Origin of the sequence: Hwangdonia sp. (genome assembly GCF_048381975.1) — a bacterium.
In the GTDB taxonomy this organism is placed as follows: domain Bacteria; phylum Bacteroidota; class Bacteroidia; order Flavobacteriales; family Flavobacteriaceae; genus Hwangdonia; species Hwangdonia seohaensis.
Map to the genome: position 1 here is coordinate 1 of NZ_JBLWYT010000011.1, position 57,671 is coordinate 57,671.

The 57,671-nt window shown below is 35.0% G+C and carries 56 protein-coding genes and 1 tRNA gene (1 of these 57 running past the window's edge); 33 read left to right on the top strand and 24 right to left on the bottom strand.

The window, feature by feature from the left end:
* Positions 1-165 precede the first annotated feature (165 nt).
* The 10 genes from ACN5J7_RS15310 to ACN5J7_RS15355 all read left to right on the top strand — a co-directional run bounded on the left by ACN5J7_RS15310 (position 166) and on the right by ACN5J7_RS15355 (position 7,893).
* Positions 166-888, top strand: coding sequence for an LEM-3-like GIY-YIG domain-containing protein (locus ACN5J7_RS15310; protein ID WP_418604565.1), 723 nt, complete (start codon positions 166-168; stop codon positions 886-888).
* A 177-nt stretch (positions 889-1,065) separates the two neighbouring features.
* Positions 1,066-1,899 (top strand): helix-turn-helix transcriptional regulator, encoded by an 834-nt coding sequence (locus ACN5J7_RS15315; protein WP_418604566.1) that lies wholly within the window; start codon positions 1,066-1,068, stop codon positions 1,897-1,899.
* Positions 1,900-1,998: 99 nt separating this feature from the next.
* A complete protein-coding gene (locus ACN5J7_RS15320; protein WP_418604567.1) occupies positions 1,999-2,568 on the top strand; it encodes a YceI family protein in 570 nt (189 codons plus the stop codon).
* Positions 2,569-3,055: 487 nt separating this feature from the next.
* Entirely contained in the window at positions 3,056-3,580 is a 525-nt protein-coding gene (locus ACN5J7_RS15325; RefSeq protein ID WP_418604568.1) for a YceI family protein, read from the top strand.
* 4 nt (positions 3,581-3,584) lie between these two features.
* Complete coding sequence (locus tag ACN5J7_RS15330; protein ID WP_418604569.1) at positions 3,585-4,016, top strand: DoxX family protein; 432 nt, start codon at positions 3,585-3,587, stop codon at positions 4,014-4,016.
* Between the two features lie 20 nt (positions 4,017-4,036).
* Positions 4,037-4,918 carry a 4,5-DOPA dioxygenase extradiol gene (gene ygiD, locus ACN5J7_RS15335; RefSeq protein WP_418604570.1) on the top strand — a complete coding sequence of 294 codons (882 nt, stop codon included), beginning with the start codon at positions 4,037-4,039 and terminating at the stop codon, positions 4,916-4,918.
* A gap of 19 nt (positions 4,919-4,937) precedes the next feature.
* Entirely contained in the window at positions 4,938-5,498 is a 561-nt protein-coding gene (locus tag ACN5J7_RS15340) for a TetR/AcrR family transcriptional regulator (RefSeq protein WP_418604571.1), read from the top strand.
* Positions 5,499-5,850: 352 nt separating this feature from the next.
* Positions 5,851-6,216 carry a transposase gene (locus ACN5J7_RS15345; protein WP_133758998.1) on the top strand — a complete coding sequence of 122 codons (366 nt, stop codon included), beginning with the start codon at positions 5,851-5,853 and terminating at the stop codon, positions 6,214-6,216.
* Between the two features lie 5 nt (positions 6,217-6,221).
* Positions 6,222-7,073: an IS3 family transposase gene (locus tag ACN5J7_RS15350; protein WP_243835867.1), complete on the top strand. Its 852-nt coding sequence runs from the start codon at positions 6,222-6,224 to the stop codon at positions 7,071-7,073.
* A 58-nt stretch (positions 7,074-7,131) separates the two neighbouring features.
* On the top strand, positions 7,132-7,893 hold the full coding sequence (locus ACN5J7_RS15355) for a DUF6090 family protein (RefSeq protein ID WP_418604572.1): 762 nt from the start codon (positions 7,132-7,134) through the stop codon (positions 7,891-7,893).
* Between the two features lie 453 nt (positions 7,894-8,346).
* On the opposite strand, the gene ACN5J7_RS15360 is transcribed toward ACN5J7_RS15355, so the two are convergent.
* From ACN5J7_RS15360 to ACN5J7_RS15390, 7 genes are all read right to left on the bottom strand, one after another.
* Entirely contained in the window at positions 8,347-8,661 is a 315-nt protein-coding gene (locus tag ACN5J7_RS15360; protein ID WP_418604573.1) for a DUF6730 family protein, read from the bottom strand.
* Positions 8,662-8,672: 11 nt separating this feature from the next.
* Positions 8,673-9,530, bottom strand: a complete 858-nt coding sequence (locus ACN5J7_RS15365; RefSeq protein ID WP_418604574.1) for a relaxase/mobilization nuclease domain-containing protein — start codon at positions 9,528-9,530, stop codon at positions 8,673-8,675.
* The gene (mbpA, locus tag ACN5J7_RS15370; protein ID WP_418604575.1) at positions 9,527-10,042 is read right to left on the bottom strand and encodes a mobilization protein MbpA; all 516 of its coding nucleotides are present in this window, start codon (positions 10,040-10,042) and stop codon (positions 9,527-9,529) included. Before mbpA ends, ACN5J7_RS15365 begins: the two co-directional genes overlap by 4 nt.
* Positions 10,020-10,880, bottom strand: coding sequence for a toprim domain-containing protein (locus ACN5J7_RS15375; protein WP_418604576.1), 861 nt, complete (start codon positions 10,878-10,880; stop codon positions 10,020-10,022). Before ACN5J7_RS15375 ends, mbpA begins: the two co-directional genes overlap by 23 nt.
* A 205-nt stretch (positions 10,881-11,085) precedes the next feature.
* Positions 11,086-12,294: a primase-helicase family protein gene (locus ACN5J7_RS15380; RefSeq protein WP_418604577.1), complete on the bottom strand. Its 1,209-nt coding sequence runs from the start codon at positions 12,292-12,294 to the stop codon at positions 11,086-11,088.
* A 28-nt stretch (positions 12,295-12,322) separates the two neighbouring features.
* On the bottom strand, positions 12,323-12,610 hold the full coding sequence (locus ACN5J7_RS15385; protein WP_418604578.1) for a helix-turn-helix domain-containing protein: 288 nt from the start codon (positions 12,608-12,610) through the stop codon (positions 12,323-12,325).
* 535 nt (positions 12,611-13,145) lie between these two features.
* A tRNA-Ala gene (locus tag ACN5J7_RS15390) sits at positions 13,146-13,219 on the bottom strand.
* A 232-nt stretch (positions 13,220-13,451) separates the two neighbouring features.
* On the opposite strand from ACN5J7_RS15390, the gene ACN5J7_RS15395 reads away from it, so the two are divergent.
* From ACN5J7_RS15395 to ACN5J7_RS15415, 5 genes are all read left to right on the top strand, one after another.
* Complete coding sequence (locus ACN5J7_RS15395; protein ID WP_418604579.1) at positions 13,452-13,952, top strand: GNAT family N-acetyltransferase; 501 nt, start codon at positions 13,452-13,454, stop codon at positions 13,950-13,952.
* On the top strand, positions 13,949-15,283 hold the full coding sequence (locus tag ACN5J7_RS15400) for an MATE family efflux transporter (protein WP_418604580.1): 1,335 nt from the start codon (positions 13,949-13,951) through the stop codon (positions 15,281-15,283). The genes ACN5J7_RS15395 and ACN5J7_RS15400 overlap by 4 nt, the downstream gene beginning before the upstream one ends.
* 40 nt (positions 15,284-15,323) lie before the next feature.
* Positions 15,324-15,473: a hypothetical protein gene (locus tag ACN5J7_RS15405; RefSeq protein WP_311936244.1), complete on the top strand. Its 150-nt coding sequence runs from the start codon at positions 15,324-15,326 to the stop codon at positions 15,471-15,473.
* Positions 15,474-15,606: 133 nt separating this feature from the next.
* A complete protein-coding gene (locus ACN5J7_RS15410; RefSeq protein ID WP_311936239.1) occupies positions 15,607-16,059 on the top strand; it encodes a 6-carboxytetrahydropterin synthase in 453 nt (150 codons plus the stop codon).
* A 274-nt stretch (positions 16,060-16,333) separates the two neighbouring features.
* On the top strand, positions 16,334-17,092 hold the full coding sequence (locus ACN5J7_RS15415) for a UDP-2,3-diacylglucosamine diphosphatase (RefSeq protein WP_418604581.1): 759 nt from the start codon (positions 16,334-16,336) through the stop codon (positions 17,090-17,092).
* Between the two features lie 188 nt (positions 17,093-17,280).
* Here ACN5J7_RS15415 and ACN5J7_RS15420 read toward each other — a convergent pair whose 3' ends face one another.
* The 3 genes from ACN5J7_RS15420 to ACN5J7_RS15430 form a co-directional block, all read right to left on the bottom strand.
* Positions 17,281-18,549, bottom strand: coding sequence for an MFS transporter (locus ACN5J7_RS15420; protein ID WP_418604582.1), 1,269 nt, complete (start codon positions 18,547-18,549; stop codon positions 17,281-17,283).
* 161 nt (positions 18,550-18,710) lie between these two features.
* Positions 18,711-20,405 (bottom strand): single-stranded-DNA-specific exonuclease RecJ, encoded by a 1,695-nt coding sequence (gene recJ / locus ACN5J7_RS15425; protein WP_418604583.1) that lies wholly within the window; start codon positions 20,403-20,405, stop codon positions 18,711-18,713.
* Positions 20,406-20,435: 30 nt separating this feature from the next.
* Positions 20,436-20,858: an OsmC family protein gene (locus tag ACN5J7_RS15430; RefSeq protein ID WP_418604584.1), complete on the bottom strand. Its 423-nt coding sequence runs from the start codon at positions 20,856-20,858 to the stop codon at positions 20,436-20,438.
* Between the two features lie 74 nt (positions 20,859-20,932).
* Here ACN5J7_RS15430 and ACN5J7_RS15435 point away from each other — a divergent pair, with 74 nt between their 5' ends.
* Complete coding sequence (locus tag ACN5J7_RS15435) at positions 20,933-22,396, top strand: M14 family zinc carboxypeptidase (protein WP_418604585.1); 1,464 nt, start codon at positions 20,933-20,935, stop codon at positions 22,394-22,396.
* A gap of 15 nt (positions 22,397-22,411) precedes the next feature.
* Here the strand turns inward: ACN5J7_RS15435 and ACN5J7_RS15440 are convergent, their stop codons facing one another.
* Positions 22,412-23,677 carry a D-alanyl-D-alanine carboxypeptidase/D-alanyl-D-alanine-endopeptidase gene (locus ACN5J7_RS15440; RefSeq protein ID WP_418604586.1) on the bottom strand — a complete coding sequence of 422 codons (1,266 nt, stop codon included), beginning with the start codon at positions 23,675-23,677 and terminating at the stop codon, positions 22,412-22,414.
* 76 nt (positions 23,678-23,753) lie between these two features.
* Positions 23,754-24,503: a DeoR/GlpR family DNA-binding transcription regulator gene (locus ACN5J7_RS15445; RefSeq protein WP_418604587.1), complete on the bottom strand. Its 750-nt coding sequence runs from the start codon at positions 24,501-24,503 to the stop codon at positions 23,754-23,756.
* 127 nt (positions 24,504-24,630) lie between these two features.
* On the opposite strand from ACN5J7_RS15445, the gene ACN5J7_RS15450 reads away from it, so the two are divergent.
* Positions 24,631-27,762 carry a SusC/RagA family TonB-linked outer membrane protein gene (locus ACN5J7_RS15450; RefSeq protein WP_418604588.1) on the top strand — a complete coding sequence of 1,044 codons (3,132 nt, stop codon included), beginning with the start codon at positions 24,631-24,633 and terminating at the stop codon, positions 27,760-27,762.
* 11 nt (positions 27,763-27,773) lie between these two features.
* Complete coding sequence (locus tag ACN5J7_RS15455; RefSeq protein ID WP_418604589.1) at positions 27,774-29,255, top strand: SusD/RagB family nutrient-binding outer membrane lipoprotein; 1,482 nt, start codon at positions 27,774-27,776, stop codon at positions 29,253-29,255.
* 83 nt (positions 29,256-29,338) lie between these two features.
* Here the strand turns inward: ACN5J7_RS15455 and ACN5J7_RS15460 are convergent, their stop codons facing one another.
* Entirely contained in the window at positions 29,339-30,364 is a 1,026-nt protein-coding gene (locus ACN5J7_RS15460; protein ID WP_418604590.1) for an aminotransferase class I/II-fold pyridoxal phosphate-dependent enzyme, read from the bottom strand.
* 7 nt (positions 30,365-30,371) lie between these two features.
* Positions 30,372-31,382, bottom strand: coding sequence for a dipeptide epimerase (locus tag ACN5J7_RS15465; protein ID WP_418604591.1), 1,011 nt, complete (start codon positions 31,380-31,382; stop codon positions 30,372-30,374).
* A gap of 69 nt (positions 31,383-31,451) precedes the next feature.
* On the opposite strand from ACN5J7_RS15465, the gene ACN5J7_RS15470 reads away from it, so the two are divergent.
* Positions 31,452-32,042, top strand: coding sequence for a carboxymuconolactone decarboxylase family protein (locus tag ACN5J7_RS15470; RefSeq protein WP_418604592.1), 591 nt, complete (start codon positions 31,452-31,454; stop codon positions 32,040-32,042).
* A 763-nt stretch (positions 32,043-32,805) separates the two neighbouring features.
* Here the strand turns inward: ACN5J7_RS15470 and ACN5J7_RS15475 are convergent.
* From ACN5J7_RS15475 to pdxA, 9 genes are all read right to left on the bottom strand, one after another.
* Positions 32,806-33,255, bottom strand: a complete 450-nt coding sequence (locus ACN5J7_RS15475) for a 3-oxoacyl-ACP synthase (protein WP_418604593.1) — start codon at positions 33,253-33,255, stop codon at positions 32,806-32,808.
* Positions 33,256-33,306: 51 nt separating this feature from the next.
* On the bottom strand, positions 33,307-34,419 hold the full coding sequence (locus ACN5J7_RS15480) for an NAD(P)/FAD-dependent oxidoreductase (protein ID WP_418604594.1): 1,113 nt from the start codon (positions 34,417-34,419) through the stop codon (positions 33,307-33,309).
* A 4-nt stretch (positions 34,420-34,423) separates the two neighbouring features.
* Positions 34,424-35,950: a sulfatase family protein gene (locus ACN5J7_RS15485; RefSeq protein WP_418604595.1), complete on the bottom strand. Its 1,527-nt coding sequence runs from the start codon at positions 35,948-35,950 to the stop codon at positions 34,424-34,426.
* Between the two features lie 80 nt (positions 35,951-36,030).
* Positions 36,031-37,383 (bottom strand): acetyl-CoA carboxylase biotin carboxylase subunit, encoded by a 1,353-nt coding sequence (gene accC, locus ACN5J7_RS15490; RefSeq protein WP_311936206.1) that lies wholly within the window; start codon positions 37,381-37,383, stop codon positions 36,031-36,033.
* Between the two features lie 44 nt (positions 37,384-37,427).
* The gene (accB, locus tag ACN5J7_RS15495; protein ID WP_311936205.1) at positions 37,428-37,910 is read right to left on the bottom strand and encodes an acetyl-CoA carboxylase biotin carboxyl carrier protein; all 483 of its coding nucleotides are present in this window, start codon (positions 37,908-37,910) and stop codon (positions 37,428-37,430) included.
* A 28-nt stretch (positions 37,911-37,938) separates the two neighbouring features.
* Positions 37,939-38,934, bottom strand: coding sequence for a beta-ketoacyl-ACP synthase III (locus ACN5J7_RS15500; protein ID WP_311936203.1), 996 nt, complete (start codon positions 38,932-38,934; stop codon positions 37,939-37,941).
* Between the two features lie 182 nt (positions 38,935-39,116).
* Positions 39,117-39,320, bottom strand: a complete 204-nt coding sequence (gene rpmF / locus ACN5J7_RS15505; RefSeq protein WP_034042489.1) for a 50S ribosomal protein L32 — start codon at positions 39,318-39,320, stop codon at positions 39,117-39,119.
* Positions 39,321-39,328: 8 nt separating this feature from the next.
* On the bottom strand, positions 39,329-39,868 hold the full coding sequence (locus ACN5J7_RS15510; RefSeq protein ID WP_311936195.1) for a DUF177 domain-containing protein: 540 nt from the start codon (positions 39,866-39,868) through the stop codon (positions 39,329-39,331).
* A gap of 74 nt (positions 39,869-39,942) precedes the next feature.
* Positions 39,943-40,989: a 4-hydroxythreonine-4-phosphate dehydrogenase PdxA gene (pdxA, locus tag ACN5J7_RS15515; protein ID WP_311936193.1), complete on the bottom strand. Its 1,047-nt coding sequence runs from the start codon at positions 40,987-40,989 to the stop codon at positions 39,943-39,945.
* Between the two features lie 90 nt (positions 40,990-41,079).
* Between pdxA and ACN5J7_RS15520 the strand changes: the two genes are divergently transcribed.
* Positions 41,080-41,676, top strand: coding sequence for a riboflavin synthase (locus tag ACN5J7_RS15520; RefSeq protein WP_311936190.1), 597 nt, complete (start codon positions 41,080-41,082; stop codon positions 41,674-41,676).
* A gap of 3 nt (positions 41,677-41,679) precedes the next feature.
* Here the strand turns inward: ACN5J7_RS15520 and ACN5J7_RS15525 are convergent, their stop codons facing one another.
* A complete protein-coding gene (locus tag ACN5J7_RS15525; protein ID WP_418604596.1) occupies positions 41,680-41,874 on the bottom strand; it encodes a PID-CTERM protein-sorting domain-containing protein in 195 nt (64 codons plus the stop codon).
* Between the two features lie 493 nt (positions 41,875-42,367).
* On the opposite strand from ACN5J7_RS15525, the gene ACN5J7_RS15530 reads away from it, so the two are divergent.
* The 13 genes from ACN5J7_RS15530 to ACN5J7_RS15590 form a co-directional block, all read left to right on the top strand.
* A complete protein-coding gene (locus ACN5J7_RS15530) occupies positions 42,368-43,657 on the top strand; it encodes a tyrosine-type recombinase/integrase (protein ID WP_418604597.1) in 1,290 nt (429 codons plus the stop codon).
* Between the two features lie 11 nt (positions 43,658-43,668).
* Positions 43,669-44,448: a hypothetical protein gene (locus tag ACN5J7_RS15535; RefSeq protein WP_418604598.1), complete on the top strand. Its 780-nt coding sequence runs from the start codon at positions 43,669-43,671 to the stop codon at positions 44,446-44,448.
* Between the two features lie 75 nt (positions 44,449-44,523).
* Positions 44,524-44,811: a helix-turn-helix domain-containing protein gene (locus ACN5J7_RS15540; RefSeq protein WP_418604599.1), complete on the top strand. Its 288-nt coding sequence runs from the start codon at positions 44,524-44,526 to the stop codon at positions 44,809-44,811.
* Between the two features lies 1 nt (position 44,812).
* Entirely contained in the window at positions 44,813-45,478 is a 666-nt protein-coding gene (locus ACN5J7_RS15545; protein ID WP_418604601.1) for a hypothetical protein, read from the top strand.
* 2 nt (positions 45,479-45,480) lie between these two features.
* Positions 45,481-46,230, top strand: coding sequence for a hypothetical protein (locus tag ACN5J7_RS15550; protein ID WP_418604602.1), 750 nt, complete (start codon positions 45,481-45,483; stop codon positions 46,228-46,230).
* Positions 46,231-46,281: 51 nt separating this feature from the next.
* The gene (locus tag ACN5J7_RS15555) at positions 46,282-46,707 is read left to right on the top strand and encodes a hypothetical protein (RefSeq protein WP_418604603.1); all 426 of its coding nucleotides are present in this window, start codon (positions 46,282-46,284) and stop codon (positions 46,705-46,707) included.
* A 584-nt stretch (positions 46,708-47,291) separates the two neighbouring features.
* Entirely contained in the window at positions 47,292-47,525 is a 234-nt protein-coding gene (locus ACN5J7_RS15560; RefSeq protein ID WP_418604604.1) for a hypothetical protein, read from the top strand.
* Between the two features lie 45 nt (positions 47,526-47,570).
* Complete coding sequence (locus ACN5J7_RS15565) at positions 47,571-47,735, top strand: type I restriction-modification system subunit M N-terminal domain-containing protein (RefSeq protein WP_418604605.1); 165 nt, start codon at positions 47,571-47,573, stop codon at positions 47,733-47,735.
* Between the two features lie 241 nt (positions 47,736-47,976).
* Positions 47,977-50,583 (top strand): UvrD-helicase domain-containing protein, encoded by a 2,607-nt coding sequence (locus ACN5J7_RS15570; RefSeq protein WP_418604606.1) that lies wholly within the window; start codon positions 47,977-47,979, stop codon positions 50,581-50,583.
* Entirely contained in the window at positions 50,583-51,407 is an 825-nt protein-coding gene (locus ACN5J7_RS15575) for a PD-(D/E)XK nuclease family protein (RefSeq protein WP_418604607.1), read from the top strand. The genes ACN5J7_RS15570 and ACN5J7_RS15575 overlap by 1 nt, the downstream gene beginning before the upstream one ends.
* Positions 51,408-51,415: 8 nt before the next feature.
* Positions 51,416-53,380 (top strand): DUF262 domain-containing protein, encoded by a 1,965-nt coding sequence (locus ACN5J7_RS15580; RefSeq protein ID WP_418604608.1) that lies wholly within the window; start codon positions 51,416-51,418, stop codon positions 53,378-53,380.
* A gap of 3 nt (positions 53,381-53,383) precedes the next feature.
* A complete protein-coding gene (locus ACN5J7_RS15585) occupies positions 53,384-55,231 on the top strand; it encodes a site-specific DNA-methyltransferase (protein ID WP_418604609.1) in 1,848 nt (615 codons plus the stop codon).
* Between the two features lie 4 nt (positions 55,232-55,235).
* Positions 55,236-57,671, top strand: partial view of a DEAD/DEAH box helicase family protein gene (locus ACN5J7_RS15590; protein ID WP_418604611.1) — the 5' portion only. The gene runs 528 nt beyond the window's last position; 2,436 of the gene's 2,964 nt are visible here — the first part of the coding sequence; its start codon is at positions 55,236-55,238; its stop codon lies off the right edge, out of view.

Below are 57,671 nucleotides of genomic sequence, written 5' to 3' on the forward strand. Positions count from 1 at the left end.
TGGTATTCCAAATGGTTCTTTGCAACTCTATAGAAAGAGAGGACTCGTACGTGTCATGGATCTGTAATTCTAAAACACGTTATAGTTCTCCTCTTTTTCTATATAAAGTTATTTATTACAAACTAAAGAAACACGTTACCTTTAATTACCAAAAAAACCTACTGAATGTTTGACCAACTAACAATTGAGAAATTAGATTACTATGTTTACGCTTTAATAAATCCGAAAGACAAAAAACCTTTTTACATCGGAAAAGGAATTGGAAATAGAGTTTTTAATCACCAAAATTGTGCAATAAAAGATGATAATTCTAATTTAAAACTTGACACAATACGAGAAATTATAGACAGCGGATTTGAAGTTGAGCACATAATTATTAGACACGGATTGACTGAAAAAGAGGCATTTGAAATCGAAGCTTCGATAATTGATTTTGGAAACAAATTTGGGTTTGAATTTTCTAATTTGGTTTTAGGACATCACTCAAGCGGAAAAGGACTTATGACAGCTGACGAAATTGTCCGAATCCATAATGCAAAACCGTTGACTGAATTGACTGACCCAGTAATTATAATAAACATCAACAAAAAGTATGTTAGAGGAAATTCGAGTAACGAAATTTACGAATCCACAAAACAGGCTTGTGTTGTTGGAGAACAAAAAAGGAAAACGACAAAGTATGCACTTTCTGAATATTGTGGAATCGTAATCGAAGTATTTGAAATTCAAGAATGGTACGAAATTGAAACACCAAATAATAAACGGAAAAATCGTTGGGGATTTAACGGAGAAATTGCAAAACCAGAAATTAGAGAAAAATATATTAATAAATCGTTAGCTCACACAAAGAAAAAAGGAGCAGCAAATCCCATAAAATACAGACTATAAAACGAGAAATAACTAAAGGTAACAACGTGTATAATTAATTGCTTGGTCACTGCCGACTTACGAACATTCCTGCGGAATATTCTATCTGTGATTTATTTGCTAAATTACTCGCTTAACCACGCAACTAATCATACACATAAACGTTAGCTGCAACCTGAAAAAACCACTGAATAACAAATGAGCAAACTATTCCAAATATTCAGAGTTGACGAAATAGAAGCAAAAAAGATTTCTGAACAGCCTGACGAACCTCACAATCACGATTTCGAGGAATTATTAATTGGAATAGATGGAGAATTAGAACATTTCATTGATTTTAATTCCACCAAAACTCAAGCACCATTTGTGAGTTTCGTTACCAAAGGAAAAGTACACCGTTTGATACCGAGAATATATAATGGCAAATGCGACATTTGGGCAATTCGTTTCAAAAGTGAATTTATTCCGGAGACAACGTTTCAACTATATTCTCTTTATCACGACCAAGCCAACATCAAATTGGAAAAAGGACATTGTTTTCAAAGATTGGTTGAACTATGTAAAATGATGTTTGATGAAACAAAGCAGGAAAATCCGAATCTTGCCATCATCAGACAACTTTTGAGCGTTCTTTTTACTATGATAGAAGCCGAAAGGAAAAAAACAGAATCACAAAACGAAACCACACAAAAGACACAGCATATTTCGTTCGGAAACTTTTTGACCATTCTTGAAGAAAATTACAGAAGACCATTGGGTGTTGAGTTTTATGCAGAAAAACTATTTATGACCTCAAGAAACCTAAATCTAATCTGCCAAAATATTTTAGAGCAAAGCGTTTCGGAAATAATCGAAACACGTAAACTTATTGAAGCCAAAAACCTATTAATCTCTACTGAAAAAACCATTTCTGAAATCGCCTACGAATTGGGCTATAACGAAAATTCTTATTTCTCTAATGTCTTCAAAAAGAAGTCTGGGCAATCGCCAACTGAATTTAGGGACGATATGAAAAATATGCTCACTTCCTGAATTTACAACTCAACTACCGAATAGTGTAATTCAAAACATAGGCATCCTTGCTAATTTTGTAATCAAATAACAATTCAATAGAATTTAAATTTAATGATTATGAAAAAAACAATGCATGTATTAGCGATGGCCTTACTAACTTTAGGTACTTACGCACAGACCCAATGGAAAGTAGACCCTTACCATTCGTCCTTAAATTTTAATATTTCCCATTCTGGAATTAGTTTTGTAAACGGGAAATTTTTAGAATACACAGGAAACCTGACTACAAACGGTGAAGCTCTTAAAGATGCAAGTTTTGATTTTACCGTGGATGTAAAAAGTATAAACACTAACGTAGAAGATAGGGATAATCACTTAAGAAGTGCTGACTTTTTTGAAGTTGAAAAGTACCCAAATATGTCTTTTAAGAGTAATAAAATTGTAGCTACGGACAAATCCGAACAATACTTGTTATATGGTAATTTGACCATAAAAGGTGTAACCAAAGCTGTGATTTTTGATGTTGATTTTGGCGGAATAGCCAAGAGCGACCAAGGCGAAAAGTTAGGTATGAAAGCCGAAACAACCATCAATAGATTTGATTATAATATTGATTATGACCCAACAGCGGTGGGCATTGGAAAAGATGTAACCATAATAGTTCATTTGCAGTTTGCCAAGCAGTAAGTTTTTATAACCTAATTTATGAACAATTAAAATATAGAAATTATGAAAAAATTTAGAACACAAAAAATAAGCAAACAAGAAGTCTACATAAGATATTTGATTGGAGCAGTCCTAACCCTATTTGTATTAACATCTGGATTAACAGGTTTTGCTTTCTACTTTCTATTAATTTTTACCGCCCTACTGGTTTTTACTGGTATTGTGGAAAGAAGCTATTTGAACACGAAATTCTGTTCAGATATGTAATAAATAGAAACCAAGTTATTTTTAAATATCCCTTTAATGCGAAGTGTAAACTAAAAGGCATTATTGGGATATCCGTTTTAAAAACCAGACGTTTTTTGAACAAGGTAAAATCAATCTCATTTAAGTAGAGTAAAAGAGATCTTTCAACACTTCCCAAATCTACAACTCAATTACCGAATAGTGTAATATCCACACTCTTATACGTAAGTATCTTTGTATCAAACATTAAAGTATAAATATTATGAAAACAACAAAATGGGCAATAGACCCAGCACACAGCGAAATTACCTTTAAGGTAAAGCATTTAATGATTTCAAATGTAAAAGGAGAATTTAGAACTTTTCAAGCTGACATAGATGGCGAAGATTTTACAAAATCAACCATTTCAGCATACATTGACGCAAGTTCAATATCAACTAACAATAATGATAGAGACACGCATATAAAAAGTCCTGACTTCTTTGAAGTAGAGAAATATCCAGAAATCACATTTGTTAGTACTTCTCTTAAAAAGGTAGATGATAACGCATTTGAATTGATAGGCAATTTGACAATTAAAGGTGTTACCAAAGAAATTAAACTTGATACCGAGTTTGGAGGTTTTATGAAAGACCCATACGGAAATGAAAAAGCAGGTTTTTCAATAAATGGAAAACTAAACCGAAAAGACTTTGGACTTAACTGGAATGCTGCCTTGGAAGCAGGAGGCGTTATGGTCGGAAATGAAATAAAAATTAATGCAGAAGTTCAATTTGTAAAACAATAAAAAAATGAAACAGCTAATTAAAAACAGTTTTAGTGCTGACACAACACAGAATAATATATCCATAGCTTTGTTGCTACTTCGGGTTACAGTTGGAGGAATGATGTTGACGCACGGTTTAGGAAAACTAACTATGCTTTTTGGTAACGACCCGATACAATTTGCAGACCCAATAGGTATTGGTTTAACAGCATCTTTGGCACTTGCAGTTTTTGCTGAAGTATTCTGTTCATTCTTTTTGATTTTCGGAGTAGCAACACAGTTTTCAGCCATATCTTTAAGCATAACAATGTTTATTGCTGCATTTATTGTTCACGCAAATGATGATTTTGCAGTTAAAGAAATGGCATTACTTTACTTTTTAATTTATGTAGTGCTTGCAATTGTTGGAGCAGGAAAATATTCAATCGATAATTGGTTGAGTAAAAAAATAGCTTAAACATCTTTGTGTTACATAAAATGAATAGAAAACAATTTTTAAAATCAATAGCTTTATTGCCTTTAATAACTTGCAGTATGAATTTAAAAAATTTAAACAAAATGACTTCAACAATGAGTAACACAAGCAAAATGCCTGTGTTATTTCTTGGTCACGGAAGTCCTATGAATGCCATTGAAGAAAATGAATTTGTTTCGGCATTTAGAAAATTAGGTAAAGAACTTGTAAGACCAAATGCTATCCTTTGTATTTCGGCACATTGGGAAACCAAAGGCACATTTGTAACAGCAATGCAAAATCCACCGACAATTCACGATTTTGGTGGTTTTCCTCAAGCATTATTTGATGTTCAATATCCTGCACAAGGAAGTCCAGAATTAGCAAAAGAAACTAAAAAAATCATTACCAAAACAGAAGTTGAATTGGACGATAAATGGGGGCTTGACCACGGAGCTTGGAGTGTTATAAAACATCTCTATCCAAATGCGGATATTCCAGTAATACAAATGAGCATAGATTATTCGCAACCAGCAAAATATCATTATGAACTGGCAAAGGAAATAAGTAGCCTTCGCCAAAAAGGAATCTTGATTATTGGAAGCGGAAATATGGTTCATAATTTACGTTTAGTCGCCTGGAAAAAATTGAACGAACCATATGCTTTCGATTGGGCAATTGAAGCAAACGAAAAGATGAAAAGCCACATTTTAAGTGGAGACCATCAAAAATTGATTGATTTTAAATCGCAAGGAAAATCATTTGATTTGGCTATCCCAACACCTGAACATTATTTGCCTTTGCTTTATACTTTGGCATTGAAAGAAGAAAACGAAAAAATAACATTATTCAACGATAAACCTGTTGGAGGTTCACTTTCTATGACATCTTTAAAAATAGCATAGCACGGTAAATATTTTAATGATGGAAACTCGAAAAAAAATTATTATTCATTCGCTGCAATTTTTTCAAGTTCAAGGGATTAAAGATGTTGCGATGTCTGATATATCTAAAACACTAGGTATGTCTAAAAAAACCTTATATGTGCATTTTGCAAATAAAAAAGACCTTGTAAATCAAACCATCACATATCTTTTTGATTTACATTTTTCTACTATCGAGGCAATTTTAGAGCAAGAAATTTCTATTGAAAAAAAAATAAGGAAGATTTATGAGTATGCCATAAATTACATAATTGGGATTTCACCCAGATTTATTATCGATTTAAAAAAATACTACACATCATCATTTAAAGATTATGACTCATTTCGTAGAAAAATAATTTTTGAAATAATAACTACGTTATTAGTGGAAGGCCAATTAAATGGAGAAATTAATGAAGCTATTAATATTGAACTTTTTTGTCAATACCATTTGTTAAATTTGGATGAGGTTCTAATCGCTAACTCTCAATTAAATGAATTTAGTGAAGAAGAACTTTTAGATAATACGATTGGTATAAGCTTAAAAGGAATTCTTAAATAAGTTTGATAACCTTATTGTAAAACAAAACCTAAAAATTACCTGTCTCTACTATATTCTTTGGCATTGAAAGAAAAAAACGGAAAAATAATATTACTCAACCACAAATCTGTTGGAGGTTCTATTTATATAACTTCCTTATAAATAGAATCTAGTTGACATTCGGAATAAAGGCAGCAGCTAACACCGTATAAAATTAATTGCTAGTACAAGCCTGCTTACGAAAATCCTCGCGGATTTTCTATTCGGTTTGTATTTGCTAAATTAGTTGCTTAAACACGCAACTATTCTTATACAAGACCGTTGGCAAACATTATGACCCGTCCTGAATAAAGGCTACATAATTTTAAACATTATGTACAAAAATGACAAAGTGATCAGACGGTATTCAGAACCCTTTAAATTAAAAATTTTAGACGAACTTACCACCGGAAAGTTAAACAAGTATCAACTCGGTAAACTCTATGGTATTGCTCCTACCACCATTAATGAATGGATTAGGAAGTACAACCGTAAAGACCTTATGAACACTAGAATTAAAGTGGAAACTAAAGACGAAATAACACGTATTAAAGCGCTTCAAAAGGAAATCAAGCAGCTAAAACAACTCTTGCTCAAAAAGGATTTAGATGCTTTAGTGTTAGATTCTTATCTAGAAGTAGCAGCTGAACAGTTAGGTTATAAATCTGTAACCGAACTAAAAAAAAAGCTAAATATCTAGCCTTAATTAAAGCTAAAGAAAAGTCTAAGGGATTTGCTTCTTTAACGACTATTACTCATTGTTTTGGACTAAAACGTGATGCCTATTATAAATATAAAAATAGAGCTGATAAGCGTTTAAAGCTAGAACAACAGATTATTGAAATAGTACAGAAAAGACGCAGGTCCCTTCCCAGAGAAGGCGTGCGTAAACTTATAAAATCATTAGATGACGAGTTTATTAAGGCAAACCTTAAAGTGGGTAGAGATACTTTATTTAATATCCTTAGAAAGCACAATATGCTTACTCTTAGAAAGAAATATAGTTCTAGAACAACCAATTCGTTGCACAGGTTCTACAAGTACAAAAACATCATTAAAGATGTAGAAGTAACAAGACCTAATCAAGTTTGGGTGTCTGACATCACCTACATCAGAACCGTGAAAGGTTTTTGCTATCTGGCGCTTATTACTGACATGCATTCCCGGAAGATTATCGGTTACGACCTGAGTGATAGCCTGGAACTAAAAGGTTGTGAAAGAGCTTTAAACAAGGCGCTGTATCAAGCTAAGGATACTACTGGACTTATTCATCATTCCGACAGAGGTATACAGTATTGCAGTAACGTCTACACTCAAATTTTAAAGAGAAATAACATCGATATTAGCATGACAGAAGAAAATCATTGTTACGAAAACGCGATGGCTGAACGTGTAAACGGCATCTTAAAAGATGAATTTTATCTCGACCAGACCTTTGATAACGTGGCACACGCAAAAAGAGCTGCAAAAAATGCAATTAATTTATACAACGAAATAAGATTACATTTATCTTTAGATTATAAAACACCAAATATGGTATATAAATTATCAGCGTAAATCAATTTTAACCTGTAGCCATATTTCAGGACAAGACATTATCAGAAACCGCTAACCAATGATAAAATTCTTTAGAAAAATTAGACAAAATTTGCTTCTGGAAAACAAAACTGGAAAGTACTTGAAATATGCTATTGGAGAAATTCTTCTTGTGGTTATTGGAATTTTGCTTGCTTTACAAGTCAACACTTGGAATGAAAACAGCAAAATAAACAAACAAGAATTACAACTTTTAGAATCACTTCAATATGAATTTACATCCAATAAAAATGAATTAGACCGTTCGTTAAAAAAATCACAACTAATTCAGAAAAGATGTGAAGCAATATTGGAGAACACAGGAAACCGTGAAATGAAGTTATCTAAAATTGAAAGTGATTCTCTAATAAATTGGGGTTTAACGAACATAGTTACTTATGACGTAAGTAATGGTATAATAAGCGATATTATAAGTTCGGGTAAGATTCAAATAATCAGAAATGAAAGAATTAAAAACTTCCTCTCTAATTGGAACGGAATTCTTAATGATGTCAAAGAAGACGAAACTTGGGCTGTAAATGAAAGAAATAATGTCATATATCCCTTTTTATATAAGCATTCAAATTATACAAGCACTACCCAAAGTAACAGCCAAAACACTGAAATTACTTCTGGTTTTGATACGGATTACAAGGCAGTTTACAAGTTTTTAGAATTTGAAAATCTTGCGAATAGTCAAAGGATATGGAATAGAAAAAATGAAAGAAATTATAAAAATCTCAAAAGTAGAATTGAGGAGATAATTATTCTTTTTGAGCAAGAAATAAATCTAAAAAAATAACGAAAGCACAACAATGTGTAAAATTAATTGCTTAATACGAGCCTGCCTACAAAAACCCTAGGGATTTTCTATCTGGTTATTATTCACTAAATTCCGTGCTAAATCGCGCAAATAACCATATACAAACCCTTGCTAACAATATTGACCCGTCCTAAAGCAAACTGTAATCCTAAAACCCATCTATTAGTCAACTTTGCTTTCTCAGTTTTTCTTATTCGAATCCGAATATAATTACTCGAAATTACAACTACACCCTCCGAACCTCACTTTTGCGAAATTTTGCTGATGCGAAAAAAATCTGGTTTTCATGCGATTTTTTTTGAGTTTTAAGCAACCAAATTCAAAAACGTTATTTTTAAAAAATTAAAAATATTATTCAGATTTATTACAAAATCACCCAATCTACTCATCTAATACTGCGAATAGTAAAGAACAATGTTAAAAGAATTAAATCTATTTTATTAAAATAAACAAAAAAGACACCACCCCAAACAAAACACCAACAATAAATAGGACCGCCGCCCAGGTTGGATAAATTTTCGCATGCTTTATTTTGTTTTCAAAACGACTTTCAAAACGTTCAATGGCTTTTGTGTGTGAGTCCATTTTTTGCTGATGTGCTTCAATAATAGATTTATACGCTTTTAAATCCATCTTGATTTTTGTTTCTTTTAATTGAATGTTAATTTTATCAAGTTTTTCAACACCTTGATTAAAATAGTTGATTTCATTCACTAATAATGCGGTTAATTCTTCCAGTTTTGTCATGATATTTCTTTTTAATAAGACATCCCTTTTTGGATGGCTTTCTTTATTATGAATTTTGTGATTTTCAAAGCTAAACTTGGTGTCAATTCAACGACCTTTCCTGCAAGATTAACACTTACCTTGTTTGCTTTTAATATACTCGCCCCTTTTATACCGGACAATTGTTTCCCAATATTCCCAAGCGACATATTGCGATGCACGGCACTACCTTTTAGATTGTGTCCATCAAATTCAAACCGGAAGCCTTGCAATTTATTTTGATTGTTTATTGTTGGTATTACTTTTACGCCATTAGATTCCATAGCCTTTAAATAAGCATCAAAAGATTTGGGCTTAAACTGTTTCATGGTCAAATCATGCCTTCTTTTTATTTCAGTTCGTATTTCTTTTAGATTGAATGCCTTTTCAAACTGCACTTGTTTTACGGTTGTCAAGCCCATGTGTTCCGCTACTTTTTCTGCTGCTAACTGACTGCGCTTACCAATAAAACCATCATTGTAAGCTATACCTTTAAAATCAATACGATTAACATATAAATGGATGTGTTTATGGTCTTTATCTTGATGTACAAAGGCTATCGCTTGTCTTTCGCCTAGTTTCATCTCATGCATAAAACGTTTTGTTATAGCTTGCAACTCTTTTTTATCTAATCGCTTACCATCTTCTATCGTTGGGCTGATTACAAATGATAAGGTGTTTTTTGTGCAGTGGTAATTTTGATCCTGAAGCATTTTAAATTCTTTTGTAATTTCATTTGGTGAATCTCCATGTAGAAATTCCTTTAACACAATTTCTGCATCTTTTTCCTGGTTCCATCCATAGGACATGGATGCTCTGGTATGTGAAATGCTCTTGCCCTTACCTATCATTGTTGAAATTTTTTAAGGTGTGCTTTTATTTCATTCGCTAAGTCATAAACTGTTTCAGTTAGTTTAGGGTTTCGCTTTTTATACATGTTTCCGATGGACTTAAAGTTGTTGTGGTATTTAATCAGCATTTTATAAATCTGGATATGTTCATCGGTAAAACGTTCTGTTATTTCTTTTTCAAATAGACTGCGTCTTATATATTCGCTCAGGGTCAATCCGCTCCTTTTTGCTTTCATTTTTAATAGCTTCTTTTCATAAACCGAACATCGAAACTTAACGAGGTCACCCTTCCCCTTAAACACTCTTTTTTCTTTGCGACCAAGGGGAGCAAACAAGAATGTGTCCACAGACACACATCTTGAATTCCTACCCAAGACCATTTTCGTTTCAGAGGAACTCTGTTCCAAATCCAATTCTACACTATCCGATTTGGTTAGTACATCGGCAGGAATCTTTACAGATAGCTCCTTTTTATATTTTGGTTTAACATCAAACTTCTTTTTTGTTTTCATGGCACAATAAATCGTTTAAATCTTTGTAATTCTTATAGCTTGAACTTTTGTCAATTACATGTTCGTACTTATCTATTAAATATTGAGTTGCCTTTTGTCCAGCCGTATCATTATCTAAAAACAGATACACTAATTCGTGTATTAGAATGTGTTTTTTAATATCATTTATAAAACTGATGGAGTTTAGAACTAGGACATTTGAAGTTTCTAACAGGTTACGATCTATAGTTGCAAGCGATAATAGATCAAACATGCCTTCCAAAATGATTAACTCCTTTTTATTATTTTGGATGTAGGTATAAGATTTTGGACTGCTGCTATTTTTAAATATCTTATTCCGTAATTCCCAACCCCCTTTATTGTTCTTTAACCCAATGGCGAAAAATTTAAATGCTTTATGCCGGTACCAAACTTCTTTACAATAGATGTTTGCAATGCTTATGGAAATACCTCTGGAGTTTAAATATTGAATTAAAGCAGGGTGTGTGATACTTTGAACTTTAATAATATTAATCCCCGTATCATTTTCACTAGAAACCGATTGTGGTGTGAATGAATTATTTACAGTTCCAACATTCAAAAATTCTAAAGTTTCTTTAATGGAACACTTCAAAATCTTGCATACTAAATCGATCACGTTTCCGCCTATACCTTCGCCATGATCGTACCATCGATTCTTGGTTTTAGAGACTTTAAAAGAGGCTTGGGTTTCTGACCTGAAAGGACTTAGAAACCAAGCTTCTTTTTCCGTTGTCCTTTTGGGAAAGTGTCCTAATTTTTCTAGCGCTTTCACGATAGAAAAATTACGGGCTGTTTCACAGTTTATTTTTCTTTTCATAAGCCCCTGTGCTTTAAGTAATTTTTTGATGATTTGATGACAACACCCTTTAAAGCCTTTACATCATTGGGCTCAACGTGTCATCGTTTTGTCATCACATCATCATTCTTGTGTTTTTTATCCTCTATTCTGTCATCATTATATTTTTTGATGACAAAATGATGACCGTTTGATGACAGCTTCAGCCATTGTAAACATTAGGGTTCTACGATTCCGTCATCATATCATCAAAATTTTTGGTCAAAAAATCCTTTTCAACCCTAAAATATCTGCCTTTGGCATCCACCAAAGTCATATCGCCATCTGTCCAAAACACAAACTTTTGATACTTGTTCGAGTTCTCTTGGTTCTTTAATTTCCAATCTACCTTCAGCAACTTTCTGAGTTGTGTTAAATCTGTTCGCACTCGGGTTTTATTAAGTGCTAACAATGCATCTATTGGACAGAGATCTATAACTTTCAAATCAAACTTTTCAATGACACTCAATAAAATACTAGCTAGTTCCTTTTCTACTCGGTTACGGTTGTTCCGCACCAATCTTGTTAAGGCTTTGGTTTTTATTTGTTGTGGCGTAAACCACATTCTGGTCAAATGTTTTGAACTTAATTTCCTGTTTGCCAAAAAATGCATAAAAGCAGGGATTTCATTAATCAGGCCTCCTAGAAACTGTGTATTCTCCTTTTCTAGCACAGGTACCTTTTTGACCCAAAATCGGGTTTCATTGGCATCAATCTTAATAAAACTCTCTTCGTTATTGCTGCATAGAATGAACTTTCCAAAGAATTCGACTTCCCGCTTATCTTTACCTTTGGCTTCCAGCTTATTGATATTGGTAGTACTTAGATATTTTATCCGCTCAGTGAGTTCTTCTTTATTGAACAGCACTTCATCAATACAGATTAAAAGCTTATTTGCCCAATCGGCATTAAACTGACTGCTAAAGCTATCGTTAGTCAAATAAGTCATGTTGTTGTCAAAGATTTCCTTGAGCCATTTTAAAAAGGTGCTTTTGCCCGTGGAGCGCTCCTTGGATACCAAGCATAGAATAGGTAATACTTGGATGGGTTTTAGATATAATAATTGAAGATAGTCCAAGCCCAATTCGTAGTGTTTTCCAAAAATGTGTTTTACAAACTCCAGAGATAGGGATACATCACCTGCTTTGGGCCGTTTTCCCAAGGGAGAATAAATATTATAAAAACCCAGATAATCTTGTTTGAAGTCTAAATGACTTGGAATACAAGTGAAGCCATCATATTTTGATATTTTACTTAAATGATCCTTTCCATGGTCTTGTTTTATGGTTTCCATGTTCCATTGCACCAAGATGTCATTAAAATGACCAGCTATGGTCGGCGCTTTGACCTGCTTGTAATAGGACGTGCCAACACGTATATAGGGTATTTTTTTCATGCGAATTATTGTTTAAATGAAGATTGTCCTATTGTACTTTATGACGCATGGTATATGCTAAAGCTTCCGCTTCTATATCGTGTTTTGACTTTCGCTTGTTTTGGAGTAGCCATTCAACCAGTTTTGCTTTCTCAAAGAAGAGCATTTTTCCGTTTGGCTTGGAGTGTGGAATTCTTCCTGAGGCCGTTAGTTTATAAAGGTAGCTTCTGGATATACCTGTATAATCGCAGGCTTCGTCAAAGGTCAGTACTTCTTTATGACCTACTAACAGTTTTTCCAAACGATCCAATCGTTCAAGAATTAATAAATTGTCCATTTTTATTGTTTTTAGATTTATAAAATGAACAAAAGCGCTTTTGTTTTCCCTTTTGGGATTATGGAAATAAAAGTAAAAAATGCAGCTAGTGAAAGAAGAAAAAAAGGCAAATAGTTATTCACAATTATTTGATAAACAATACATTAATCCTATTTGTATTAAATTTTATGAAATTAATAAAGTGCAATTTTATTTATCATTTTATGATATCAAATGAACCCATTCAAAATTGAAAATTAATGGTCGTTTATGGCATAATTTGAGTTATTAACAATGCAAACCAAGAGTTTCGATAATTGTTTGAGTTTGAAAACGCAGATTTTAAAATTGAAACTGTTATAAGTTGATGGATACGGTCTGGAAAAATTGACATTTATTAATTAACACTACCTGGAACTTATAGGTTCTGCTATTAAATAAGTTCAATTCGCATCAAATGAAAAAAAAATCAAAAAAAATTGTTTTTGCGTGCAAATTGCGTGCAAATAAAAAAAGGCTTTAAAGGTGAAACCCTTTTAAAGCCTTGCTATTACCGTGGAGAAGATCGGATTCGAACCGACGACCTCTTGACTGCCAGTCAAGCGCTCTAGCCAACTGAGCTACATCCCCAAACTTTATTTTGTGCTAAAAAACCATGTGTTTTTTAACAGATTCCAAAATTACATTTTTTTACGAACATTTCTCACTTTGTTTAAACAAAAAAATTAAATGTGTTTAATTCATTCTCGTTTTTGAAATTATTACAACCAACAATGCCACATTTTCTCGGAAGCAATTGAGAAAATCAACAAGGTTTAAAAGACTAAATTTGCAAAGTTATTTATGAAAAAAAGTTATAAAAATGATTCGAAAGGCAACGCTTAAGGATATAGGCCGAATTATAGAGATTACAAAAGCATGTGCGGTTTTTATGATTGACAAAGATATTTATCAGTGGAACGAGCATTACCCCAATAAAGCAGCTTTTGAAAATGATGTTTCAAGAAACGAGTTATACGTTATCGAAGAAAACAAAACAGTTATTGGCTGCGTAGTCGTTTCAACTTTTATGGACGAAGAATATATTCCTATCACTTGGTTAACAGAAAACAATCGTAATGTATACATTCACCGATTAGCCGTTCATCCCAAATATCAAGGTAAAGGCTACGCACAAAAGCTAATGGATTTTGCCGAAAATATCGCCATAGAAAACAACTATACCTCTATAAGATTAGACACCTTCTCTCAAAACAAAAGAAACCAAAAGTTTTACGAACTTCGCGGCTATAAAAAATTGGGCAATATTTATTTCCCGAAACAAAGCGATTTTCCTTTTTATTGTTACGAATTAGTACTGTGAGCACAAACATAAGTTTAAAGCATATAAATAAATTGGCGGTTCCTGCTTTAATAGCTGGCGTATCCGAACCCATACTATCGTTAACCGATGCTGCCATTGTTGGAAATATAGCATTGAACGCCACCGAGTCTTTGGCCGCGGTTGGCATTGTAACCACTTTTTTATCAATGTTAATTTGGGTGTTGGGACAAACCCGAAGCGCCATTTCATCCATTGTGTCGCAATATGTTGGCGCCAATAAACTCGATAAAATCAAAAACCTACCTGCCCAAGCTATATTTATTATTACCTCGTTAAGTGTTTTAATAATATTGGGCACATATCCTTTTGCGAACTTCATTTTCAAACTTTATAATGCCTCTGGCTTAATTTTAGACTACAGTGTAGATTATTACAGAATCCGCGTTTTCGGATTTCCTTTTACGCTTTTTACCATAGCTGTTTTTGGTGCCTTTCGCGGTTTACAAAACACCTATTACCCCATGTTAATTGCAATTATTGGCACCATTACAAATGTTGTTTTAGATGTGGTTTTGGTTTACGGCATTGAGGGTTACATCGCGCCCATGAACCTTAAAGGAGCCGCCTACGCCAGCGTTATTGCACAATTGCTCATGGCCGTTTTCTCTGCCTATTATTTACTAAAAAAAACCGTAATTCCATTAAAATTAAGTTTTCCTTTTAATAAAGAAATCAACCGGTTTATAATAATGATTCTTAACCTGTTTGTACGTACTATTGCTTTAAACGTTACGCTTTATTACGCCAGTGCATTCGCCACCAGTTACGGCGCAACCTATATTGCGGCGTATACCATTGCTATTAATTTATGGTTTCTTGGGGCTTTTATTGTTGATGGTTATGCTAGCGCCGGCAATATTTTATCGGGAAAGTTATACGGCGGAAAAGAATACCCTTTACTTATTACGTTAAGCAACAAATTAATAAAGTACGGCATTGTAATAGGTGTGTTAATTGCTGTAGTAGGCGGTGTTTTATACTATCCTTTAGGCAATATATTCACCAACGACCCCGAGGTTTTAGAACAGTTTTACAGCGTATTTTGGATTGTTTTGGCCATGCAACCACTATGTACAATCGCTTTTATTTTCGATGGTATTTTTAAGGGGTTAGGCAAAATGAAGGCTTTGCGCAATTTGCTTTTGGCCGCTACCTTTTTAGTGTTTGTACCTGTTTTGTTTTGGTTAGATTCGCTCGACTATAAATTACATGCCATTTTTATAGCATTAACACTATGGATTATCGCACGCGGTTTTCCGTTAATTCTAATTTTTAGAAAAATATTTATACCGCTGTCAAAAATCAATTAACTTTGAGTGCATAATGCACATTTAATTAAAAGTAATTTTTATGACATTTTTAATGGCATTACAAGAATCAAACGCCCACGATGCCGGGTACAATATAGGATACGCCATTGGAAAATACCTGCCTTTGGTAGCCACTATTGCCATAGCGTATATAATTTTCAGATTAATCAAAAAAAATCCTAAAAAGTAAAAACTATGGATATCATGTCTTTTATTAGCGGAAGCGGATTATTTTTAATTCTAGGCTTAGCCTTAATAATCGTTTACTTTATAAACAGAAAAAAAAGAAGGTAGTATCTTTGCGCAGCAAATAGCATTACAACATGAGCAACATTCGCATAACAAAACAATTTTCTTTCGAAACCGGACACGCCCTTTACGGTTACGATGGCAAGTGCAAAAACGTACACGGTCACAGCTACAAACTTTCGGTAACCGTTTTTGGCAAGCCTATAACCGACACCAATCATGTGAAATTCGGTATGGTCATCGATTTCGGCGATTTAAAAAAAATCGTAAAAGAAGAAATTGTAAACGTCTTCGACCACGCCACGGTGTTCAACAAAAACACTCCCCATGTCGAGCTCGCCAAAGAACTTGAAAACCGCGGCCACAATGTGCTTTTGGTAAACTACCAGCCCACCAGTGAAATGATGGTTATCGACTTTGCGGAAAAAATAAAAAAACGCTTACCTAACCACATTATGTTGCATTCCTTAAAACTCCAGGAAACCGATACCTCATTTGCAGAGTGGTATGCCTCCGATAATATTTAGGGCGTTACCTTGCCCTTCGACTACGCTCAGGGTGGCAGGTCGGGCTTTCGGTAGTCGCTTTTTTGTGTTGCATAGGTGCAACAACACAAAAAGAGCTTCAACAATACCTCAATCCCTAACGCACATATCTGCTTACTTCAAGAAATATACCATGGTGTTTTTTCTCTGTAAAGCCCTGTGCTGTCACTTTAAAACTTTGTAAAATAACAATAAAGGCGCACATTCTTATTCGCGATAATTCGTGAAATTCGTGTCAAAAAACTATATTTACAACATGCAAATTCCCAAAGGAAAAAAAATATATTTCGCATCCGATAACCATTTAGGCGCACCCACACAAGAAGCCTCCCGCCCACGCGAAAAAAAATTCTTAGCTTGGTTAGATGCCGTAAAACACGATGCCGCAGCCATATTTTTATTGGGCGATTTATTCGATTTTTGGATGGAATATAAAAAAGTAGTCCCAAAAGGGTTTACACGAACTTTGGGCAAGCTCGCCGAAATATCCGATTCCGGAATTCCAATCTACTACTTTGTTGGCAACCACGACCTATGGATGAACGGCTATTTTGAAGAAGAGCTCAACATTCCCGTTTACCACAAACCCAAAGAATTTACCTTTAACGATAAAACCTTTTTTATAGGCCACGGCGATGGTTTGGGCCCTCACGACAAAGGCTATAAACGCATGAAAAAGGTGTTTACAAATCCGTTTTGTAAATGGCTTTTTAGGTGGTTGCACCCCGATTTGGGCGTACGGTTGGCGCAACACTTATCGGTAAAAAACAAATTGATTTCCGGCGACGAGGATGCCAAGTTTTTAGGCGAAGACAACGAATGGCTCGTGCAATATTGCAAACGCAAGCTAGAGGACAAACACCGCGATTTCTTTGTTTTTGGGCACAGGCACTTGCCTTTAAATATCGACCTCAACGAAACATCAAAATATATTAATTTAGGCGATTGGATTTCGCATTACACCTACGCTGTTTTTGATGGGGAAACGATGGAGTTAAATACATTTCAGGCTTAAAACTTTGATGGCAAGCACACCCCGCGAGAAGGATTGCAACGGCATACTTTTTTGTGCGTGCTAAATCTTTAATTGATGTAAAAATTAGAGGGCTTACCATAGGCTTAATGGGATACTAAAACCACTTTGCACAAAAAAGATACGGTGGAAAGCCTGTTTGCCATTTTTATGGCAACTCGCCCAAAAAATCAATCTTCGTCTTCGTGCGCATCAATATCTTTTTGCAAGTCAAGTTCACGTAACGGTTTGTTTTTTAAACCTATTACCCCAACAACGATAAGGGTTACCGTGCCGCCAAGAACCACGGCCAATGGTGCGCCAAAAATACGTGCGGCTATCCCGCTTTCCAGCGCCCCGAGTTCGTTAGACGACCCGACAAACATGGAGTTGACCGCACCTACGCGCCCGCGCATGGCATCTGGTGTTTTAAGCTGCAGTATGGTTTGGCGCACCACCATTGAAATGCCATCAAAAACACCCGAGAAAAACAGCGCCAAAATACTTAACCACAATAATTTTGAAGCTCCAAAGACTATCATACAGGCTCCAAATCCGAACACCGAAAAGAGTAATTTTTTCCCAGTGTTTTTGGTTATTGGGATATAGGTTGTGGCCAGCATGGTAATAATGCTGCCCGAGGAAAGTGCGGCGTTTAATAAGCCAAATCCTTTGGGGCCGGCATCTAAAATGTCTTTTGCGAATACGGCGAAAATGGCAACGGCTCCACCAAACAAAACAGCAATCATATCTAATGTTAATGCGCCTAATATAACTTTGTCGTTAAACACAAAACGAAGTCCTGCTCTTAGGCTTTCTTTTACCGATTCGTTGGTGCCTTTATTTAAAACAGGTTTTTTAGTTATTTTAAACACTAGCAATAAGGCCAGCATAACCAACAAAAATATAATACCAAGCGTGTAGTGCACACCTATCCAAGCAATTAAAAACCCACCAACCAAAGCTCCAAAAACATTGGCGCCTTTCCAGGTGCTGCTGCTCCAGGTTGCGGCATTGGGATATATTTTTTTAGGCACAAGCAATGCGATAAGCGAAAAAATAGTTGGACCAAAAAAAGCTCTTAAAACACCACCAAAAAACACTAAAGCATAAATGCCGTATAAAATGGCGTCGGTTTCCCATGTGGCCTCAATTTGTTCTGAGGTGAGCCAAAACAACCCAAAACTGATTAACGAAAACAGGGCAATGCAAAGCGTGAATAGATTTCGCTTTTCTTTTTTATCTACGATGTGTCCGGCGAAAGGTGCCAATAAAAATGCAGGTAAAAATTCGCAAAGCCCAATAATACCAAGAGACAATGGGTCTTTAGTTAATGAATATACTTGCCATTCTATAACGACAAATTGCATAGACCACCCAAAAACCAAAGCAAATCGCACCAATAAAAAAATATTGAATTCTTTAATACGCAATGCGGCATACGGATCGTTTTTTGCCATACTTTAATTTCCTGCGAAGGCAAGAGTCTTATTAATTAATACCTACAAGGTTTTTGAAACCTTGCAAGATTTAGTTGAAGATTATTTTAGATTACGCTTCAAATTTAAAATAAAGCCAGTTACTATTTTAGTTTTTTGTTAAATTCTAAAATAAGAAATGTTTATGTTTTAATATCTCTTAATTTAAGTTGTAGCGATACATTTCCCCTAAACTCATTTTCATCAATGGAATAGACTGCTTTGAATGGTTTTTTATCGGAAATCAATTCATACTTATCGCCCATGCCAAACCCAATACAAACCATACTTTTGGTAGAATTTGGTTGTTTTGCAGTTAAACGCAAGTGGGTTTTATCGGCGCCAACACATTTGCCGTAACCTGTATCGGTTAAATTTTCAGTCATAAAAACAGGCGTCATATTTGACGGCCCGTAAGGGGCAAACTGCTTTAAAATTCTATAAAACTTTGGTGTTATCTCTTTTAAATCGATTTTGGCATCAATTTTAATTTCGGGGATTAACAAACTCCTGTCGATTGTTTTTGATACTTCATCTTCAAAAGCTTGTTTAAAAGCTTCGTAATTTTCTTCTTTAAGCGTTAATCCTGCTGCATATTTATGTCCTCCAAATTGCTCGATATGCGCACTGCATGCTTCTATGGCATTGTACACATCGAACCCACGAACAGAACGTGCCGAAGCAGCTAAAAATTCACCACTGCGGGTAAATACAAGTGTTGGCCTGTAATAAGTTTCTGTTAATCGGGAAGCCACAATACCTATAACGCCTTTGTGCCAATCTTTGTGGTAAACCACTGTGGTAAGTCGGTCGTGTTCGTTGTTGGCTTCAATTTGTTGAAGTGCTTCTTCGGTAATTTGTTTGTCCGTTTCGCGCCTGTCTAAATTATACTCGTCGATTTCAGAGGCATACTGACGTGCTTTATCATCCTCTTCTTCGGCTAATAAAGTAACCGCATAATTACCATGTTTCATGCGTCCCGCCGCATTAATCCTTGGGGCGACAATAAATACAACATCGGTAATGGTGAGTTCGGTTTTTTCAACCTGATCCAAAATCGCTTTTATTCCGGGGCGTGGATTGGTGTTAATAACCATGAGCCCGAAATAAGCCAAGGTTCGGTTTTCACCATCAATGGGAACGATATCCGCACCAATAGCTGTGGCCACCAAATCTAAATACTCGGTTAAATCTTCAACAGTTTCGCCGTCTTTTGATGCTAAGGCTTGAACCAGCTTAAAGCCAACACCACAACCGCACAATTCTTTATACGGATAATTGCAATCTTCTCGTTTGGGGTCTAAAACAGCTGCTGCTTTTGGAATTTCGCTTCCGGGTCTGTGGTGGTCGCAGATAATAAAATCAATACCCAGTTTTTTTGCATGGGCTACTTTTTCAACCGATTTAATGCCGCAATCTAAAGCAATAATTAGCGAGAAATCGTTCTCTAAAGCAAAGTTTATGCCTTTATATGAAATGCCATAACCTTCATCATATCTATTCGGGATATAGGTATGAACCAACGGATATTTGGTTTTTAAATAAGTGGACATTAACGCGACTGCCGTAGTGCCATCCACATCGTAATCGCCATAAACCAAAATGTTTTCTTTGTTGGCTATGGCTTTTTCTATACGGGTAACAGCCAGATCCATGTCTTTCATTAAAAACGGATCGTGCAAATCGTTTAAACTGGGCCTGAAAAACGTTTTAGCCTCTTCAAAAGTTTCAATGCCACGCTGTAATAACAAGGTTGCAATAGGCGTATTTACTTTTAGTGCCTCCTTTAAAACTGCTAATTTACCGGCTTCGGGTTTGGGCTTTAGTGTCCAACGCATAAATTTCTTTTCAGAAAAAATTATAATTTCTTATTTATTGTGATAATGGATATCTATTTTAATTTCGGCAAAATGACGAAACATTTCCATAACCCCGCAATACTTTTCAACCGAAAGATCTACGGCACTCTTTATTTTATTTTCATTCAAATCCTTACCATAAAAATGATAATCGACCGATACTTTGTGGTAGTATTTTGGATGCTCATCGGTAAGCTCGCCTTCAACAATCATTTTAAAATCGTCAATTTTAACGCGCATTTTATTTAAAACCGAAACCACGTCCAAACCCGAACAACCGGCCAATGAGGATAGCATCATAGCCTTGGGTGCCATTCCGGAATTGGTGCCTCCAAATTCTTCTGAGGCATCCATCATTATGGAATCCCAACGTGGGTTATCCGATTCAAATACCATATCGCCTTTCCACTGTGTGGTAACTTTATCTGCCATTTTATAACTATTTTTGTTTCTTGTAGTTTCAAAAGTACTATTTATATACTTAAAACAATAATCCTGCTATTAATATGAAATCTTTTTTTAAGCTGATATTGCTGTTTATAACCGTATCTGTGGCTAGCCAAACCAACGATTTTACTTCTAAAATTTACGAAACTTACGAGACGTACAAAGAAACCAGCTTGGATAAAAGGCGCATAAAACATCAAGATATTCAGCCTTTAATCAACGCGCTTAAAAACAAACCTGGGTTTATTGTAAATAAAGTGGGGCAATCTATTGAAGGACGGGATTTAACCTTAATCAGTATTGGTTCTGGTAAAAACAATGTGTTTTTATGGTCGCAAATGCATGGTGACGAACCCACGGCAACACAAGCTATTTTTGATATTTTTAATTTGTTGATTAGCAATGATTTTACCAGTGAAAAAGAAACCATACTAAATAGCGTAACGCTTCATTTTTTGCCGATGTTAAACCCTGATGGCGCCGAAAAATATACACGTCGGAATACGTTGGGCATTGATATTAACCGTGATGCGTTGCGCCTACAATCGCCCGAGGGCCAGACTTTAAAACGTGTTAGGGATAGCCTAAATGCCGATTTTGGATTCAATCTACACGACCAAAACATTTATTACAATGCCGAACGCACCGACAAACCTGCCACCATTTCCTATTTAGCACCGGCGTATAATTACGAAAAAGACATTAACCAAGTGCGCGGAGACGCCATGAAAATTATTGTTTTTATGAATGATATTATCCAAAAGTACGCGCCGGGGCAAGTGGGCAGATACAATGATGCTTTCGAACCTAGGGCTTTTGGCGACAACATACAAAAATGGGGTACCAGCACGATTTTAATTGAGTCCGGAGGCTATAAAAATGATGTTGAAAAACAGGAAATACGAAAACTGAATTACGTCTCTATTCTATCGGCAATTTATTCCATTGCCAATGGGCGGTACAAAAATATCCCAATTGCTGATTACGAAAACATCCCGAGAAACGACAGCAAATTATTCGATTTAAAAATTGAAGGTGCCACCTATAATTTATTGGGCAAGCCTTATACCGTTGATATTGGGGTAAAACGCTATGAGGTTGATAATGCCGATAATTCCGATTTTTATAACGTGGGCAGAATTGCAGATCTTGGCGATTTATCAACCTTTTATGGATACAACACTTTTAAAGCTGACGGGTACACTATTGTTGAAGGAAAAATTTATTCAGAAGTGTTTAATTCTGTGGATGATATTTCAGATTTAGATGTTTTCAAGCTTTTAAAATCGGGATTTACCTATTTACAACTGGAAACATTGCCTGAAGACAACTTAGAAGCCTCAATGCCAATTCATTTGGTTAAGGCTGGACACCAATTACCTGAACTTATTTTAAGACCCGGCGTTAATCCTACCTTTTTATTGCAGAAAAACGGGGTTAACGAATATGCCGTAATTAATGGGTTTTTAATTGATTTGAAAACTAAAAAGAATGCGCTTAAAAATGCTTTGGTTTATAGATGATTTTTTTGCAGCTAGTTAATAATTATCGCGAAGCCACTCAAAAATCAATTGCATGCGTTTTTTAACATCGGTTGTAGATTTCCGGTAATGGTTATTCATAAAGCTAAAAATCAAGGTTTTACCCGATTTTGTAATTAGGTAACCACTTAGCGAATAGTTATTCCCTAAAGTGCCCGATTTTGCATAAATATAAGGTTTCTCTCCGCCCGAATAATAGTTTTTTAAAGTCCCCGAAGTTCCGCCTACAGGAAACAAATTAAACAAGCGCTCTTGCGGAATTTGGTTGTGCAATTTTGTGAGCACCTCAACAAATGAGGTTGGTGTAAATAAATTATAGCGGCTTAACCCAGAGCCATCCACCCAACGCGGTTTTTGTTTTAAGTCTTTTAATTGATTGTTTAAAATACTGTCTCGAATTCGTTTTGAACTCAATGTATCTGAAAGTGTTGATGATGCCAAAATTAACATCTGTTCGGCTAAAAAATTATCGCTAACCAACATCATCCGTTTGTATAACGAATCGGCTGGCACACTATAGGCCGTATGTGTTAACGCTTTATCGGTAGACTTGGAAATAGATAATTTGTTTGGGAGAATATCATCCCACAACTGCTTTATTAATGCAGTATCGATAACCATAGGAACTTCAATGGTGTCCCTGTGCTTTGGGTTGTAATAAAATGTATTATCGTTAAATTGTCTTCTTTTATTGGATTCGGATAAATGAATTTGATCTTTTAGTACATTCGGAATACTTTGTAAACTATCTTGATTACTAATAGTAACCACATTGCCATACATGGGAAAACTGCTTTTTTCGGGGCTAAAATAAGTGTCGTAATCTTCCCAAGCCCAACCGGGACCGAATTTGTCATCCTCTAAATTACTTAAAACCAAATTAACATTTTTATAATGTTTTGCCATTTTTAACGCTGTACTGTCATTAAAAAACGGATGTAAAAAAGTGGGGTTTCCAACACCTTGAATGGTAATGGTATCGTTTTCCACACCATATTTAAACGCAGGGATTTGTGCAGGCAACACTTGTAAAGCCGTATATAAAGTAAATATTTTGGTGTTGCTTGCCGGCGTAAAATACTTGTCGGCATTATACTTAAATACGGTGTCTTTTGTTTTTGGGCTGTAAACCAACAACCCTGTAAATTGGTTGTTATAAAAGGAATTATCTAAGTTTTTTGAAATGTAATTTGATTTACAGCTAAGAAAAAACAAAGCCAATAAACATAAATAAATCAGTTTGTTTTTAATAGCTGTCAACATTCTTAAAATGGTATTATTTTGTTTCTTTCGGAAGGTATTCAAAATTCATTTCAAATAAAATTAGAATCATTGTTGATTAAATAATTACCGAATTAATGCCATTAAAATCTTCAAAAACAGGATCGGATGGGTCAATATCGGTTATGATGGCATCAATATCATTAATAGGAACAACGGTATGCCTTTTAACCGACATAAGTTTGCTACTTATACACATAACCGTGACGTGGTTTGAAGCTTCAATCATCCTTCTTTTTATTCGAGATACATCCCAATCTTGTTCCGTTAAACCTCTGTTAACGTTTATTCCGTCCACGCCCATAAAACAAATATCGGCACTAATATTATAGATTGAAGTTACCAAATCTATACCCACGGTAACTTGTGCGGCTTTATTTAATTTTCCGCCTAAAAAAATTACCTCAATTAAAGGATGATAAGACAGTTGTGTGGCAATGGGCAAACTATAAGTGTAAACAGTGGCGTTAATATCTGGTGGTATAATTTTAGCCAACTCTAAATTGGTTGAACTTCCGCTCATAATAATGGCTTGTCCATCATGTATTAAATTAACGGCTTTTTTCGCAATTTTCTTTTTCTTATCAATATCGGCAATACTTCGTTCGTCATAAGATAATATTCTGCTTTCTTTCAGCAAAGCGCCACCGTGTACTTTATAGACTAGGTTTTTAGATTCGAGTTCTTTTAAATCCCTTCGGATGGTATCTTCAGAAACCAACAGCTCTTGGCTCAATTTTGTTGAGAGTACTTTTTTATTGGCCTTTAGCTTGTCTAAAATGGCATGTTGTCTTTCTTGCTTTAGCATAGTGTATATTAAAAACGCACTAAATATGCAATAAACATATTAATATTGCAAAAAAATGCATAAAAAACACTCATAAAAACGCAAACATTACTATATTTGAGAGACTATTAATTCAAACTCTTAATTTATGAACAAAAAAGCAACCCTCTCTTTTCTTGTTTTTTTTGCCGCTACATGCAGTTTTTTGTTTGCTCAAAACATAACTGTAAGTGGTGAAGTAACCGATGCGTCAAGCGTTCCGTTACCAGGTGTAAACATTCAAGTAAAAGGTACAAACAAAGGAACATCTACTGATTTTGATGGAAATTATTCTATTTCCGCAAATCAAGGCGATGTACTGATTTTTTCTTTTGTTGGTTTTAGAACAAAAGAGGTTTCCGTAACGGGAACAAAACTAGATGTGACTCTAGAAGAAGATGCAAGCAAACTGGACGAAGTGGTTATTACGGCGTTTGGTGTTGCTAAAAAACAGAAATCTTTAGGATATTCTGTAACCCAAGTGGATGCTAATGATGTTAATTTAACGGGGCAAACTAACGCTCTTGAAGCGCTTCAAGGACAGGTTGCCGGTGTGCAAATTAACCGGACCTCTGGATCTGCTGGTGGTGGTGTCGATATTCTGATTAGAGGTATTACCTCGGTTAATCCTTCCAGAAGTAATCAACCCTTAATTATTGTTGATGGTTTAGCGCTTAATAATGATACGTTTTCTGGTGAAGTAAGACCAAGTTCAGGTTCAAATTCACCAAATAGTGCAGAACAATTCGCGTTTTCTAACAGAGCGGGAGATATTAACCCTGAAGATATAGAAAGCTATAATGTTTTAAAAGGTGCAGCTGCAACCGCGCTTTATGGCGTTAGAGCATCAAATGGTGCCATTATTATCACTACTAAAAAAGGTAAATTAGGAAAGGCTAAAATAAATTTAACAGCCTCTACTTCTTTTAGGGAAGTTAAAACAACGCCTGATGATCAAACCGAATATCGCGAAGGTTTTAACAACCTGCCTAGAACCTTGTATACTCCAGAAACCGATATTGGGTTTACCAGATTAGGAGGAACTTCTTTCTATTCTTGGGGACCAAGATTTAGCGATGATTCTGCAACTTTGGGCAATGGCGATGTTGTAGACCTTTCAAACGATGCCTATTATAGTCCTTATGATATTTTTAGAACTGGCGTTAACACACAAATAAACTTAAGTGTTAGTGGTGCTACCGGTGTTATGGATTATTTCTTATCTGTTGGTAATAGTAGCGACGAAGGTATTTTACCAAACACAGATTACGAAAAAACGAATCTTAGATTAAAAGCGGGTTATAAAGTTACCGACAATTTCACTATTAATAGCTCAATTGCCTTTACCAATTCTGGTGGTAGGCGTGCAAATGGTGGAGATAAATCGGTAATGAGTGCCCTGTCTTATTTTTCAGGAACATTCCCAATTAATGATTACCAAAATCCTGATGGGTCCGAGCGTGATTATTCATTTGGAATTATTGATAACCCAAGATATTTAATGGAAACCAGTAGTCTTGTTGACGATGTTAACCGTTGGGTAGGTAATGCGACCTTTAACTGGCAACCAAAGGAATGGGTAAATATTACCTATGCTGCCCAAATTGATAATTATTCAGACAGACGTAATCGTTATGTAGGCCCCGATTTAGATGGTGGCTCGCAAGTTGGTGGTTTTATTTTAAATCAAAATATAAACTTCACTGCTTTAGAATCTAACTTATTGGTTGCATTTACCAAAGATTGGTCTGATGATTTTACTACAGATTTAACTTTAGGACATCAAGTTTCAGATACTAAAAGAGATTATGATGAAGCACGTGGTGAAGGTTTAAATATTGCAGGCGTTAACGAAATAGGTAACACAACCAATTTCTTTATAGATAATTCGTTAGTGCAGTTGCGCAACATGGGTGTTTTTGGCGAGCTTAAATTGGCTTACAAAGACAAACTGTTTTTAACCTTAACAGGCCGTAACGACTGGTTGTCAACCCTACCAAAAGAAAACCGGTCGTTCTTTTACCCATCGGCTAGTTTAGCCTACGATATCACTAGTCTTTTTGGAGATAGCGACGTTTTCTCTTTTGGAAAACTTAGAGCCTCTTGGGCAGAAGTAGGTAAAGGCCCGGGGTTTGGCGATGTTGGACAATATTTTGTAGTTGATGGCGATTTTCCATTTGCTGGCTCTGGCGGATACAGAAGAAGCACGAGACTAGGAGATTTGGCAATTCAACCAGAAAGCAACAAGTCTACTGAATTTGGTGCTGATTTACGATTTTTCGATAGTCGCATTCGTGTAGATTACGCTTATTTTAAAACCAAGGTTCAAGATCAAATTTTCAATGTGGGCACAGCATATTCCTCTGGATTATCTGCTATTACAAGAAATGCAGGAGATTACGAGGTTTTTGGACATGAGCTCTTATTAAGTTTGGATATTATTAGAAAAACAGACTTTAAGTGGAATATGATTTTAAACTGGTCTACAAGCGAAGGCAACGTACTTGATATTCCTGATGATATTGAGGCCATTATATTTGCCGATGCCGGTTTTGCTGGTGTAACTTCCGAGGTTAGAGAAGGCGACAAAATGGGTAACTTATATGGTTACAAGTGGCGCTACGAAAACGGACAGCGTTATATTGGAAGCGACGGTTTGCCCCGTGTTAACCTAGACGAAAGAGTTATGGTTGGTAATGCATTTCCAGATTTTATATCTTCCGTTAATAACAGTTTTAAATGGAAAGGTATCGGATTCAATTTTGTATTAGAATACAAAAAAGGAGGCGATCTTTACGATTCCGGAATGCGTAACTCTATTAGAAACGGTGTTCGTGGCATTACAGCCTATCGTAATGTAGATACTGTTTTAGATGGCGTTATGGACGATGGCAGTGGCGGATTTACTCCCAATACCATCGAAACAACAATCGATCAAAACTACTACAGAAGTTCGACACGTTACAACAGGGCTTCAGAGATTTTAGTGCAAGATGCTTCTTGGGTAAAACTAAGAAACATAGGTCTGTCTTACGATTTTGGATCTAATCTTACTGAAAAATTAAAAGTAGACAAACTTAGCTTTAACGTAAGTGCCAATAACATTTTGTTATGGACACCGTTTGATGGATTCGACCCTGAAGGAAATCAATATAGCGCAGGAAGTAATGTTTATGGATTTACCGGGTTAAGTATACCGTTAAGCCAGAGTTATTCATTTGGTCTTAATATTATATTTTAAAAAAAGAAATTATGAAAAAATTTAATATAACAACTACAATTTTAGCATTGTTCGTTATTGCGCTCGTAGGGTGTAGTGATGAATATTTTGATGTGAACACACCATCCAATACCGCTGCATTAGAGGAATTGGGGATGAAGGACTTAATAGCCCCTGTGATCCATAGTACTATGGAAGGGCAACGTTCGGCAGAATTAGCTTTTGGAAACTATACCCAGTATTTTGTTTCAACCGGTGGAGGTGCTGCAGGACAAACCTCAGCAAGTGGTCTTTGGACGCAAGTATATCTTTATATCTTGCCAAACTTAAAAGTGGTAAAAGAAAAGGCTATTGAAAACAATGCGCCACATATTGGTGCTATTTCAGATGTTTTAGTAGCCATTAATTTAGGGATAGCAACAGACACTTGGGATAATATCCCATATTCTGAAGCAACCCAAGGACCAGACTCTAACTTTCCTGCATTTGATACGCAAGAGCAAATCTATACCGAGATTTTCAATCTGTTAGATAGTGCCATAGCGGCTTTAAGTGCTGCCGATACTTCTGGTTTCAATTTAGGCTCTGCAGATTTAATTTACGGAGGCGATTCAGATTCTTGGTTAAGAGCAGCCTATACCATTAAGGCGCGTTACCAACTACATGTAATGGGCAAAGGCGTTACATCGGCCAACGATGTTTTAACCACCATCGCCAACGGGTTTACATCTAACGCTGATAATTTCGCCATGTATTATGACGAAAAAAACATAAACCCTTGGTATTCGGCAGAGGTATTGTCGCGTGAAACCGGTAACCTAAGCAATGATATTGCCAGTCAAATTGTAAGTTCAATGAATGGTGATTATTACCCATTTAATGGGGCCATTACCATAGACCCGAGGTTACCTGAAATTGCAGAAATACCAGATGGCGATACCGAATATAGAGGTTTTATAAGTGGTGGCGCTGGAAAATCCCCAAGTGGTTTGGTAGATGCAAATACCCGATTTAAAAGCGACGGTTTTTACACAAGTATAGACTCGCCTTTAATTTTAATATCATATGCCGAGGCTATGTTTATTAAGGCTGAAGCTGCATTTTTAGCAAACGGAGGCACCACAACCAGCGTAGGAACCAATACCGCAGCTTATACAGCCTATATGGATGGAATTGCTGCAAGCATGGACATGTGGGGTGTTGACGGAACAGATTATATCGCCGATACTTCTATAGACGTTGGTGAAGGTAGTTTAGCCTTGCATCACATTATGAAAGAGAAATACATCCACAACTATTTAAACCCTGAAACATTTGTAGATTTTAGAAGATACGATTTTTCAGATGATGTATTTACTGGTTTAACCATTAGAGAGGAAGAAGATAGCGATGGTGATTATTTCGGACAATGGTTTAGACGCGCCAATTATCCATCAACGGAATTAAACAGAAATGAAACCAATGTTTTAGCGAATCAGCAAGAACCAATAACACCGGTTTGGTGGGATCAATAGAGTAGTCTAATTTTTAAAAAGAATTAAAACCGTTCTTCAATTTAACAGAAGAGCGGTTTTTTTATGCGCTTTATAATGGTTTTTCACAAAGAAACCAAGGCTTCTTTCAACCTTGTTAAATCTGCTTTAGTGTGGTTTGCCGTTATTACAATCCTATTCAAGTCATCTTTATAATTGGGGTATTTAAAGTGTGAAATGATGATGTCTTTTTTAAATAACTTATCATATATATCTTTAGAATTACAATATATAACAGGGTAGTTTTCATTAAACTTAAAAGCATCGCTCAAACTTAAATCTTTAAACAAAAACCTCAAATTGGCTTTAAGTTTTTCCTGTTGGTTTTTAACCAGGTTTTGCGACACCATATAACTTTCTAAATAAGCCGCATTGGCACAAGATGATGACACAAAAAGCACTTCGTTTTTAATAGCGTTAATAAAGTTTTCGTCTGAAGCAATAACCCCTCCCGAAAGCCCTAAAGCTTTTCCCAAAGAAGCTATCATTATTTTCCTTTTTAGTTTTTTATTTTGGATGGTTTTAAAAACACCTTCACCCTGTTTTCCCAAAACGCCCAAGCTATGCGATTCATCAACTAAAAGCGTTATCTGTTTTTCAGATGAAATTTCTTTTAAAAAACGAAATGATGTGGGCTCAACTTCCAAAGCTAAAATAGCATCGACTGTAATAACAACCGACTCCTTTGTGTTATTAAGAAGGTTTTTATGAAGTGTGCCGTTTTCAAATAAAGGCAAACTTTTGCTGTGTAAAATCGCCGGATGCGTTTTTGGGTAGTGATAAAATGCGGTTTCCGTTTTTGATAAAAACTCTAAAACCAGTTTCCCAGCTAAAGTTCCAGAAGATGTTGTGAGCGATTTTTCAGTGCCTATTTGTGTGGCGAACAACTGTTCTGCTCTATTAAAAATTGATAATTTTATATTGGAATTTCTCGAGCTTCCGTAAAACGTGCCCCATTTCGTTATACTTTTTACTAGGGTGTTTTTAAAATCTGTATGCGAAGGAAGCCCTAAATAAGCCGTACCGCCAAAATATAAATATTCCTTTTTATCAATTGATATTGTTCTGTCCGGAAAGCTTTCAACAATCATTAAAACCTTAAATTAAGGAAACTCCCGTTCCGTTTAAATCGCTATATTCTACCTTCCCATTTTTAATCGTTACGCCCTGAGCAATATCTTCGGCCAACAACAATGGGCCATCCATATCTACATAATCCAATAAGGGCAATAAATGAGCTATGGCCGAAATACCAACCGAAGATTCCGTCATGCAGCCCACCATGGTTTTCATACCCAATGTTCGGGCTTTGGTAAGCATTCGTCTTGCCGGAGTTAGTCCGCCACATTTTACCAGCTTCACATTAACCCCGTGAAAATGATTGTGGCATCTATCGATATCGGCTTCAATCTGGCAGCTTTCGTCGGCAACAATGGGCAACACCGATTTTTTAAACACTTCTTTATGCGCATCCCAATCATCGGCCTTTAAAGGTTGCTCTAAAAACTCAACACCTAGCGCCTTTAAAGCTACGGCATTTTTAATGGTTTCATCAACCGTCCATCCGCAGTTGGCATCAATTCTAAAAACAGCATCGGTGTGTTGTCGCAAAGCTTCAACTATGGCGATATCTTCTTTTGTGCCCAGTTTTATTTTGTAAATAGGCCAGGGCAGCTCCTTCATTTTAGCCACCATTTTATTAATGGTATCAATCCCAATGGTGTAATCTGTTAAGGGATTATTATTGGTAGTGTAGTTCCAAAGTTCAAAAAGCTTTTTACCTTTTTTCCGTGCGTACAAATCGTTATAAGCCAGATCCAAGGCACATAACGCAAACATGTTGTGTTTTAAATGCGGATACAAGGCGTCCCAAAATGCTTCGGGCGTTTTGTCGTTATTCGCTTTAATTACATGTTTTATGCGTAATATATCATCAGTCATTTTTTGAATGGTGATGCCGTAATATGGGTTTGAGGTGGCTTCGCCAAAACCAGAAAAACCGGCATCGTTCAACTCTACAATCAATGTGTTTTGTGTGTTGTGCGACTCTCTGGAAATGGTAAATGTGTGCTTTAATTTGAGTTCGAATGGTCTTAATATGAGATCCATAAATATGTTTTTATTTATATGGGAAAGTTAATAAAATTATATCTTTGAAGATACCGAAAAATCAAATTTATGCCATTAGTTACACCATTATCTGCAGACCACGATTTAGAAACCAAAGCACTTGCCGAATTCTTTAACGAAACCTTGGGGTTTTGCCCAAATTCTGTTTTAACCATGCAACGCAGACCAGCCATTAGTAAAGCTTTTATTAATTTGAACAAAGCCGTTATGGCGAATGAAGGTAGGGTAACTTCCGCGTTAAAGCGTATGATTGCCTGGGTTTCGAGCAACGCTACGGGTTGCAGGTACTGTCAAGCGCACGCCATTCGAGCTGCCGAACGTTACGGCGCAGAGCAAGAGCAATTGGATAATATTTGGGAGTACCGCACACATCCTGCTTTTAACGAAGCGGAACGCGTAGCATTGGATTTTAGTTTAGCCGCTTCTCAAGTGCCCAATGCTGTTGATGAAACCCTAAAAAAACGCTTATATGAATATTGGGACGAAGGCGAGATTGTTGAAATGCTCGGTGTTATTTCGCTATTTGGATATTTGAACAGATGGAACGATAGCATGGGAACATCCATTGAAGATGGCGCCGTTGAAAGTGGAAATCAATATTTAGGGAAACATGGTTGGGAGAAAGGGAAGCATGTTTAATTCCTGCGAAGGCAGGAATCTCATTATTTAAAGTTTTTCTCTTTAAAAGAACGAAATTAATGTCCCATTTATAATGAAAACAATATTTCTTACTCATTTTGTCTTGATACAAAACGAGCCAAAAAATCAAAACGATTATTAGGAAATTGCTAAAGCACCATTCGCTAATAACTTGATACTGAGGGATTTCATTTAATATTGTCGTTTCCAATCCTAAATATTAGCTTTAAATAAGCAGTATCGCTCATTATTTCTGAAAATCGTCGATTCCGACGTTGTCGGAACTTCAAGTTATTTTGAACTTTTAGTTTTAAGAAATAGAATTGGGTTAAGTTTAAAGATAAAAACTCTGAAACTCCCTGTAAACAATGACATAAAAAAAATTTGAATAGTTTTGTCCCGTAAAACAATCTTAAACACTAGGATTTTAAGAGGCTAAACATCAACTTTTTTCGTAAAAATCTTATAATCAATTATTTATGTTTTCAGCAAAGTGTCCTTTTAAAATAGATCATTCCATTGTAAATTTAATTCAAATATTAAATTATGGAAACATATCTAGGTTATATAGCATTCGCAGCAATATTGAAATCAATAAACGCTGGAAAAGTTTTGCAAATTTTCTTTCTACGAATTCTTTATCCAAAAGCAGGAATTAAAGATATCGAAAGTTTTATAAAGAATACTAAAACAAAATTTAAGCTTCCTAAACTATGGAAGTAAATTTTTAACTCTCTCGCTCAACTCCGGAAAAACCTCAACCTCAAACCAAAGAGGTAACATTAAATTCTACACCCCTAAAAACTATAGTATCTCCAACAGTTTTTCCCATTAACAATTGCCCAATGGGCGTATTTGGAGAAATGGCGTAAAACAAATGGTTTTCAACTTTTAACTGTCCTGCGCTTACAGCCATAAAATAGTTAGCACCCGACGAATAAACAACGCTGCCTAAACCAACCGTTTTGGATGATTTTTCAGTATCGATTTTAGAAAGTGCTTTTTTGATTTTAACAATTTCAGAGAGTTGATGTCCTGCTTTTTCGCGTTCCAATTGTAACATAGCTCGCCCCGTTTCGTGCTTATCGCCTGCACTACTTTTGGTTTCAGAGAGCAAAGATTCTTGGATTTCGCTTATAGCGTGCTGAACGGTTTGATAACGTTTTTCTACAAACTGAACACATTGGTTGTAAAGTTCTTCTTTTATATTCAATTTTTTATTATTAAAAGTGGATTCCGCATCAAGTGCGGAATGACAGATACCTTAAATTAAATCTGCTAATTCTTTTCCAATTACGCTACCAATGGCAACGCCCATACCACCAAGTCTTACACCACAAAACACATTGTTACCAAGTTGTTTTACAATGGCTTTTTTTTGATTTCCAACACCCATAATCCCACTCCAACGGTGGTCAACTTCAAATGGGATTTCCGGTAAAATGGTGGTTTTAAGTAACATTTCAAGTTTGTTTTGAACAAGCTCGGTTTGTTTTAATTCGGTGGTTTCCTCTGCTTTAAAATCAAGATTGCGTCCACCACCAAGTAAAATTCTGTCATCAATATTTCTGAAATAATAATACCCTTTATCCAAATGAAAAGTGCCTTTTATATGCAGGTTTTTAATGGGCTTTGTTATCAATACTTGGGCGCGTGCCGGTTTTACCTTTTCGTTAATTAACTCCGAGGCAAACCCATTTGTAGCAATGAGCAATTTAGTGCTTGAAAACTCGAACAAATTGGTTTTTATTTTAACCGAATGAGTGCCTTCTGAAAAAGCTTCAACCTTTATATTATTCAATATTTTTACGCCACTTTTCAATACCAAATGCATCAATGAATCCATCATTTTTCCAGTGTCAATTTGCCCTTCAAACGCATTAAAAATATATTGGCCTTGTATATTCTTAAAGTTGAAACTATTGCCTTTTAAGCTGAAAACCTCCTGATTAAAAACGGGTTTCAACAACTTATTTATATGTTCTTTTTTCGAAAGACAGTCTTCAAATAAATCTGAATCTGTTTCTGTAAACAACTCAAAACCGCCCAATTGCTGATAATCAATGTTTGCATCTCCTAATGTGTGGCGTAAAAGTTTTAAGCCGTTGGCCCGCTTTTTTACCAAATTAACAACGGCTTCTTCGGAGTGTGATTTTAAATCGTCAAGAATCTCACTTAAACTCCCAAAACACGCAAATCCTGCATTTTTGGTACTTGCGCCTTGTGGCAATATGCCCTTTTCCAAAACGAGGATATGGGCTTTTGGGAAACGCCGTTTTAGTTGTAGCGCGCAATTTAAACCCACAATGCCGCTACCCACAATAGTAAAATCTACATGGGTTAGCCACGATTTAATTTCCCAATAGGATAAGTTCAAAATATTATTGTTTTTCTAGCTCTAAAGCCTGTATTAAAGCCTCTAATTTTTCGGGATGCGTTTCTGCTAAATTATGTTGTTGCGCCCGGTCTTCTTTTAGATTATAAAGCTGATAAACAGTGTCTCTCCCTGTTTCAATATTTACCCATTTGTTTGTCATTTTATTGCCTTTATGCGGTGGAATTAAAACCCAATCACCATGTCGGTAAGCCATAATATTATTCTGTCCCAAAATAAGTCCTTCACGTCCTTTATCGGATTTTCCTAAAAAGGCATCTAATATATTTTTACTGTCTGGCGTCGTATTATCCTGTCCCGTTAAAGCGGCAAACGAAGCTGTGAAATCCATTTGGGAAACCAACGCATCGGATACGCCTGGTTTTATGGCGCCTTTCCATCTAATCATAAATGGCACGTGGGTTCCGGCATCAAAAAGACTGTACTTTCCGCCTCTAAGTCCACCTGCTGGTGTATGTTTTCCGTTTTTTTCTAAGGCATCATCTTTATAGCCATCATCTAAAACGGGGCCATTATCACTTGAAAATATAACGATGGTATTTTCAGAAAGCCCTAATTTATCAAGCTCATCCAAAAACCGGCCAACAGCCCAATCTGCCTCAACAATAACGTCACCTCTTGGACCCAATCCTGAAGCGCCAACAAATCTAGGATGTGGGACTCTGGGAACGTGCGGTTGGTGCAAGGCATAAAACAAGAAAAACGGATTGTTTTTGTTTTTATTGATGTATTTAATGGAAGCTTTTAAAAAATCATTATTCATATCTTCGTCTATAAATAAAGCTGATTTGCCGCCTTTCATATATCCAATTCTCGAAATGCCGTTATGAATGCTCATATCGTGCCCGTGGCTTGGGTGTACTTTTAATAACTCAGGATTTTCTCTTCCGGTAGGTTCGCCTTCAAAATTCTTTTGATAACTTACATAAATTGGGTCTTCTGCTGTTAAGCCAACAACCTTATGGTTTTCTACATAAACGCTGGGTACCCTATCGTTTGTTGAGGCCATAATATAGGCGTAATCGAAGCCAATTTCCAAGGGGCCGGGGGCGATTTTTTTGTTCCAATCCATATTGGCGTCGCCCAATCCCAAATGCCATTTCCCAATAACACCTGTTTTATAGCCAGCTTGTTGCAACATTGACGGAAGCGTCTGTTTTCCCAATTCGAAAAGTAAGGGCGCATTTCCGGGCAAAACCTGTGCTCGTTTTGTTCTAAACGGATAAGTGCCGGACAATAATGAATATCGGCTTGGTGTACAGGTTGGCGATGTGGCGTATCCGTTTGTAAACCGAATACCTTCGTTCGCAATGCGGTCAAAATTTGGGGTTTTCAATTCTGTTGAGCCATAAGAACTTACATCTCCAAAACCTAAATCGTCTGCATAAATAACAACGATATTGGGTTGTGATTGGTTTGTGGCTTCTTCCTGGTTTTTATTGTTATCCTTTTTACAGCTAACCAAAGCTATTAAAAGAATTAAGCTCAAAATTTTACCGTATACCTGTTTCATAAACTAAGTTGTTTTATGTGTTTTTAGATTAAAATCTAAATTAAAAAAAAACTCCGAAATTGCTTTCGGAGTCTTATTCTTTATTCTTCTATTGGCTTTTCTATTACAAAATCTTCCATAAACTTAGTGGTATAATTACCTGCCAAGTAATCTGGATGATCCATTAATTGCCTATGAAAAGGAATGGTTGTTTTAATGCCTTCAATTACAAATTCATCTAAAGCACGCTTCATTTTGCTAATCGCTTCCTCTCGGGTTTGCGCCGTTGTAATTAATTTAGCAATCATTGAATCGTAATTTGGCGGAATGGTGTAACCTGCATATACATGCGTGTCTAAACGGATGCCATGGCCTCCTGGGGCGTGCAATGTTGTGATTTTCCCTGGTGATGGACGGAAGCCGTTAAACGGATCTTCAGCGTTTATTCTACATTCTATGGAATGTAGTTTTGGTGTGTAATTTTTTCCGGAAATTGGCACTTTTGCCGCCACAAGAATTTGCTCGCGAATTAAATCGAAATCTATAACTTGCTCTGTAATGGGGTGCTCTACTTGAATACGCGTATTCATTTCCATAAAGTAGAAATTACGGTGTTTATCCACCAAAAACTCTACAGTTCCTGCGCCTTCGTATTTAATAAATTCTGCCGCTTTTACTGCTGCTTCTCCCATTTTTTTACGAAGTGCATTCGTCATAAATGGAGAAGGAACTTCCTCTGTTAATTTTTGATGACGACGTTGGATGGAGCAATCTCTTTCGGATAAGTGACAAGCTCTCCCGGTAGAGTCGCCTACAACTTGAATTTCAATATGCCTTGGCTCTTCAATAAGTTTTTCCATGTACATATCGTCGTTGCCAAATGCGGCTTTAGATTCCTGTCGTGCAGAGTCCCAAGCGTCTTTAAGATTTTCTGGTTTCCAAACGGCACGCATACCTTTACCGCCACCGCCTGCAGAAGCTTTCAGCATAACTGGATAACCGGTTTCCTTGGCCAGTTTTTTACACTCTTCAAAGTCTTTAATTATACCCTCGCTTCCCGGTACACAAGGCACACCTGCAGCAATCATGGTTGCTTTGGCATTGGCTTTGTCTCCCATTCTGTCTATCATCTCGGGCGAAGCGCCTATAAATTTAATATCGTGCTCTTCGCAAATTTTTGAAAACTTAGCGTTTTCAGATAAAAACCCATATCCGGGGTGAATGGCATCGGCGTTGGTGATTTCTGCTGCAGCTATAATATTAGAGACTTTTAAGTAAGACTCGCTACTTGCTGGCGGACCAATGCAAACAGCTTCATCTGCAAACTTTACATGTAAACTCTCAGCGTCGGCCGTAGAATATACCGCCACGGTTTTAATGCCCATTTCTTTACAGGTTCTAATAACACGTAATGCTATTTCTCCTCGATTGGCTATCAATATTTTTTTAAACATAACTTAGAATAAATTATGAATTCAGAATTCTGAATTCCGAATTTTTAAGATGGATCAACTAAAAATAGTGGTTGATCGAATTCTACAGGCGAAGAGTCGTCAACTAATACCTTAACTATCTTTCCGGAAACTTCAGATTCAATTTCATTGAAAAGTTTCATGGCTTCAATAACACACAGAACATCGCCTTCGGCAATAGTTTGCCCCACCTCTACAAATAACGGTTTATCCGGTGCTGGCTTTCTGTAAAATGTTCCTATTATTGGAGATTTTATGGTTATGTATTTTGAATCATCTGATCCTGCTGCTGCAGGTGGTGGTGTAGCGGCCGGAGCACTTGCTTCAACTACCGCGGGAGCTGCTGCCACTTGTGGAATTTGAGCAGCGGGAACTTGATGCACTATTGTAGTGTCTGAATCCGACCCCGTTTTGATGGTGATTTTTATATCGTCCATCTCCAATTTAACTTCGCTAGCACCAGACTTGGCAACAAACTTAATTAAATTTTGAATTTCTTTAATATCCATAATTTTGCTTATTAGTTAGTGGTTAGTTTTATGAATTATATGCCCATTTTAAATAAATCGAGCCCCAATTAAATCCGCCCCCAAAAGCGGCAAATATTAAGTTATCCCCTTTCTTTAATTGCGATTCGTAATCGCTTAAAAGCAAAGGTAAGGTAGCCGATGTGGTATTGCCATACTTATGTATGTTCATCATTACCTTTTCATCTTCAAGTTCTATTCTGCTGGCCGTAGCATCGATAATGCGTTTGTTTGCTTGATGTGCTACTAACCAATCAACGTCGTTTTTACTTAAGTTATTTCGTTCTAATATTTTTACGGTAGCATCGGCCATATTAAATACCGCGTTTTTAAATACGGTTCGGCCTTCTTGAAATGCACAATGTGCCCCTTTTTCAATGGCCTCTGGTGTTATTGGATATGACGAACCGCCATAGGTAGCTTGCAAAAATTCTCTACCCGTACCATCGCTTCTTAGGTACTCATCTTTTAGGCCTACATCTTCTTGAGTTGGCTCAAATAAAACAGCACCTGCGCCATCTCCAAAAATAATACAAGTAGCCCTGTCTTTATAATTGATCATAGAAGACATTTTATCGGCTCCTATCAATAGTACGTTTTTATAACGTCCGGATTCAATATAACTGGCGGCAACCGACATACCGAAAAGGAAACTAGAGCAAGCCGCATCTAAATCAAAAGAAAAAGCGTTTACCGCTCCTATCTTTGAGGCCGTATATGCTGCGGTTGATGCTGCTTTCATGTCTGGTGTTGCCGTGGCAACTATAACAAGTTCGATATCTTTAGGGTTGATGCCTTTTTTATCAATGAGGTTTTTAGCTGCATTAATAGCTAAGAAAGAGGTGCCTTTACCTTCGCCTTTAAGAATGCGACGTTCTTTTATCCCGGTTCTGGTAGTTATCCATTCGTCGTTTGTATCAACCATCGTTTCAAGAATTTGATTGGTTAATACATAATCTGGCACATATGCGCCTACAGCTGTAATCGCCGCCGAGGTTTTACTCATAATTTTATAGTTATTTCGACCAAAAAAAACATTAAAATTGGACAAAAACGTTCAAAATTTTGTGAAAACTACTAAATTTTGGCTAATTAATACGCAAATTAATCATTTTTGTCTTGTTAGAAAATACTTGTCATAAAAAAAACGCTCACAGGTGAGCGTTTTATAATATGCGTGCATAATATTTATGCTACGTTTTCTACTTCTTCCGAGTTATCAATTAAAACTTGACCTCTGTAGTATAATTTTCCTTCATGCCAATGCGCTCTGTGATATAAGTGAGCCTCACCGGTTGTTGGGCAAGTTGCAATCTGTGGCGCAGTTGCTTTGTAATGTGTTCTTCTTTTATCTCTTCTTGTTTTCGAGATTTTTCTTTTAGGATGTGCCATTTTTTATGTTATTTATCCGTTAATAGTTTCTTTAATGTATTCCATCGAGGGTCAATGTCCTCGTTAGTCTCTTTATTTTCTTTTAGCTTTGGGCTTAACTCGTCGAGTTTTTCAAGTATATCAGAATGTAATGTGCCGTTTTCAATTCCAGGGTGTATACGCTTAATTGGTACGGCAAGTACAATTAATTCGTAAATATATTGTTGGATATTAACCTCGTAAGTGCCGTGTGGAACGATGAGGATATCAATGTTCTCATCGTTAAACTCATCTCCAAACTTAACCACTAAATCAAACTCATTTTCAATGGATTGATTGTACGGCTCGTTGGTTATATCGCAATTAATATTAACAAATCCTGAAGTTTTAAATCGTAATTCCAGCAATGTTGATTTCTTTTCAAACTCAACATCAACCTGAATGTTTACATCATTAAACTCTTCATACTCAAAATGCTCAAAGAACTTTTGTTCGATTTCAAAATTAAAATGATGTTTCCCTATCTTTAACCCTACAAATGGAATTGTAAACTCTTTCAACGGCTTCATTATCACATCTATTTTGAGCCTGCAAATATATAACTTTTTTATTTACACAACTCTACTTATAAACATTTTTTTGTTTATATCTTTTTTGGTGCTTTTTTTAACCGATTTGATGTAATCTCATCGTACTCCAATCTGTTTCTAAAAATCTTTATTGCCGTAAAAATAGCCTCTTTAAATGAGTTTTCATCGGCTTTACCCTGTCCTGCAATTTCGTATGCCGTACCGTGGTCTGGCGAGGTTCTAACCTTGTTTAAGCCCGCGGTATAGTTAACGCCTTGGCCAAAAGACAGCGTTTTAAAAGGAATTAAGCCTTGGTCGTGATAGCTGGCTATAATGGCATCGAAATTTTTATAATTGTTGGAGCCAAAAAAACTATCGGCAGCATAAGGCCCGTAAACCAGTTTGCCTCCATCTTTAATTTTTTTAAGGGTTGGTCTTAAAACAGCATCATCTTCATTGCCAATAACACCGTTGTCGCCCGTATGCGGATTGATTCCTAAAACGGCAATTTTTGGTCTTCGTATTTTAAAATCCTTTTCAAGCGATTTATAAACGGTATTTATCTTTTTAATGATGAGTTCTTCAGAAATATGATTAACAATGTCTTTTACAGGAACATGATCGGTTAGCAAACCAACTCTTAAGCTGTCGTTTACCATAAACATTAGGCTTTCGCCTTCTAATTCTTGTGCCAAATAATCGGTATGTCCCGGAAAATTAAAGGTTTCAGATTGTATGTTATGTTTGTTTATTGGCGCGGTTACCAAAACGTCAATAGCATCGTTCTTTAATGCCTTTGTTGCCGCTTCTAACGATTTTATGGCGTATTCCCCAATTTTAGGGTTTTCTTTTCCAAACTCGATTTTTACAGGCTCGTTCCAGCAATTAAACACATTAACTTTTCCAATAGCTAATTGTTCTATATTATTAATGTTATTAAAATGAATTTCCGATTTAAAATGTGTTTTTAAAAAGCCCATGGTTTTGGCCGAAGCAAAAATTACAGGCGTGCAAAAATCCAGAAACCTATTATCTTCAAATGTTTTTAAAACAATTTCGCCACCAATGCCATTTAGGTCACCTATCGATATGCCTACAATTATATTTTCTGCGTTCTTCATAAAAAATAACAACTATTGTTTGTAATTTTGACTTTCATTTAAATGAACTCATTTATAGATGCAAATTTAACCAAATAAACAGATAATATTATGTTTACAGGAATTATTGAAGATGTAGGTGTTGTAACGCATTTGAAAAAGGAATTGAATAACCTTCACATTTCAGTACAAAGTGCGATTACTTCTGAGTTAAAAATAGACCAAAGCGTTGCGCATAATGGTGTTTGTTTAACGGTTGTTGAAATTAATGATGATGTATACACCGTTACGGCGATTAAAGAAACTTTAGACAAATCGAATTTAGAAACGTTGAAGATTAACGATAAGGTAAACCTTGAACGCGCCATGAAACTTGGCGATAGACTTGATGGACATATTGTACAGGGTCATGTAGATCAAACAGCGGTTTGCACCGATATTAAAGAAGAAAAGGGAAGTTGGGTGTTTACCTTTAATTATGATGCCACCCTAAATAATATCACTATTGAAAAGGGTTCGATAACCATTAACGGCACGAGCTTAACCGTGGTTAACTCTAAAAAAGACAGCTTTAGTGTTGCCATTATTCCGTACACTTATGAGCACACAAATTTTAACACCCTAAAAATTGGGACTGTTGTAAATTTAGAATTTGATGTTTTAGGAAAATACGTTACAAAACTCTTAGAGCTGAACCTGCTTAAATAACTACTAGCTTTTTTTAAGTAGTTTTTTAACACCGTAAAATAAGGCAAAACAAGCGCCCGCAAGTAACCCTCCATCTATTGGAGTACCAGGTGGCGGCGGCGGTCCGGGTGGTGGTGGTTCACTGCCTTGGGCAACACACACAAAACTTATTAATACAAATAAGATTGAGGCAAATATTCTTTTATTTTGTATCGTCATTGGTACGCAAATGTATAAAAAAAAGCGAGTTAGCAAAACAAATATACAATTATTAACGGAAAAACATCCATGAAACGTTAAAAATCATCGATGAAATACACTATTTACCTTGTAACTCGTTTATTGAAAAACGCACATTTTCTTATAAAATTATATGAGCCAAAAAAATGATCCCTCAATTTTTTTATTCACAAAACAAATATATATAATTTGCTAACAAAACAAAATTTAATTACAGGTTTGATTAACACCATGTTATAAAATAAAAAAGCCCCACATTTCTGTAAGGCTTTTGCAATTTCTAGAAGTGGTCCCACCTGGACCCATTTAAACTTTAATTCATGTTAATCCATTTTAACGCTATATATTATTAATGCCTTTATTAACGTAGTTTAAGAGATTATTAATATAATTTATCTATATTTGGAAACAATACGGTTAAAGAATATGTTGTCCCTAATGTTGTCCCATATTTTAATGCAATTATAATTCAATGAATACTATTCAATCAACTTCAGGAACAGTTACATTTAGACTTAAACAACCTAATTCGCCAAAAGAAACTCCAATTATATTTGACTACAGCTTCGGTAGGGGCAACCGACTAAAATATTCAACTGGATATAAAACTAAAGTAAAAAATTGGGATACAAAAAACCAACGCATTAGAGCAGTTTCTACAATTAATAATAGAGAAGAAATTAACAATCGCCTAAAAGAAATTGAATTGAAATTTATCAAATCACTATCTGGTTTGAATGAAAATGACAAACAAAACAAAGAAATCCTTAAAGGTGTTTATGACGAAATAATGGGGCGCTCGTCAAGTCAGCAACAGACAAAAGTCTCGTTTTTTGATTATGCAGATGCTTTTGTTAAAAGACACGAAAATATTTCTATTACTGCTGACAGCATTAAATTAAATAAAATTACTATTCGAGCTTACAAACAAACCATTAAGCAACTGAAAGAATTTAATACAAAAAAAAAATATGAGTTAGACTTCGATAAAATTGACATGGACTTTTATTATGCCTTTGTTTCTTTTCTAGAAGAAAAAAACCTATCTCTTAATACTATTGGTAAACATATAAAAAATCTTATCGCATTATTAAACCGGGCAACAGAGGATGAAATTAATACCAATTTAAAATACAAACACAGAGATTTTAAACGAGTTTCTGAAAAAACAACATCAATTTATCTAACAGTAAAGGAAATTGATGCACTTTATAAGCTTGATTTGACATTTAATAGGGATTGGGAAAGAGCAAGAGACATCTTCTTAATAGGCTATTATACTGGGCAACGGGTTTCTGATTATAATGGACTGACAGCCAAAAACATCAAGAAGTTTGAGGGTCAAAGTGTGCTTGAAATTTATCAAAAAAAAACCAAGAAAACGGTATATATTCCAATACACCCAAAAATAAAAGAAATAATGAAATCACGATATGGTGGCATTATGCCAGAAAAGATGTCAGATCAAAAAATTAACGAATACATTAAAGATATTGGACGAAAAGCAAAAATCAAAGAAAAAATAATAACAAAAAGAACAATCGGAGGCACCATGAAAGAAGAATGGTTACCTAAACATAAATTAATCGGCACCCACACAGCTAGGCGATCATTCTGCACAAACGCATACCTCTCCAAAATGCCAATAATTGATATTATGGCATTAAGTGGACATACCACAGAAAAGGAATTTTACAATTATATAAAAGTAACACCACAGGAAAGGGCAGTAAAAATTGCTGACTCTGTATTCTTTAAATAAAACAACTTCATATGTACCAAAATATTTTCGCTATCGATGAGATTTCGTTTCAATCACGAAAAGAAAAGAAAGAAACATGTCCACAATTTATCTTAAACAATTATGAATACTATAACCCCAAACTTGAAAGCGATTTCTATCTGAAATATTTTATTAGGGAATTGTTATTCGATATAGATATTTTGGATGTAAACGACTTTCTAAGCACTCATTACGACAATTCAAAAAACCCTACAAAATTACTAAATGTAATACGCCATAAAATTTTACCCTGTATTGATACAATCATTTCAAATGCCAAATTCTCAATAAATGAAGGAGGGTATTATAAAGAAACAAAACTAGAAGATGGATTTGTCGAAACCGAAGGTGTTGTAAAAAACCAGAGGTACGAATACTTTATGTTCTTTCACATAACAGCCGTAAATAATCTGGAGGCCGACTTAAAAGAGAGAAAAGTATTAATAACTAATTTCATCGAAAATTCAAACAACATTGAGGCCTTTTCAGAAGTTTCTTCTCTAAAATGGATTGGTAAACCTAGCCATTTGGCGTTTATAATTAGCCAATTAATCGACGAGGGCTACATAGATGCTCCGATGAAAAACAATAATGAAATAAATCATACTGAACTCTCTAGAATGATTTTAAAATTATTTTCGTTTCAAAAGCCACCTTCAAAAGAAACTATAAGAAAATACTTAAATGTTAACGAAGACAAACATGTTTCTTTAAAAAACTCATTTATAAACACTGGATTTCACCTCCCAAATTCTGGCCTTTTAGGTTAGGTACCGGTACCTTTAGGCACCCTAAAAACAATAAGATAGTATAATATTTGTCAAAAGAAACACAAATATTATAAAATGGATTCAAAACAAATACATCTTTATCAAGTAAGTCCTGAAGAACTTACTACTTCCATTTTAAATGGGGTCGATAGTAAGCTAAAAGCCTTCTACGATAAGTTTCCTGTGTCACATAAAGATGAAGAAGCTCTTCTAACAGTCGAAGAAACCCTCCAGTTCCTTAAATGCTCAAAACAAGCTTTATGGAACTGGCGCAAAAAAGGAATTCTTCCGTCCTACCGACTGGGTAATCGTGTATACTACAAAAAATCTGACATCTATGCTAAACTAATAAAACAAGATTAGTATGATTGGTTTTATATTTCTACATAGAGACTTATTAGAATGGGAATGGTACCAAAGTTCGGAAGTAAGCCGTTTATACATTCATTTATTATTGAAAGCCAACTTTACCGATAAAAAATGGCAAGGTAATGACGTAAAGAGAGGGCAATTAATCACTTCAGCAAATCACTTAGCATCAGAGTTAAAGCTTTCCGTTCAACAAATCAGGACCGCATTAAAAAAACTTGAATCTAGTGGCTACATAATACGCAGTGCAACAAACAAATTTACACTCGTAACTATTGTTAATTATGACATTATGCAATCATCAAATTCAATTTATAACAAACAAATTAATCCGCAAAAAACGAACCACCAACATTCAATTAACAATCAATCAACAACAACTAAAGAAAGTAATAAAGAAAATAAGCTTAATAAAGAAAAAATAGAGTTGCGTAAAGAAAATTTCAAAAAACAAGTTTTTGAACACACTCAATTTTCTAATAAAATTTTAAATGGTTTTTTTAATTACTGGTCTGAATTTAATGTTCCCAAAACAAAAATGAAATTTGAAAACCAACGTGGCTATTTTGAAATCGAAAAACGTTTGAAAAAATGGTCCGAAAATGAATGGAAAACCACCAGTAAAAATACTAACCAAAAAAATACAATTTCAAATCGATAATCATGAAAAACCTTAATTCACATCCCAATCATAATTCAGATATTTTTAACATAATTAAAAAAAATTTAAAAGACCAGTCTTTAGAAACAAAAAGGAATCACCCATTCAACAAACAAGTTTTGTGGAATATGTTCACTCATGAGTTTCAACTAATGTTTGAGCGGCCTTTTTTGCATGATGACATTGTCAAGAAAAATATTGAAGCCATTTTTTACTATTTCCTTGAATCAGATAAATTTTTTGAGTGTCAAAATTTACAAAAAGATGAACCTGCACCTTCATTCAAAAAAGGCTTATTGCTTTTTGGAAATGTTGGCGTAGGAAAAACGCATATAATGATGGTTTTTGAAAAAATATTTAAAAATTATCCGCCACATCGATTTACAGTAATCCCAACTTATAAAGTCGTGGATAAATATGAAAGTATTATTACTAGCGCTGATAAAGATTTTTTTTATCAATCTTTTACTAATGGAACAATTCTTTTTGATGATTTAAGTTCTGAAAAAATGGCCAACAACTTTGGCCATGTAAATATTATGAAGGAAGTTCTTATTCGTCGCAGCGCAATAAAAAGCAGTAGCAAAATGAACACTAAAACCCATTTAACTATGAACCCGCTACCCGGTTTTGAAAATGACGTAAACGGTTCTTTATTGGGTTTAGGAGAAAATTATGACCAAAGAATGGTTGACAGGATGTATGAAATGTTCAATGTTATACAATTTAATGGCAAAAGCATGAGAAGATAAAAGGTTAAATAAAACCTATTTTAACCTATTAACACCTTAAAATCAATAAAAATGAAAAAATATTGCAAACATTGTAGCCATGAATTTGAAGCAAGAAGAAAAAATCACTTGTATTGTTGCTCCAGTTGCAAAACGCTTGCTAGTTACAAGAGAAACAACTATAAGTATGTTGCTGGACATTATCAAAAACAACCCGACAACGACCCAGAAATCAATATTACACCTGTAACTAAGACACTTGAAACCTCCGTTACTTCATTAGAACAGCGCGTACAAAAAATGGATAAAATTAATACCCCATCAATCGCCAATGCAGCACTAGGTTCTGTTGCAGCCAGCACTGTAATTAATGGTGCAAAGCGATTATTAGCCCCCAATACGCTTCCTGCTACAAAAGGGGATATAACTAGATTAAAAAATGATATTGAAGAGATAAAGCGATTAATAAATAATAATAGTGGATTTGGTATTTATTGAAAGCTTATTTTAGTTAATAAATACAATAATCTTTTTACATAAAATAACCCCAGGAGAATAGAAAAATATGATAGTAACCGTTTTATAAGTTGAATTAATCCCATTTTATTCTATAGCTCAAGAAATACACCTATATTGGGGTAATAATTACGAGGTCTATCTAGGCTGCTTAAATTGCAGTGATTATAGCACGTTTTCCATATGGAACGAGTACGGTACTTACGGTAATAATTACATTTCAAACTCCATTTGGAACGAATATAATTCGTATTCACCATGGAACTCCTACTCTTCTGATCCACCAGAAGTTGTCGATAAGAAAGGGAATTTTTATGGCTATTTTACGTTGAACGAATATAAAAGTGATCGAGCCACTTTTATATTGGCGTTAATAATTTACAAATATCACGAAGATATTAGGGAGTATGTTGATTCCGGGTGCGATAAACTATTTAATTAGAAATTGCTAAAAAATTCCACCTGTATTTGTAGGCTTTTTCCATATATTTAAAGTAGCTAAGCACAATGTTTTTCTAAACAATGTATTAGGTGATAATACTTCAACAAATTTTAATTTTTAAAAAATGACATTAAACCAATTAGGTGCAGCCTTATCAAACTTATATCACAACGCTCCAAAAGGTGAAGCTGTTGCCATGATTCACTTATTTGGTATTAAATACGCCAAGGAACTCCAAGAAAATAACTTCAGTAAAAAAGAAATTGCCAAAGCAGCCAATATTCCTGAATCTTTCGGCACAGAAATAAGCAAAGGTATTAAGTTAGCAAAATACGTAACCGTAAAAGATTCAAATTAATTAAATGACACACAAAAACTAACCCTATTGTGACTAGAAGGGTTCTTGAAGGATGCCTCTGAGTTTAAAGAATACATTTTCGGGATGCTCTTCTTAAAACGATTAAGCGCCAAATACGAGCAAGACTGCGGTTTTAAATTTAAAGCAACCTACCAACCATTAGTTAATGTTAGAGGTAATAAATTAAATATTAGAGCTAAAACAGATTAAAGTAACGCTCAAAAAGGCTAAATAATTCAAATATTTAATATTGAAGCTAAAGCACAAGGGGTAAGTGTCTTACTTAAAAACGTTGCCCCTAATATGATAGAAACAGCAAATTAGCACATGTTTTAAAATAAAACCTTACAAAAATAACTCTTTGATAGGTGGTATTTTACCTTCTTTTTATATCTTTAAAATCTCCTAGAAAAGTTTAATACAAATTTAATCATTACACTTAATTTTATAAATGAGTAACAAAGACATTGCCTACTTTTGGAACTTGAAAAATTTCAAACCAAACCAAAAACAAGAAAATGCAATTTTGCATGTTGATGGACCATTATTCTTAACAGCAGGCCCTGGTTCAGGGAAAACTCGTGTTTTGTTATGGAGAACAGTTAATCTTATTGTTTTTCACAATATAGAACCAAAAAGAATTTTTCTTGCCACATTTACAGAAAAAGCGGCACATCAGTTAAAAGATGGATTACGAAGTCTCTTAGGATTAATTACGAACGAAACTGGGGTACCGTATGACATTTCAGGTATGTCTATAGGAACAGTACATTCCATTTGTCAAGATATCTTAGTTGATAGGGATAGATGTTTTTCAGATGAAAGAAGTAATTCACCAATCCTATTAGATTCTCTTTCACAGTATTTCAAGATTTATAGGAGAGGTTATTGGAGAGAGCTTTTAAATGCTGGAGGGTATATGACTTCTGAAGATATTGAGAAAAACGAGGAAAATGCACAAAGAGAAATAAACAATTATTTTGATGGGAAGGATTTCTATTCAAGGCACTATGCTGCTAATAATTTAATCGCGATTTTTAATAGATTTTCAGAAGAGAATCTAAACCCAAATGAGGTAAAGACTTCAGACGAAGTCTTACAGAAAATCCTAAAAATGTATGATTTCTATTGTAAAACGCATAGAGAAGGAAAAATAGAAACAGTTGACTTTTCTCTTTTACAGCAAAGAGCTTTTAATAAGATTAAAGATTACAAAAAATCTTGTGATGTTTATGACCACATCATAGTCGATGAGTATCAAGATACCAATGCGATTCAGGAACAGATTTATTTTGAATTAGCTAAAAAATGTAAAAACATTTGTGTTGTAGGTGATGACGACCAAGCTTTGTATCGTTTTAGAGGAGCAACCGTTGAAAACCTTGTAGAGTTTGAAGATAGATGTCAAAAATATTTAGGTTTAAAACCCACACGAATTGACCTTGATACCAATTATCGTTCTAAAAAAAACATAGTAAAATTCTATACCGATTTTATCGAACAAAGCGATTGGTCAAAACCAAAAGGAGAGGGTTATTACCGTGTGCATGACAAAAATATCATGCCTTTCAATCAAGAAGATTTTCCAGCAATAGTAACAACTGATAGAAATTCCCAAACGGATGTTTTTGCTCAAGTTGCGCAGTTTATCTATGATTTACGAGAACAAGACAAAATTGAAGATTATAACCAAGTTGCTTTTTTGTTTCCTTCTTTAAGTTTTAGAGGTGTTAAAAATACAGCAGTTGAACGTTTTGAAAACGCATTAAATAATTTAGGCATTCAAGTTTTTGCACCGAGAGCTGGTCGTATTTTGGATATTCAAGAGTCTATTGATGTTTTTGGTTTAATGTTTCATATTCTTGGGAGACCAAGCCATCAAGGAAACGTGAGCGGTGGATTGCAAGATTTTAGAATGTGGCAAATAAGGGCTATGACGAGAGCAGAACAACTGATGGCTCAAGATAGTTTCTTAAAAGAGTATGTAGAAGATAGGCAAAAGGAGATTGAAGGGATGCTTTCTGATTATGAGGCATTAATGAAAGTCATCAACAAGAAAAAATGGAAACTAAACAAACCATTGCAACTCGATATGATGCGTGATTTGGCGAGTGCTTCTGGACTTTCTTCAAAATGTAAAGCAACACTTCAAAAACGAGCCTTTTTAGATTTACTCAAAAAACGACAGCAAGCTAAACAACCAGTTTCATTAGCCTACGTAGTTAATCGTGTTACTTCTGCCGATTGGAGTGTATTAGATATTTTTTATCAAATTAACGGTTTTAAACATTTTCAAGAAATGTACCAATTGGCTGAAGAAGGTATTGATGAAGGACCTGTATGCAATCTTGGGCTCATCACTCAATATTTAGCGAGATTCATGGAAGAGTATTCAGCGATCATTACAGCTTCTTTCCTTTCCGATAGAAAGTTTGCTAATACCTTTGTGGGTTCTTATCTCTATGCTATCTATCGTTTAGGAGAGTCTGAATATGAAGATGCAGACGATCCATTTCCAAAAGGACGTGTTCCTTTTTTAACCATTCACCAATCCAAAGGACTCGAATTTCCCTATGTAGTTATGGGGAATTTAAACAAAATAGACCGTGCTGCTGATATTAAGGAAATAATTGTAAGAGACTTACTAGAAAAAGAAGGCGAACCACTAGATAAAATCTCACATTTCGATAATATGCGAATGTTCTATGTCGCATTATCACGAGCTAAACAAATGACCTTGTTACCACAATGGAAAGGTCAAAGACAGAGTCAAGCATTTAAGAATATGTTTAAAGCAAACGATTTTCCAAAACTTGATGATTTAGACTTTAATGCTATCCCACAAATCGCTCTAGACGAAGAAGATTTAGGCAAAAGCTATTCCTATACAGCAGATTATCTCAACTATCAACAATGCCCAAGAAAATACATGGTATTCAAAAAATATGGATTCATTCCATCGCGTTCTCAAACCATGTTCTTTGGTAGTCTAGTACATCAAACTATTGAAGACTTACATCATTTACTTATTGCTAATCGTAAAAAAGAAATTGCCTAATGGAAGATTTTGAAGTAATTGATAAAATAAGAGAGTATTTCGAAGAGAATTACGAATTGTTGCGTCTTGAAGGTGGTCACGCAGTAACCGAAGATATCAAGCAATTGGCATTAACCCAAGTACTCTATTATTTTCAGAAAATGAAGGACGTGGCTAACAAAGTTACTGATACCGAAGTAAAACTAACCTTACCAAATAAAACCACACCAAAAGGGCGAAACTTTACCATTGAAGGTATTGTCGATATCGTTCGTGACGATGATGAAACGTGGATGTACGATATCAAAACCCACGATTTAGAATACGTACAATCCAACAAAAAGCATTACGAAAAGCAACTTAACGTCTATGCACACATCTGGCAGGAGCTTCGTGGTCAGGCTTTAGATAAAACAGCCATTATCTCTACGGCCTATCCAGAAGGCTTAAAACAGGCACATTTGCTCAACGACCAGTTTAGAATACAGTATGAGTTATCCAAATGGAATCCAATGGTCGATTTAGAATTCGACCAACTTAAAGTACAGGATGTTATTGATGACTTTGCTGAAACTGTAGATTGCATTGAAGATAAAAAGTTTAAACCTGCTCCAACTGAAAAGTTGCGCGAAAAAATGGAAGGTACGAATGCCTTATTTGGCACTAGAGTTTGTCGAAACTGTGATGCACGCTTTTCATGTTCGTCTTACCGCGAGTACGCAACCAGTAAAGGAAAAGGAGAACGCGGAAATTTTAAAAAATATTTTGATGATTTTGGCAGCGATACAGATAAAGAAGATTGGGTAAATGCAAACTTGCAAGCCCGAAATCCAGATAATTTATAAAATAATTGATGACTAAAACTAAATACGTAACCGATTTATTAACCATTGAAGAAGTTGTTTTAGGCAAGCTTTTTAAGATACCAGATTATCAAAGAGGATATTCTTGGGATAGTGAACAAGTAGATGACCTTTTAAAGGATATTGAGCATATTTCTCATCAAGACCATAAACACTATACTGGAACTTTAGTTATTTCCAAGGATGCAACTAGTGAACGCTATAACATAGTTGATGGACAACAACGTTTAACAACACTCATCATATTGCTTAAAGAACTTTATGAAATAGATAAAGAGAAATATAGTCATATTCATAACACCTTTCTCATTCAAAATCAAGGGCAATACATTTTAGAAACTAATAAAGAGACTGATGCATTTTTTAAAGAATGTATCATTGGTGATAAAAAGAATATCCCAGCAACTATAAAATCACTTCAAAATTTACGAAAATCAAAAACTCAAATTCATAAATGGCTAAAGAATCAAAATGGTAGTATCGATGTAATTCATGATACAGTTTTAAACAAACTAGGGTTTCTTTGTTTTGCACCAGCAAACACTAAAGAAATAGGTATTATGTTCGAGGTGATTAATAATCGTGGCAAAGCCTTGTCAGAATTAGAAAAAATCAAAAACTATTTCATCTATTATGCAACCATAAACAATAAGGTTTCCTTGCAGGTTAAAGTAAATAACAACTGGGAGTCTATTTTAAAATATTTAAGCGAATCTGGAGTCATCTCAAATCAAGATGAAAACAACTTTTTAAGAAATTGCTATTTGGTGTATTACTCTGCCAACAAGAGTAAAAGTTGGAATGTATATGATGAATTGAAATTAAAATATAAACCAGATGATAAATCTGATTTAGAAGATAAAATTGAAGAAATTGAAGGCTTCATAGATTTTATTGAAGAAGCTTCGCAATCTTACGCATATTTTATCAAAGGAGATGTTTTTAAAAGAGAGTACAATGGGCTTTTGAAAAAAGAAATTGCTACTGTCCTCAAACAATTGCGTTGTCATCCTGTAAATGCATCAGTGTTACCAATGTATTTGGCAACCATGTCATATCTACAGGATAAACCAGATACGGTTTTAGAGTTACTAAAAATCATAGAGATAACTAATTTCAGAATCTATGTTTTGCCAAATGCAAACATCTCAAGAGCAGATAGCAAACAAGGGGATTTGTTTCATTGGGCAAATCTATTATACAATCATCCACAATGGCATTCAGACCATTTTGAGGAACCTTTTCATACATATTTAGGAAACGAACTTAAAGGCGATATTTTCGACTGTACCAAAGCAGAGTTAAAGGACTTTACAAAACAAATGTGTCCAGAATCTGTTTTTGTACAATCATTAACGGTGGATTTAGATGAGTCTATTGATTATTACCATTGGAATGGATTGCGATTCTTTCTTGCTTCATATGAAGAATCCCTGAATGCAAAACGAAAAGAAACTTGGGACATCGAAAAGATTTTGATCAGCAGGCAAGAAACAAAAAAAGATAAACTCAACGATTATCTTTCACGAGAGCATATTTGGGCAAATAAAAATTTATTACAATACTTCCCAGAAAACTATATTGACAAACGTCGTTTAGGTAATTTTGTCCTCATAGGTTTATCAAGTAACATTCAATTAAATGCTTGGAATATTCAAGACAAAGTAAAATTCTTAATAGAGAATGCTTCTATTTCTATTATGCAAGTAAACGGGTTAAAGAAAAAACTAGATAAAGCTTGGGAGTTTGCAAGTTCAAAATATAAAGTAAAGAAAAAAAGCTTTTATATGAATTTAGGTTGCTCTTTAATTGACCAACGCGAAAACGAATTAATAAAATTTGCCTTAAAAAGATGGAAATTTGAAGATGAAAAGTTTAATCGTTTTATCGAAATAGATACATTTAAGGCAGTATCACAAAACAAAAATGAAACCTTCTTTTTAAAGGAAAAATAAAATATGGCACACGAAAAACTACGACCAGAGTTTACGTTCGACGACGATAAAATTAACCAACTCAAACAAATTGTACCAGAATGTTTTGAAGATGGTAAAATTAATTTTGAAACCTTGCGCCAAAATTTAGGCGATTGGGCACAACATGAAGACGACGATACATTAGAACATTTTGGTCTCTTTTGGCCAGGTAAAAAGGAAGCACGTAAACTCGCTGCCATACCAAGCGAAGGCACTTTAGAGCCAGTGTATGGTGAAGGCCTAAGGCCGGATGGTACACCAGATACCGATGGTAAAAACGACTCTAAAAATATTTTTATTGAGGGCGAAAATCTAGAGGTCCTTAAAATCTTGCAAAAGAGTTATGCCAACCGTATCAAGATGATCTATATCGACCCACCATACAACACAGGTAACGATTTTGTGTACGATGATGACTTTACCGAACCACTACAAGAGTACTTGCGTAGAACAGGACAAATAGACGAAGAAGGTAAACCACTCACCACTAACAAACGTAGTGATGGCCGTTTCCACAGCAAATGGTTGAGTATGATGTATCCACGTTTACGTTTGGCTCGTAACCTGTTAACTAAAGATGGAGCAATTTTTATAAATATTGATGAAAATGAAGTTCAAAATTTGAAATTGATTTTAAATGAAATATTTGGTGAAGAAAATTTTTTAGGTAATGTAATTTGGAAACATACCGAACAGAGTAAAAATGATGAAAAATATTTTTCACGTCAATACAACTATCTTCTTTGTTATAGAAAGTCTGAAGAGCTTGAAAAATTTAGATTTCCTAGATCAAAAAGTGATAATAAAAATTATTCAAATCCAGATAATGATCCTAATGGTGACTGGAGAAGTGGTGACGTTAGAAGTCCTAATTATAGGAAAACTATGTGTTTCGATTTAAAAACTCCCTCTGGAAAAATAATAAAAGCACCAGATAAAGGATGGAGATGGCAATTAAGTTCGATTAAAGAAAAAATTGAAACTGGGGAAATAATATTTAATGAAGATGAAACCAAAATAATTAGAAAAATTTATCTATACAAGCAGGATGGAAGAATACCGGAAAATTTATGGCAAGGTCCTTCGTTTGGAACAACTAGACAAGCTAATTCGGAAATAAAGGAGTTGTTTAATGATAATGTTGTATTTGACACTCCCAAACCCACTCAATTATTAAAAAAAATCCAACAGCTATTTTATGATGACAAAAACTTTGTTGTTCTTGATTTTTTTGCTGGTTCAGGTACGACAGGTGACGCTGTATTAAATCTGAATAAGGAAGATGGAGGTAATAGAAAGTTTATTCTAGTTCAATTTCCTGAAAAACTAGGAAGCAAAAATGTTACAGACGAATTTGGATTTGAAAATATATCAGATATTACAAAACAAAGGATTAAACTTGTTGTTAATAACATGGATGTGAAAAGTGGGTTTAAATGTTTTAACCTAGTCCATTCAAACTACAAAAAATGGCAAGACGTCAATTCTACACAAATTAGTCAAGTTGAGTTAACTTTAGATGAATTTGCCAATAGCCCTTTAAAACCAGATTGGTCTAAAAATAAATTACTTACCGAAATACAATTACTAGAAGGGTTTCCTTTAGATAGTAAACTAGAGAATTCCAATTTTGGTAAAAATGAGGTCAACCAAATCAGTCATGAGCAATTAGAAACCAAACTGCTCATTTGTTTAGACGATAACATTGAAGAAAATCTCATTTCAGATTTAAAACTAGATAGCAATACAATTTTCATCTGTTTGGATACTGCCATTAGCAATCAAGACAAACTGCGTTTGTCTGATAAAGGTTTAATTAAAACAATCTAATAGCATGAGCAAACTTAAAATACATTTTGAGAGTGACCAAGAGCATCAAGTTCGTGCAATTGAGAGTACAGTAAAACTCTTTCAAGGTTATACCAAAAGAGACACTGGCTTTCAGCTAGGAGATGATACCGTTGCCAACATGGACCAATATGAAATGTTGGATGAAACTTGGTTGTACGATAACCTCTTGGAAGTGCAGCAAGATAATGGGTTGGTGGAAGATATGTTTCTCAATTTCGATGATGGTTTTGAGGTTACTGGTATCGATTCTTGGCGTTATCCTTATTACACCTGTGAGATGGAAACTGGTACAGGTAAAACGTATGTTTATTTACGTACCATTCATGAGTTACGAAAAAACTATGGTTGGGGAAAGTATATCATAATTGTGCCAAGTGTGGCCATTTACGAAGGTGTTGTAAAAACATTCAAAATCACAAAAGACCATTTTGCATCTCTCTATAACAACGAAACCATTCACCTCACACAATATTCAGGTAAAAACATCAGTAAGCTGCGAAGTTTTGCAAATTCATCAGCAGTTGAGGTAATGGTGATGACTATTGATTCTTTTAATAAGGAAACAAACGTCATTTTCAAACCTACTGAAAAGCTTCAAGGTGAAAAATTACCGTATCACTACATTCAAGAAACGAGACCAATTCTTTTGTTGGATGAATCTCAAAACTATACCTCATCAAAATCAAGAGAAGCATTACGAACATTACATCCATTCTTTGCACTTAAATATTCTGCTACACCAACCGAAAAAGGCAGAACTTCAGAGGAAAACAGAGAGTTGATGAATCGTTTTTATCACTTGTCACCAGTTGATGCCTTCAAAATGGATTTAGTAAAGAAAATTGAAGTCCTTGGTGTTACAGAACAAAACAACCTGAACGACAATCAGTTGTCTTTAATGCTCATGGAAGGAGGAGCTAACTATGGTCTAGGATTAGAAGCCAAACTAAATGTTATTAAAAATGGCGAGGTAAAAACAGAAACCATCAAACTTCGCAAAGGTGACGACCTTTTTGAAAAAACCAATAACGAAAATTTCAAAGGATTGGTGATTGATGAAATCAACAAATTATTGGGAGTTGTGTTTTTTACCAATGGTACAGAATATAAAGTAGCAGAAGGTGGTGATGTTACACTTTCAAAAGAGGAAATCTTTAGAGTTCAGATTGAGGAGACCATCAAGTCTCACATGAAGAAGCAGAAACAACTCATCAATAAAGGCGTAAAAGTATTGTCTCTTTTCTTTATCGATAAGGTTGCTAATTATGTAGAAAGCGATGGTGTCATCAAAAAACTATTTGATGAAGCCTATGAAAGACTTAAAAATCAATATCCTTTTTATAGCGGTTGGTCTGCAGAACAAGTAAGGCAAGGTTATTTTGCTAAAAAGAAAGCAAAAAATAAACCAGACACATATGTGGATACTTCGATAGATAAAAAGACAAAAGCAGAAAAAGAACTGGAGAAAGCAGCCTATAACTTAATAATGAAAGACAAAGAAAAGTTATTGAGTTTTGAGGAGAATACAAGTTTCATATTTGCTCATTCTGCGCTAAAAGAAGGTTGGGATAATCCAAATGTATTTCAAATATGCACACTCAATACCGCATCTTCTGAGAATAGAAAACGTCAGGAAATTGGAAGGGGTTTGAGGCTTTCAGTAAATCAAGAAGGGAAAAGAGTTACAGACGAAGGTATTAATGTGCTAACAGTAATAGCTAATGAAAGTTATGAGTCGTACTGTGAACAATTGCAAAACAATTACCGAGAAAGTGGAGATGCAGCACCACCAACACCAAGTAATGCTCGTAAAGTAGAAGCTAAACGAAATAATAAATTATTTAATTCAGAAGCTTTCAATAGTTTTTGGAAGAAGCTCTGTCAAAAAACAGATTACAAAATAAAGATCGATGAAGACGAGTTATCAAAACTATGTGTCAAAAAACTTAATGTGGCCAAATATCCAGAACCAAACATAGTTGTGGTTAAAGGGCGTTTCGTCATGACCGATTTTAAAATCACACTCAAAAATGTAATTGAAGGAGTAATAAAACTTGAAATTCTCAAATCAGATTCCGACGGAAATGAAGAAAAGATTAAGCGCAATTTTAAAGTTGGTGATGATTTGGCAAAAATCGCTAAGGATGAGCGTTTAAAAGGATTCAAGATTGTTGATGCAAAATCTGATGAAGATCATTCTGAAATTGTATTTTCAGATAAAGGCATTTTACGAACTGGTGAAGCCATCACCTTTTCAAGTGAAAAAGGTCAAAAAGGGGATCCACAATTCAAACAACAAACGCAGACAACGTATCCAATTTTTAATTTTATAGAGAGAGCAGAAGAAGCAACACATATCAAAAGAACCACATTAGTTTCCATTTTTAAAGGATTACATGAAGACGTCAAAGAGAAAATA

Bases quoted from the DNA above. Each gene is read 5' to 3' on its own strand.
- ACN5J7_RS15320 (WP_418604567.1), top strand. From the start codon at position 1,999: ATGAAAAAAACAATGCATGTATTAGCGATGGCCTTACTAACTTTAGGT.
- ACN5J7_RS15485 (WP_418604595.1), bottom strand. From the start codon at position 35,950: ATGAAACAGGTATACGGTAAAATTTTGAGCTTAATTCTTTTAATAGCT.
- accB (WP_311936205.1), bottom strand. From the start codon at position 37,910: ATGGATATTAAAGAAATTCAAAATTTAATTAAGTTTGTTGCCAAGTCT.
- ACN5J7_RS15330 (WP_418604569.1), top strand. From the start codon at position 3,585: ATGAAACAGCTAATTAAAAACAGTTTTAGTGCTGACACAACACAGAAT.
- ACN5J7_RS15385 (WP_418604578.1), bottom strand. From the start codon at position 12,610: ATGGACAATTTATTAATTCTTGAACGATTGGATCGTTTGGAAAAACTG.
- ACN5J7_RS15455 (WP_418604589.1), top strand. From the start codon at position 27,774: ATGAAAAAATTTAATATAACAACTACAATTTTAGCATTGTTCGTTATT.
- ACN5J7_RS15420 (WP_418604582.1), bottom strand. From the start codon at position 18,549: ATGGCAAAAAACGATCCGTATGCCGCATTGCGTATTAAAGAATTCAAT.
- pdxA (WP_311936193.1), bottom strand. From the start codon at position 40,989: ATGAAGAACGCAGAAAATATAATTGTAGGCATATCGATAGGTGACCTA.
- ACN5J7_RS15465 (WP_418604591.1), bottom strand. From the start codon at position 31,382: ATGGATCTCATATTAAGACCATTCGAACTCAAATTAAAGCACACATTT.
- ACN5J7_RS15540 (WP_418604599.1), top strand. From the start codon at position 44,524: ATGGATTCAAAACAAATACATCTTTATCAAGTAAGTCCTGAAGAACTT.
- ACN5J7_RS15310 (WP_418604565.1), top strand. From the start codon at position 166: ATGTTTGACCAACTAACAATTGAGAAATTAGATTACTATGTTTACGCT.
- ACN5J7_RS15450 (WP_418604588.1), top strand. From the start codon at position 24,631: ATGAACAAAAAAGCAACCCTCTCTTTTCTTGTTTTTTTTGCCGCTACA.
- ACN5J7_RS15545 (WP_418604601.1), top strand. From the start codon at position 44,813: ATGATTGGTTTTATATTTCTACATAGAGACTTATTAGAATGGGAATGG.
- ACN5J7_RS15585 (WP_418604609.1), top strand. From the start codon at position 53,384: ATGGCACACGAAAAACTACGACCAGAGTTTACGTTCGACGACGATAAA.
- ACN5J7_RS15510 (WP_311936195.1), bottom strand. From the start codon at position 39,868: ATGAAGCCGTTGAAAGAGTTTACAATTCCATTTGTAGGGTTAAAGATA.
- ACN5J7_RS15520 (WP_311936190.1), top strand. From the start codon at position 41,080: ATGTTTACAGGAATTATTGAAGATGTAGGTGTTGTAACGCATTTGAAA.
- ACN5J7_RS15575 (WP_418604607.1), top strand. From the start codon at position 50,583: ATGGAAGATTTTGAAGTAATTGATAAAATAAGAGAGTATTTCGAAGAG.
- ACN5J7_RS15470 (WP_418604592.1), top strand. From the start codon at position 31,452: ATGCCATTAGTTACACCATTATCTGCAGACCACGATTTAGAAACCAAA.
- ACN5J7_RS15315 (WP_418604566.1), top strand. From the start codon at position 1,066: ATGAGCAAACTATTCCAAATATTCAGAGTTGACGAAATAGAAGCAAAA.
- accC (WP_311936206.1), bottom strand. From the start codon at position 37,383: ATGTTTAAAAAAATATTGATAGCCAATCGAGGAGAAATAGCATTACGT.
- recJ (WP_418604583.1), bottom strand. From the start codon at position 20,405: ATGCGTTGGACACTAAAGCCCAAACCCGAAGCCGGTAAATTAGCAGTT.
- ACN5J7_RS15440 (WP_418604586.1), bottom strand. From the start codon at position 23,677: ATGTTGACAGCTATTAAAAACAAACTGATTTATTTATGTTTATTGGCT.
- ACN5J7_RS15500 (WP_311936203.1), bottom strand. From the start codon at position 38,934: ATGAGTAAAACCTCGGCGGCGATTACAGCTGTAGGCGCATATGTGCCA.
- ACN5J7_RS15405 (WP_311936244.1), top strand. From the start codon at position 15,324: ATGACATTTTTAATGGCATTACAAGAATCAAACGCCCACGATGCCGGG.
- ACN5J7_RS15530 (WP_418604597.1), top strand. From the start codon at position 42,368: ATGAATACTATTCAATCAACTTCAGGAACAGTTACATTTAGACTTAAA.
- ACN5J7_RS15430 (WP_418604584.1), bottom strand. From the start codon at position 20,858: ATGGCAGATAAAGTTACCACACAGTGGAAAGGCGATATGGTATTTGAA.
- ACN5J7_RS15365 (WP_418604574.1), bottom strand. From the start codon at position 9,530: ATGATAGGTAAGGGCAAGAGCATTTCACATACCAGAGCATCCATGTCC.
- rpmF (WP_034042489.1), bottom strand. From the start codon at position 39,320: ATGGCACATCCTAAAAGAAAAATCTCGAAAACAAGAAGAGATAAAAGA.
- ACN5J7_RS15325 (WP_418604568.1), top strand. From the start codon at position 3,056: ATGAAAACAACAAAATGGGCAATAGACCCAGCACACAGCGAAATTACC.
- ygiD (WP_418604570.1), top strand. From the start codon at position 4,037: ATGAATAGAAAACAATTTTTAAAATCAATAGCTTTATTGCCTTTAATA.
- ACN5J7_RS15345 (WP_133758998.1), top strand. From the start codon at position 5,851: ATGTACAAAAATGACAAAGTGATCAGACGGTATTCAGAACCCTTTAAA.
- ACN5J7_RS15560 (WP_418604604.1), top strand. From the start codon at position 47,292: ATGACATTAAACCAATTAGGTGCAGCCTTATCAAACTTATATCACAAC.
- ACN5J7_RS15445 (WP_418604587.1), bottom strand. From the start codon at position 24,503: ATGCTAAAGCAAGAAAGACAACATGCCATTTTAGACAAGCTAAAGGCC.
- ACN5J7_RS15355 (WP_418604572.1), top strand. From the start codon at position 7,132: ATGATAAAATTCTTTAGAAAAATTAGACAAAATTTGCTTCTGGAAAAC.
- ACN5J7_RS15375 (WP_418604576.1), bottom strand. From the start codon at position 10,880: ATGAAAAGAAAAATAAACTGTGAAACAGCCCGTAATTTTTCTATCGTG.
- ACN5J7_RS15395 (WP_418604579.1), top strand. From the start codon at position 13,452: ATGATTCGAAAGGCAACGCTTAAGGATATAGGCCGAATTATAGAGATT.
- ACN5J7_RS15435 (WP_418604585.1), top strand. From the start codon at position 20,933: ATGAAATCTTTTTTTAAGCTGATATTGCTGTTTATAACCGTATCTGTG.
- ACN5J7_RS15555 (WP_418604603.1), top strand. From the start codon at position 46,282: ATGAAAAAATATTGCAAACATTGTAGCCATGAATTTGAAGCAAGAAGA.
- mbpA (WP_418604575.1), bottom strand. From the start codon at position 10,042: ATGAAAACAAAAAAGAAGTTTGATGTTAAACCAAAATATAAAAAGGAG.
- ACN5J7_RS15525 (WP_418604596.1), bottom strand. From the start codon at position 41,874: ATGACGATACAAAATAAAAGAATATTTGCCTCAATCTTATTTGTATTA.
- ACN5J7_RS15380 (WP_418604577.1), bottom strand. From the start codon at position 12,294: ATGAAAAAAATACCCTATATACGTGTTGGCACGTCCTATTACAAGCAG.
- ACN5J7_RS15570 (WP_418604606.1), top strand. From the start codon at position 47,977: ATGAGTAACAAAGACATTGCCTACTTTTGGAACTTGAAAAATTTCAAA.
- ACN5J7_RS15340 (WP_418604571.1), top strand. From the start codon at position 4,938: ATGGAAACTCGAAAAAAAATTATTATTCATTCGCTGCAATTTTTTCAA.
- ACN5J7_RS15410 (WP_311936239.1), top strand. From the start codon at position 15,607: ATGAGCAACATTCGCATAACAAAACAATTTTCTTTCGAAACCGGACAC.
- ACN5J7_RS15580 (WP_418604608.1), top strand. From the start codon at position 51,416: ATGACTAAAACTAAATACGTAACCGATTTATTAACCATTGAAGAAGTT.
- ACN5J7_RS15460 (WP_418604590.1), bottom strand. From the start codon at position 30,364: ATGATTGTTGAAAGCTTTCCGGACAGAACAATATCAATTGATAAAAAG.
- ACN5J7_RS15360 (WP_418604573.1), bottom strand. From the start codon at position 8,661: ATGACAAAACTGGAAGAATTAACCGCATTATTAGTGAATGAAATCAAC.
- ACN5J7_RS15550 (WP_418604602.1), top strand. From the start codon at position 45,481: ATGAAAAACCTTAATTCACATCCCAATCATAATTCAGATATTTTTAAC.
- ACN5J7_RS15535 (WP_418604598.1), top strand. From the start codon at position 43,669: ATGTACCAAAATATTTTCGCTATCGATGAGATTTCGTTTCAATCACGA.
- ACN5J7_RS15415 (WP_418604581.1), top strand. From the start codon at position 16,334: ATGCAAATTCCCAAAGGAAAAAAAATATATTTCGCATCCGATAACCAT.